The following is a 56632-nucleotide window of genomic DNA, read 5'->3' as shown; positions in this document are numbered from 1 at the left end:
TGGCGCGGGCGAAGCCCTCCGCGACCTCGCCCGACGAATGGGCGATGCGCATGCCCTTGCCGCCGCCGCCGGCCGAGGCCTTGATCATCACCGGATAGCCGATCCCGTCGGCGATCTCGACGGCATGCTCCGGGCTCTCGATCACGCCGAGGAAACCCGGGACGGTGGAGACGTTGGCCGCCGCGGCCGCCTTCTTGGATTCGATCTTATCGCCCATGGCGGCGATGGCGCCGGGATTGGGGCCGATGAACACGATGCCGGCGGCTTCCAGCGCCTTCGGGAAGGCCTCGCGCTCGGACAGGAAGCCGTAGCCGGGATGGACCGCCTGGGCGCCGGTCTGGCGGCAAGCCTCGACGATCTTCTCGATGACCAGATAGGAAGACGCCGCGGCGGCGGGGCCGATATGGACCGCCTCGTCGGCCATGGCGACGTGGACCGCGTCACGGTCGGCATCCGAATAGACTGCGACCGTCCTGATGCCCATCTTCCGGGCGGTCTTGATGACCCGGCAGGCGATCTCGCCCCGGTTGGCGATCAGGATCTTATCGAACATCGCTGGCGCATCGCTCTCGAGATCGCCGGATTGCACACCGGCTTGACTGTCCCGATAGATCAGTTGCGCCGCAGACGGAAGCTGCGCCTTGGTCTTAGGCTCATGCCGCCAGGGCGAAGGTGACGCGCGGAGCTTGGCTCGCCTCGCGGGTCCAACGGTTGGCGTCGAGGGCGAAGGCCATCAGGGCCTCGGCGCTGCCCTGCGCCTCGCGAACGATCTCCATGGCGATCCGGGCGCCGACCGGGCTCGGGCCGTCGCGGCCGGTGAGCGAGCCGGCGAGCCAGGCGGCGACCTCGCGGTCGATGTAGCCGGTCGGGCGCAGGCCCCACACGGCGAAGTCGACCACCGAGGCGACCAGGAAGTCGGCGAAATCGTCGGAGCCGATCACCGCGCGCTCCAGGGCGATCAGCATGTCCGCCTCGTCGCGGCTCATGATCCCCTCCGGCAGCACCTCGCGCTTGAGGACCAGCAGGTCCTCGGCGCTGATCGTGCCCGTCGAAACGGCATGGTTGCAGAACTGTTGAACGGAGATCATGGTCATGGCTGCCTGCTCCTCCGACCTTTGCTGTGGTCGGTGCTTGTCCCGGTGTGATTTGAACTTACGGGACGGCACCCCTGCCGGAAGTTAACGGCAAGATCTGAACGGAAGTTCAGGTAAACACGGACCGAGCAAGCAGGCTTATTGGGACGTTGATCAGTTGCGTTACCGGACGATGACCGTGGCCCCCACGGGCACGCGGTTGAACAGGTCCACCACGTCGATGTTGCGCATGCGGATGCAGCCCGAGGAGACCGCCTGCCCGATCTTCTCCGGCTCGTTGGTGCCGTGGATCCGGTAGAGCGTGTCCTTGCCGTGATCCGCCAGGTAGAGGGCACGGGCACCGAGGGGGTTCATCGGGCCGCCCTGCATGGCGTGGACGTGGGGCCAGCGCTTGATCATCTCGGCCGGCGGATTCCAGGCCGGCCATTCCGCCTTGCGGTCGACGGTGGCGGTGCCGGTCCAGCCATAGGCCTCGTCGCCCACCGACACGCCGTAGCGGATCGCCTTGCCGTCCGGCAGAACGAGATAGAGCTGCCGCTCCTTGGTCTCGACGACGATCGTGCCCGGGGGCTTCCCGGTCGGGTCGCTCACCTGGTAGCGGGCGAAGTGCGGGTCGAACTCGGCCTCGGGCACGAGGGCCATGAACTCCGCGTCGCGGGCCGAGATCTTTGGGTCCGGCACGGCTTTGAACGTGCAGCCAGCCAGCAACACGGCGCAGGCGATAAGCGGGATGATGCGCATGCGGCTGTCCTCGGACGGATTCCGGGCCTCGGGCGTGCCACCCGGTCGCGAATCGTCCCGCGAAAGATTTGAGCAACCATAATCAGGACGGGCACACCGCCGTAGTCCGCGCGTTCCGCCCATGGCACATTGCCGGCTCCTGTTGCAGGCGCGCGACAGGACCGCATCCGGGAGCGACCGTCGTGACCACCCTGTACGTCAGCCATCCCGCGAGCTTCGACCACGAGGTGCCCGAGGGGCATCCGGAGCGGCCGGCGCGGATGCGGGCGATCGAGCGCGCCCTGGAAGACGAGCGCTTCGCCGGCCTGGTGCGGGTCGCCGCGCCGCGGGCGGAGATCGAGGTCGCCACCCTGGCGCATCCGCGCGACTACGTGGACGCGCTAATCGCCGCCGTGCCGGAGCACGGCATGGTCGGGATCGACGCCGACACGATCCTGTCCGCCGGCAGCCTGGAGGCGACGCTGCGGGCGATCGGCGGGGCCAACCACGCCCTCGACGCGGTCATGGCCGGCGAGTGCCGCAACGCCTTCGTGGCGATGCGCCCACCCGGCCACCATGCGGAGCGGACCCGGTCCATGGGTTTCTGCCTGTTCAACCATGCCGCCATCGCGGCCCGCTACGCCCGGGAGAAGCACGGCGCCGAGCGCGTCGCTTTGGTCGACTGGGACGTCCACCACGGCAATGGCAGCCAGGACATTTTTTGGGACGACGCCAGCGTGCTCTACGCTTCGACGCACCAGATGCCGCTGTTCCCGGGCAGCGGCGCCGCCTCCGAGCGGGGCGAGAAGGACACGATCGTCAACGTGCCGCTGCGGCCCAACGACGACGGCGAGGTGTTCCGCGAGGCGTTCGAGGCCGGCATCCTGTCGCGCTTGGAGACGTTTCGACCCGATGTGATCGTGATCTCAGCGGGTTTCGATGCTCACCGCCTGGACCCTCTGGCGAACCTCCGGCTCGAAGCGGAAGATTTCGGCTGGGCGACCCGCAAGCTGATGGAGCTGGCCGAGCGCTGCGCCGGCGGCCGGATCGTCTCGGTGCTGGAGGGCGGCTACAGCCTGGAGGGGCTGTCCAAATCCGTCTCCGCGCATGTGGACGCGTTGATGGGGCGGTGATGCACGGCGATCGGATTCGGCTTGCGGGCGGTGCGATCAGCGGCATGATCGGTGGGGTCAGAATCGATCGGACACGTGCCGCCCGTGAAACGCTGCGTCTTCCCCCGTGGATACATCGGCTTGAGAGCGTCGGGCCTTCGGTCAGATTCGGATGCGGTCGATGACGTTGGCCGGCTTTCTGACCTACGCGCTGGCGCTCGGCATCGCCGCGGCGGTCCCGGGACCGGGGATCATCGCTCTGGTCGCGCGAGCGCTCAGTTCGGGTTTCCGGGCCGCCATGGCCTTCTCGGTGGGGCTGATCCTGGGGGATCTGATATTCCTGTCCGCCGCAGTCTTCGGGCTTGCCTTGATCGCGGAGACGTTGGGCGAAGTCTTCGTCGTCGTCCGGCTCTGTGCCGGCCTCTATCTGGCTTACCTGGCGGTGCGTTTGTGGCGCTCGGCGGGACAGACCGATCGGATCGAGGGCGGCCCCGCGGATCGGCCGTTCGCGAGCTTCCTCTCGGGGATCACCGTCACCCTGGCCAACCCGAAGACGATCGTGTTCTACCTCGCCGTGCTGCCCACGATCGTCGACCTCAGGACCGTCACGGCGGCCGACTTCGGCGTTCTCGTCGGACTGACAGCGCTGGTGCTGGCGGCGGTGGTGACGCCCTACGCCGCCCTGGCGGCCCGGGCGCGGGATTCGCTGCAGAAACCGGTCTTCCGCGCCCGGCTGAACCGGAGCGCGGCCGCCATCATGGCGGGCGCGGCGGTCTGGACCGTCGCGCGCCGGGCCTGACGAGTTACCCCTCGAGCGGCTCGTCGCCCAGAAGCTCGATGCCGAAGCCCGAGAGGCCGACATAGGAGCGGGCCGAGGTCGCCAGGTTACGGATCGAGACGACGCCGAGGTCGCGCAGGATCTGGGCGCCGAGGCCGACCTCGCGCCACTGGCGGGCGCGCACGGCCTCCGTCCCCTCCTCCTTGGTGCTCTTCAGCGGGACACCCGCGGTGCCGTCGCGCAGATAGACCAGCACCCCGCGGCCGGCGGATGCGAAGCGCTTGAGCACCGCGTCGATCTGCTTGCCGCCGCCGATCACGTCGGCGGCGACATTGGAGCGGTGCAGCCGCACCAGCACGTCCCGGCCATCGCCGATCTCGCCCATCACGAAGGCGAATTGCTGGATCGCCTCGAACGGGGTCGAGAACGCGTAGGCGGTCACCTCGCCGTGGTTGGACTGGACGGTGAAATGCCCGACCCGCTCGACCAGCCGGTCGCGGGCCTGCCGGTAGGCGATCAGGTCGGCCACCGAGACGCGCTTCAGCCCATGCGTCTCGGAGAAGGCCTCGATCTGCGGCCCCTTCATCACGTTGCCGTCGTCGTTGGCGAGCTCGCAGATCACGCCGACGGGGGGCAGCTCGGCGAGCTTGCACAGGTCTACGGCGGCTTCGGTATGGCCCGAGCGCATCAGCACGCCGCCGTCGCGGGCGATCAGCGGGAAGACGTGGCCGGGGCGGACGAAATCGCCGGCGCCCATATTGCCGTTGGCGAGCGCCCGCACCGTGTTGCAGCGCTGCTCTGCGGAGATGCCGGTGGTCAGACCGTGCTTCACGTCGACCGTGACCGTGAAGGCGGTGCCGAGCGGCGCATCGTTCGACGCCACCATCGGGTCGAGGTGCAGCCGCCGCGCCTCGTCCTGGGTGATCGGCGCGCAGACGATGCCGCAGGTGTTGCGGATGATGAACGCCATCTTCTCCGGCGTGCAGAGGGAGGCCGCGACGACGAGGTCGCCCTCGTTCTCGCGATCGTCATCGTCGGTAACGACCACGATCTCGCCGCGGGCGAAGGCCGCGATGGCCTCGGTGACGGTGCAATGGGGCACGGATCGCTCTCTCGTCTCGCATCTCCCCTCCCGCGAAGGGAGGAAAGGTCTGGCTCCCGCGGTGCCGACAGGGATCCCGGTCCGGCGCGCGCGAGCCTGTGAAAGTTTCGGACTCGGAGCTTAGCCGATCGCGGCGCGATCGGGCACGGCCCCGGCGGATCAGGCCGCTCCCACCTGCCCGCGATGGCGTAGATAGTGATCGGCCAGCACGCAGGCCATCATGGCCTCCGCCACCGGCACCGCGCGGATGCCGACGCAGGGATCGTGACGGCCCTTGGTGATGAGATCGACCTCGGTGCCGTCGCGGGTCACCGAGCGGCGCGGGGTCAGGATCGAGGAGGTCGGCTTCACGGCGAAGCGCACGACCACCGGCTCGCCGTTGGAGATGCCGCCGAGGATGCCGCCCGCGTGGTTGGCGAGAAAGCGCGGGCGTCCGCCATTGCCGGCCCGCATCTCGTCGGCATTGTCCTCGCCCCGCAAGGCCGCGGCGGCGAACCCGTCGCCGATCTCGACGCCCTTCACGGCATTGATCGACATCATGGCGGCGGCGAGATCCGCGTCGAGCTTGCCGTAGACCGGAGCGCCGAGGCCTGGCGGGACGCCCTCGGCCACCACCTCGATCACCGCGCCGACGGAGGAGCCATCCTTGCGGATCGCGTCGAGATAGGTCTCGTACTGGGCAGCCGCCTCAGCGTCCGGGCAGAAAAACGGGTTGTTGCCGACCTCGGCCCAATCCCAGCGCGACCGCTCGATGGCGTGCGGCCCCATTTGCACCAGGGCCGCCCGGATGGTGATGCCCGGAATCACCTTGCGCGCCACGGCGCCGGCGGCGACCCGCGCCGCGGTCTCCCGGGCGGAGGACCGGCCGCCGCCGCGATAATCGCGGATGCCGTATTTGGCATCGTAGGTGTAGTCCGCATGACCCGGCCGGTAGCTGTCGCGGATCTCGGAATAGTCCTTCGAGCGCTGGTCGGTGTTCTCGATCATCAGGGCGATCGGCGTGCCGGTGGTGAACTGGCGCCCGCCGGTGCGGTCGTCGGAAAACACCCCCGACAGGATCTTCACCTGATCCGGCTCGCGGCGCTGGGTGGTGAAGCGCGACTGGCCGGGCTTGCGGCGGTCGAGCTCGGCCTGGATCTCCTCGGCCTCCAGTGCCAGCCCGGGCGGACAGCCATCGACCACGCAGCCGAGCGCGACCCCGTGGCTCTCGCCGAAGGTCGTAACGCGGAACAGGTGGCCGAACGAGTTGTGAGACATGACGCGGCCCGTCTAGCGCGGGAGCGCCGGGGGCACAAACCGTCTTCCCGCGCGAGGCCCTACGCCGGCTCCGAACCGGCGATCGGCTGCACGCTGAGTCTCAGCCCGATCGCCTTGAGGACGCCCACCAGCGTGTCGAGTTGCAGGTTCTCTTTCTCGGATAAGGCTCGATAGAGGCTTTCGCGCGATCGGCCGGTCTCGGCCGCGATCTGCGCCATGCCCCGCGCCCGCGCTACGTCGCCGATGGTCGAAGCGATGAGCGCAGCATCGCCATCCTTGAGCACGGCCTCGATATAGAGGGGGGTGCGCTCGGGCGTATCAAGATGTTCTGTGACATCCCAAAAGTAATTTTTGGCTATCATTGAAGATTTCAGAATACCATTTCACTTCAGATTGACTAATATGCTTCCATTAAAATAGAAGACTCAGTCCAAAACGGTCTCCCGAGCCAAACTGTCTGGTCCGAGAAGCCGGACAATTTTAGCTGATCGGCCGGAACTGTACCTGGACACGGCTCATCTCGCGCTCAAGCTTGACCACGCACGGTCCCGTCGCTGACGGACATGCGTGCAGAGCCGGGAGCATGCAGGATGCTGGTAGCGGACATATGCATCGCGCTCGTGGTGGTCGCGATATTCGGCTTGAATTTCGTGGCGATCAAGATTGCCCTCGTGGCCTTTCCGCCCTTGTTCTTGACGGGCCTGCGCTTCCTGCTCGCGGCTTTCCCAGGCGTCCTGATCTTGAAGCCGCCGCGGACATCCGTGCGCATCGTCGTCGCGTTCGGTCTCTGTCTCGGCGTCGTGAAGTTCGGCCTTCTGTTTCTGGGCATGGCACTCGGCATGCCGGCGGGCCTGTCCTCGCTGGTGCTCCAGACGCAGGTCTTCTTCACGATCGGGCTCGCCTTCCTGGTGTTCGGTGAGCGTCCGAGCAGGCTCCAACTGCTCAGTGCGTTGATCGCCGGCTGCGGCGTCGGCGTCATCGCGGTGTGGCAAGGGCAGCACGCGCTCTTGGGGCCGTTTCTGCTCGTCATTGGGGCGGCCCTGTTCTGGGGCGTCGCCAATGTGGTCGTGAAGGCGGCGGGCCGGATTGATATGCTCGCCCTGATGGTCTGGGGCAGCTTGGTGGCGGCACCGCCGCTCCTCGCCCTGTCGCTGGTGGTCGAAGGACCCGACGCGATCACGTCCGCAGTCCAAAAAGCGGATGCTTGGTCCTGGAGCGCGGTTCTGTTCATCGCCTATCCGACCACGATGCTCGCCTTCGCGCTCTGGAACCGGCTGCTGAGCCGCTATCCCGCCGTCACGGTCACGCCGTTCGCCCTGCTGATCCCGATCATCGGCCTGTCCAGCTCGCGCTGGCTTCTCGACGAGCCGTTCGAGATCGCCGACGCCGCGGGCGCCGCGCTCATCTTCTTCGGGATCGCGCTCAACGTGCTCGTGGCCTGGCTGCGGCAACGGCGAGCCGGAGACACTCGTCCCGCATCCATCATCACGACAGCCCTAAGAGACCACCCCGCGCCTTGAGCGCCCGATAAGCCGCCACCCCGACTGCGAGATCCGCCCGCAGGCGGCGCTCGTCGCCGAGATCGGCGAGCTCGTAGGTGAGGCCGAGGATGTGCGCCGCCTCGTAGCCGTCCGGCAATTCGCCCGCGCTGCCGAGGGTGATGGACCGATTCGGCAGCCTGTCGGCGAAGTCGGAGAGGCGGGTCCGCAGCGCATCGCCGCTTGTGCGGAGGTAGGCTTCCGCCCGCGGCCCGTGCTCGCGGAGGGCCGCCACCGTCCCCTGCGCCAGCGACAGGTGGACAACCTCACGGTGGGCGGGGAACAGGTAGACGAGGTAATAGCCGCGCGTGGCGCTCGTCGTGACCGTTGGGTCGAACACGGCGAGCCAGGGGACCGCCGCCCAATTGCTGCCGCGCCCGGGGCTGCCCTTCACCAGGAACGGGCCGTCGATCGCTTCGAGGGCGCCGCGCAACTCGTCCGGTGCACTGCGCCGGATCATCGCCGCCAGGGGATGCCCGGCCGGCGGGTCGAGCCGGGCGAGCGGGTATTCCTCGACGATCCGGCGCAGTGCGTGGCCGAGGCTCACCCTTAAGCCGGAACCTGCGCGATCGCGGTCGGCTCGGTCTCGGGCGTCCGGTTGCGGCCGTGGCGGAAACTGGAGAGCGCCTGATAGGTCTTGAGCCGCGCCCGCATCAGCGAGCCAAGGGGACGGTGCGCCGCCAAGCTGTGGGCTGGCCGGAAGGACAGGACGTCGTTGGCGTAGCGGGTCCGAGCCTCGGATTGCGAATCCTGGGTGGGCAGGATGAGGCGCGCCACGGTGCGATAGGGGCTCGCCGCCTCGTCCCAGCGCTTCGAGGCGTCCTCCACCGGCATGTCGTTGAGATTCGTGCAGAGCTGCGCGCGGATCTCGAACACGGCGGCGTCACCCGCGAAGAAGGCGGTCACCGCGTGCCGGAATGCGTCCGGATCTTCGCCCGGGTGCAGCGTCTCGCCGGCAAGCGCCTGCTGCTTCGTGCTGGCCGGGAAGGCTGCAATCTTCGCAATGTGGTCGCCATAGCGAAGCGCGGCCTGCGAATAATACGGCTCGGCGAGCGGATGCAGGGGCTCGTGGCCGAAGAAGTCGAGGAGCGGCGAGCTCTCGCCCGTCACCGCCTTCACCACCGTATCGAGGGCCCGGGCGGTGCCCGAGACGGCGGCCTTCACGGCCTCTGGCGCCTTTGTCCCGGCTTCGAGCTGCTTCATGCTGCCGAGAAAGCCCTTGGCATCCGGATTCGGAAAGACCGGCCCGGTGGCGAGCACGAAATCTTGGGTTTCTGCGCCGTGGCCGGGCAGCTTCTCTCCCGCAACGCCCAGAACCTTGATCGCCATGCCCCGGTGGGTCGAGACGCTGTCCTTCAACAGCTCGCCCGGCCCTTGAGCGAAGCGCACGATCACCGGATAGGTGCCGCCCTTGGCGAACAGGCCCTGCTTCAGCTCGGGCGGCAGGTCGTCCGGCACCTGAAGCTCGCCCGTCACCACGCCGCTGACCTTGGCGTGCGAGGCGCGCACGGCGTGGCCGTAGCGGGCCGCCGTGGTCTCGCTCTCGCGGGTCATCGACGCGATGATCGCGTCGATGGTCTCGTTCTCGTCCGGGGCCAGCGTCTCGATGCCGTCGTGGTAGCGCAAGTAGGTCTCGGCCAAGGTATCAATTCCGATCTTGATCTGATCGGGAGCCAACCACCGGGCGGTCCACGAGTTTCCCGAGCCGGGATCAGGCATTCGGTCGCGCCAGCACCCCGCCGGTCATCGGCTCGCGCACGCCGGTGGTGGACGGGAACGTGATCGGCAGGCCCCGGAGCGAACGCACCGCCAGATACGCGAAGGCCTGTGCCTCCAGGTAGGCCGAGGACCAGCCGATCGCGTCCGCCGTCGTGATCTCGGCGCGCAGATGGTAGTTCAGCAGCCGAACCAGCTCGCCGTTGCGAGCGCCGCCGCCGGCCACGATCCAGCGGGTCGGGATCTCAGGCGCGTGGTCCAGGGCCCGGGCGACCGCGCGGGCGGTGAAGGCCGTGAGCGTCGCGGCACCGTCCTCCGTCGAGAGCTGGCCGGCGAGCTTGTGCGAAAACCAGTTCCGGTCGAGGGATTTCGGCGGGCGGCGGAAGAAGAACGGGTGCATCAGCAGCCAGGCGAGCAGCGGCTCGTCGGCGCGGCCACGGGCGGCGGTGCGGCCGCCATCATCGAGGTTCTTGCCCTCACGCTCCTGCATCCACTCGTCGATCAAGGCATTGCCGGGGCCGGTATCGAACGCGATCACGCCGCCCTTGGAATCGATCAGCGTCGCGTTGGCGACGCCGCCGATATTGAGGATGCCGAACGGGCCGTCGAAGCCCGACGCTTCGGCCAGCGCCTTGTGGAACACCGGCACCAGCGGCGCCCCCTGGCCGCCGGCCTCGATATCGGCCCGGCGCAGGTCCGAGACCACCGGGATGCCGAGCCGGGTGGCCAGCGCCTGCCCGTCGCCGATCTGGATCGAGATGCGCTGGTCCGGCCGATGGATCACGGTCTGGCCGTGAAAGCCGATGACATCGACCTCATCCGCGCGAAGGCCGTTCTCGGCCAGAAAGCGCTCGACCGCCTCGGCATGGGCCTGGGTGACGAACGCCTCCGTCTCCGGCAGGCGCCCTGGGCGGTCTCCCGGATGCAGGACCGACTCGGCATCCTTGGTGGCGGCCCGCAGCAGCGCCTTCTCCTCGTCGGAATAGCCCCGATAGCCCGTCGGCCCGAGGGGCTCGAGGAAGTTGTTGTGGCCTCGGACGACGTGGACCCGCTCGCCGTCGGTCTCGATCAGCGCGATGTCGACGCCGTCCAGCGAGGTGCCGCTCATCAGTCCGATCGCGCGCATCATCGCCATTGTGCTCGACCCCGTGCCTTTCGGCGAACGCCCTGCTAAGAGCGCGCCGTATCCTGAACCCCAGCGCGAGCTAGCACGCAGAGCCTCGGCCTGTCGCGCCGGCTCGCGATCCGAGACCGCAGCCATGAATGCCGAGAGCCTTGCGCCGAAATCCGACTTTCTGCGGATCCTGACCGAGCGCGGCTACATCCACCAGACCTCCGATCTTGCCGGCATCGACGCCGCCGCGCGCGAAGGGCGGCTGACCACCTATGTCGGCTACGATTGCACGGCGCCCTCGCTCCATGTCGGGCACCTGCTGTCGATCATGATGCTGCACTGGCTGCAGGCCACCGGGGGCAAGCCGATCACCTTGATGGGCGGCGGCACCACCCGCGTCGGCGACCCGTCCGGTCGCGACGAGACCCGCAAGATCCTCACCGTCGAACAGATCGACGCCAACAAAGCGGAGATCCGCAAGACCTTCGACCGGTTCCTGCGCTTCGGCGAGGGCGCGGGCGATGCCGTGATGGTCGACAACGCGGAGTGGCTGACCAAGCTCAACTACATCGAGATGCTGCGCGACATAGGCCGTCACTTCTCAGTGAACCGCATGCTATCGATGGACAGCGTGCGCCTGCGCCTGGAGCGCGACCAGGAACTCTCGTTCCTGGAATTCAACTACATGATCCTGCAATCCTACGACTTCGTGGAGCTGAACCGCCGCTACGGCTGCGTCCTGCAGATGGGCGGCTCGGACCAGTGGGGCAACATCGTTAACGGCATCGATCTCGGCCGGCGCATGGGCACGCCCCAGCTCTACGCCCTGACCTGCCCGCTGCTGACCACGTCATCGGGCGCGAAGATGGGCAAGACCGCCGCCGGCGCCGTCTGGCTCAACCCGGACATGCTCAAGCCGTACGATTACTGGCAGTTCTGGCGGAACACCGAGGATGCGGACGTGGCCCGCTTTCTCAAGCTGTTCACGCTGCTGCCGATGGACGAGGTCGCGCGGCTCGCGGCGCTCGCCGGCTCCGAGATCAACGCGGCCAAGACGGTGCTCGCCACCGAGGCCACGGCGCTGATGCACGGCCGTGAGGTCGCCGAGGCAGCGGCCGAGACTGCGCGGAAGACGTTCGTCGAAGGGACGCTCGCCGCCGACCTGCCGAGCGTCACCGTGGCGGCCGCGACCCTGGAAGCCGGCTTGGGCGTGCTGACCGCGTTCGGGCCGGAGATCGCCAAGCTCGTGCCCTCGACCAGCGAGGCGCGGCGCCAGATCAAGGGCGGCGGTCTTCGGGTCAACGACGCCGCCGTGACGGACGAGAAGGCTTTGCTAACGCCGGCGGACCTGACCCAGGACGGGGTGATCAAGCTGTCCTTCGGCAAGAAACGGCACGTGCTGCTGCGAGCTGAGTAGGGTTCGCAGCCACGCGAAGGACCGGGTTTCCAAAGGGCCCGCGGCCCTTTGGCGGGGTTCGGGGCGCGTAGCCCCGCTTCACCAGGGCTCTGCCCTGGACCCGCAAAAGGTCCGCGACCTTTTGAAACCCGGACTTGTCGATCCGGTTGTTAAGGATCCAGCCCTTCCGCCGCCCGCCGCGCCGCGCGGATCTTCTCGACGCGCGCCACGGAGAACACCGAGGCCTCGTAGAGAATCAGCATCGGCAGGGCGAGCGAGAGCTGCGAGATGACGTCCGGCGGCGTCAGCACGGCCGCGACGACGAAAACCAGCACGATCGCGTAACGGCGTTTCTCGCGCAGGAAGGCGGCGTCGATGATGCCGATCTGGCCGAGCAGGGTCAGGATCACCGGCAGCTGGAACGCGATGCCGAAGGCGAAGATCAGCGTCATGATCAGCGAGAGATACTCATCAACCTTGGGCAGCAGCTTGATCGTCGGCTCGCCGGCCACGCCGACCTGCTGAAGCGAGACCGAGAACTTGATCAGCAGCGGCATCGCCAGGAAGAAAACCACCAGCGCGCCCAGCACGAAGAAGATCGGCGTGGCCACGAGGTAGGGCAGGAACGCCTTGCGCTCGTTGCGGTAGAGCCCCGGCGCCACGAAGGCGTAGATCTGCGTGGCGATCACCGGGAAGGCCAGGAAGGCGGCGCCGAACACGCTGAGCTTGATGTTGGTAAACACCTGCTCGAGAAAATGCGTCGCGATCAGCTCGGCATTCTGGGCGCCCACGATCGAGACGTAGGGGTAGACCAGGATGTTGTAGATATCGCGCGAGAAGAAGAAGCAGCAGAAGAACATCAGCACGAAGGCGATCAACGACTTGATCAGCCGCGAACGCAATTCGATCAGATGTTCGAGCAGCGGCGCCCGGGATGCTTCGATCTCGGCCTCGTCGGCGTCGCTGATCATCGGGCGGTGGCGCCGTTCTTCGGGTCCATGGGGGTGTCGTGCGTCGCAGGCGGGTCGGGGGGCGGCCCGTAGGGATCGTCGACCGAGCCCGGGATCGGAAGCGGCGCTTCGGGCGGGGGGGCGTGCTGGAGCGGATCGGCGTGTGCGGCCGACTCGATGGGCGCGGTTTCGGTGCCCGTTGGCGCGGTGGCGTCCTGCTCGGCCTTGAGCTGCGCGGTGGCGTCGGCGAGCGAGCGCGTATCCGCCGCCGGCTTTTCGGGGCCGAGCGTCTCGGATCCCTGCCTTGCGGCAACCCGGCCCTCGACTGCGCCCTTCAGCTCGTCCCGGATCGTCTGGACCGGATTGAAGCCGGTGCTCGTCGAGCGGACGGTGTTGCGGATACCGTCGACTTCCTTCCGGACTTCGTCGAGTTCGGCCTCGCGGATGGCCTCGTTGAACTGCATCTGAAACTCGCCGGCCATGCGGCGCAGCTTCGTCGTGATCTGCCCGACGGTGCGCAGCGCCTTCGGGAGATCCTTCGGCCCGATGACGATGAGGGCGACGCCGCCGATCAGCATCACCTCGCCCCAACTCATGTCCAGCATGTCGTCGACGGTCCTGCTGCCCTGGGAGCCGGACCCGAGTCCGAACCCCCGTCAGGCTCTACACCACAGCGCGCGCCCTGCCAGTCTCTCAGACCGGCTTGCGCTCGCCGCCCGGCAGATGGCTCGCCGGGACCGCGGTCCCGGGGCTGGTCCCGGGGCTGGTCTCGGCGGTGTGGGGGATGGTGCGGACCGGCTCGCTCGGCGGCGCCACCGGTTGGCTCGCCGGAGGCGTCTCGTCCTCGGCCATGCCCTTCTTGAACGCCTTGATGCCCTTCGCCACGTCGCCCATCAGGTCGGAGACCTTGCCGCGTCCGAACAGCAGCATGACGATGACGGCAACGATGACCCAGTGCCAGATACTCATGCTGCCCATGGCAACCTCCTGCGTGCGTCCACCTGCCTGCGCCCACCTGTGGGAGCGTGACGCCACGACCGGTTGAAGATTTCCGGGCGAACCTAGGGATCGGACCGCCCGAACACAAGCAGAGGCGGGTGTAGGGGCGGTGGAAGGCCGCGGGTCAGGCCGCCGTGGCGAGAGCCGCCGCGAACCGGGCACGGGCCTCGGGCAGGTCGATGCCATCGTCGGCCCGATCGAGGCGCGCCAAGGCGGACGCGGCCCTGCGGGCGGCTTCGCCCGCGAGGATTGGTGCGGCTTCGGCGACGGCGCGCATCTCGTCCATCGCGCCGTTGCAATGCAGCCCGATATCGATGCCGGCCGCGAAGGCCGCCTCGGTCCGGTCGCGGAACGTGCCGGTGAGCGCGTGCATGGACAGATCGTCGGTCATCAGGAGACCATCGAAACCGATGGCATCGCGGATCACGTCGCGGATGACTTTGGCCGACTGGGTGGCGGGGCGGTCCGGGTCGATCGCGGTGAAGACCACGTGAGCGCTCATCGCCATCGGCAGATCGGCGAGCGCCTGGAACGGCCGGAAATCCTGAGCGGCCAAAGCCTCCAGGCTCGCCTCGACGATTGGCAGGCCATGATGGCTGTCGCAGGCGGCGCGACCGTGGCCGGGCACGTGCTTCATGACGGGCAAGACGCCGCCGGCCATCAGGCCCTCGGCCACGGCGCGGCCGATCTCGGCCACCGAATCCGGGTTCGAGCCATAGGCGCGGTCGCCGATGATGTCGTGCGAGCCCGGGGCCGGCACATCGAGGACGGGGGCGCAATCGACGTTGATCCCGACCTCGGCCAGATCGTGCGCCATCAGCCGGGCGCCGAGCCGCGCGATGGCGGTGGCGCTGCCGTTCAGGCAGCCGTAGCGCCCGCCCGCCGGGTAGGCCGGCCAGTGCGGCGGACCCATCCGCTGGACCCGCCCCCCCTCCTGATCGATCAGGATCGGCGCGGCCTCGGAGCCCAGGCAATCGCGCAGCGACGCGGTCAGGGCGCGCACCTCGTCCGGCGCACCGATGTTGCGCTTGAACAGAATGAAGCCCCAGGGCCGCACGTCACGGAAGAAGGCGGCCTCCTCGGCGGAGAGCGTCTTGCCGGCGCAGCCGAGGATCAGGGCACGGGCGGTCATTGAGTTTCTCGGTGGCCGCGCGGATGCAGCGGGGAAACGGCGAATCGATGCCGGCAGAGTCGGGCGGGAACAGGGAGCCGGCAAGGCGAAACCGCGTGCCTCGTCCGCGAATGGGTGTGACGGGCGCCCGGTGTTGCGGGACGGACTCGCGTCCCGGGCGGCGGCCCGGTCTCCGCCCCGCGAGCGAGGGAGGTCCGGATCGCCGCTATCGTGGGCTCAGTTCTTCGCCACGAAGCACTGGCCGCCTGCGCCCTGGAGGGCGGAGCAGAGGCTCGACGCCTCGTTCTTGGCCAGCGGCCCGACGCGGACGCGGAAGATGGTCTTGCCGTTGACCTCGGCCTGCCGGATCAGCTCGGGCTTGCCGGCGAGTTGGCTGTACTTGGCCTGCATCTGCGCCAGCGCGGCCTTCGCCTCGGAGGCGCTGCCGCGCACGCCGAGCTGGACCGAGAACCCGCCGACCGAGCCGGTCTTGACGGTGTCGTCGACGGCGTCCGGCGCCTCCTGGGCAGCGGTCGCTACGGTGGCGACCCGCTGGACCGCCTTCGGCGGCGGCTTGACCGCGACGGGCTTCGGCGGGGCCGCCTCGGCCACGGCGGGCGGAGGCGCCTGGACCGGCTCCGGGGCGGGCGGCGGCAGGGATGCGGCGGCCTGACGGGTCGGCTTGGGCTTGGTCTGCTGCGGCGGCTCGTCGGTGGGCAGGACCATGGTGGGGATCGGGGCGGGGCCGGCATCGGCCTGCGCCTCGCGCTGGGGCGCCGCGGGCGGAGCCTCCGGCTTCACCGCCACGGTACGGACCCGGCGTGGCTCGCCGAACGCCTCGAACGGGCCGTTGCCCGGCGTGGTGCCGCTCTGCACGCCGCCGGCGGGGCCGGTGCCCTGCGCCGCGCGCGCCGCCTCGGCCACGTCGATCGGTTGTTCCTCGCGGTTGACGATCTTGATCTGGCCGTCCTTGGGCTTGCCCTTGTTGTTGTCGTAGATCTGCCGGTTCTGGTCCGGGATCTCGACGCCATCGGCGACCTTCGGGGCTACCTTGAGGGGGGTCGAATCAGCCTGGACGACGGGCACGCCGCCGCCGCTGCCCGAACCCTGCAGGCCCTTGTAGGTGAGCGCGCCCGTGACCGCGACGGCCACGATCGCGATGCCGGCCCCCACGGAGGCGAGCCGGCGGCGCGGGTTCACCCGCCGGAGCGAGCGGCCGTCCTCGTAGTCCGAGGCGGCGGGATCCTGCTGTGTCTCGGCGCCGTAGGCGACCGGCTCCTCATGCGTGTCGCGCTCCACCGAGGCCAGGTATTGGTCAAAGGCGTCGGCGGGATTCGGCTTGGCCGGCTCCGGGGCGAAGCTCGGCTCGACCCGGGCATTCCAGCCGGCCTCGGGATGCGCGGCAGCGACGCTGCGCATCTCGTCCCGCGCCGCGAGCAGCGCGCGGAACGGATCGTCCTGGCCGACGATTCGCGCGAGCTCGGCCAGCGGGTCGGGCTTGGCCCCACCCGCGTTGCCGCGAGCCTGATCCTGACGCAGATCGCGCGCGAGGGCGTCCAGATCGACCTGAGCGCGCGAAGCGTTCGTCATGGCAGCATCCTCACATCAGCACCGATCGTCGGCCCGATGGACATCGAGCCTATCGCATCTCGTCCGGCGCGGTCACACCGAGAACCGCGAGGCCGGCCGCGAGGGTACTCCGGAGAGCCTCGACGAGCGCCAGCCGCGCCCAGGTCGACTTTCGATCGGTTGCATTAACAAACCGTAATTGCGGCAAGTCTTTGCCCTTGTTCCATAAAGTATGAAGCGCGGCGGCCATTTCATAGAGGTGGAACGCGATCCGGTGCGGCTCGTGCGCCACGGCCGCGGATTCCAGCACGCGGGGATACTGGGCGATCAGCCGCATCACCTCGATTTCACCCGGATCGCTCAGAACGCCGAAGTCGGCCTCGCGCAGCAGGGCGGCGGCGGACAGGTCCGCACCTGGGAACGCCTCGCGTGCCTGCCGCTGCACCGAGCGGACCCGGGCATGGGCGTACTGCACGTAGAAGACCGGGTTGTCCTTCGATTGCTCGACCACCTTGGCGAGGTCGAAATCGAGGGTCGCGTCGTTCTTCCTGTAGAGCATCATGAACCGGATCGCGTCGCGGCCGACCTCGTCGATCACATCGCGCAGGGTGACGAACTCACCGGCCCGCTTCGACATCTTCACGGGCTCGCCCGCGCGCAACAGCCGCACCAGCTGGCAGAGCTTCACGTCCAGCATCGCCTTGCCGTCGCTGACCGCCTTAACGGCGGCCTGCATGCGCTTGACGTAGCCGCCATGGTCGGCCCCGAGCACGTCAATCAGCTCGGTGGCACCCGCCAGATACTTCGCCCGGTGATAGGCGATGTCCGAGGCGAAGTAGGTGTAGGAGCCGTCCGACTTGAGCAGCGGCCGGTCAGTGTCGTCCCCGAACTCTTTGGTGCGGAACAGCGTCTGCTCGCGATCCTCCCAATCCTCGGGCAGCTGGCCCTTGGGCGGCGGGAGGCGGCCCTCGTAGACGAGGCCCTTCTCGCGCAGCTCCTGAAGCAACGCCTTCACGGCGCCGCTCTGCAGAAGCGTCCGCTCGGAGAAGAACACGTCGTGCCGGATGCCGATCGCCTCCAGATCGGACCGGATCATGTCCATCATCATGCCGAGCGCGATCTCGCGGACCACCGGCAGCCACGCGGTCTCCGGCTGGTCGAGGAGCGCCCGGCCATGGGTCTGGGCGAGCTTGGCGCCGACGGGCTTGAGGTAGTCGCCCGGATAGAGCCCCTCGGCGATGGCGAAGGGCTCGCCCAGAGCCTCCCGGTAACGTTGGTAGGCGGATCGGGCCAGCACATCGACCTGGGCGCCCGCGTCGTTGATGTAATATTCCCGCGTCACCTGCCGCCCGGCCGCGACCAGGAGGTTGCACAGGGCATCGCCGAATACCGCGCCGCGGCCATGGCCGACATGCATCGGGCCGGTGGGGTTGGCTGACACGTACTCGACGTTGATCGGCCCGCCTTGCAGCTGCGCGCGGCCGAAATTCTCCGGATCCGCGAGCGCGCCGCGGATCACGTCGTGGAAGATTCCGGGCGCCAGGCGCAGGTTGATGAAGCCCGGACCGGCGACGCTCGCCTCCAGGATCCGCGGATCCGTGCGCAGCTCCGCGGCCAGCGCCTCGGCGAGTGCCTTCGGGTTGGTCTTCGCTTCCTTCGCCAGGACCAGGGCGGCGTTGGTGGCGAGATCCCCATGAGTCGAGTCGCGCGGCGGCTCGACGACGACGCGGCCGAGGTCGAGGCCCTCGGGCAGCTGGCCGACGCGGGTCAGGGCCTCCACGGCCTCGCGCACACGCGCCTCGAACAGGGCGAAGATGTTCATCGGTCTCGGTCTCGCTCGCGCGGGTGTACTGCCGCCCGGCCGTCTCGGCCTGCCTGCTCGGAGCCGTCTAGCAAGGGGGCGGGAGGGTGTCACGGCGCGGCGGTGATGGCGGGGCGCCGAGCGCCGCAAGCCGGCATTAACCGCGCCGAAAATCGAATCCACATTCAGTTCGATGACGGCAGTTTATCCCCACGCGATGACTACCGACGCCCGGCAGAGCATCTTGTCTTGGCCGGCGAGAGTCTATGTGATCGCCCCGATCGCAAAATTCTCGATCGGGGAGATCTTCATGAAGACCTTGATGATGGCGGGCGCCGCGTTCTGCGCGGTGGTCCTGGCGGCGCCGAATGCCGAGGCGCGCGGCTTCCGGGGCGGCGGCTTCCATGGCGGTTACGGCGGCTATCACGGCGGCTTTGCCGGGCGTGGCGTGTACGGCCGCGGCTACGGATACGGTCGTGGCTACGGATACCGCGGCGGCTACGGCCGCGGCCTCGGTTACGGGCTGGCTGGCGCCGGCATCGGACTGGGCCTCGGCCTCGCGGCCGGCAGCCTCTACGGCGGCTACGGCGGCGGTTATGGGTATGGCTACCCCGCCGCCTATGGCGGCTACGATTACGCCTACCCAGCCGCCTATGGCGGTGGATACGGCGGTTACGGCTCGGGCTGCTACGGCAGCTTCACCTGCGGATGCGGTTGCTGATCGCGAAAAATCCCTGGCCGGACCTCAAGGTTCGGTCAGGGGCAGGCCGCGGCTCGGCAGCTCCCAGTAGAGATCGGGCGTGGTAGGGTAGAGCTTGCGATGAGCCAGCACCGCGTAGGTGTCGGTCATGCCGGCAATGTAGTCGGCGACCCGCCGGGCGACACGGCCCTCCGAGGCGTCTGTCAGCCCGGCGCTCCATTCCTCCGGCATCCGCGACGGCGCGGCCGTGAAGGCCGAGAACAGGTCGTTGACGATGGCGTCGGCCTTCTTGCGCACGGCCACCACCCCCGGGTGCCGGTACATCCGCGCCCAGAGGAAGCGCATGATCTCGGCATCGGCCTCCGCGATCGCTTGCGAGAAGACGATCACCGGCTCGGCCGCGTCGCGGATAGCCTCGACATTCTTCGGATCGAGCGCGGCGATGCGGCGGCCGCCCTCGCGGATCACGTCCTCCACGAAGCGGGTGATCACCCGCCGGGCGAGTTCGTGGATCACCCGGGACGGTTCGAGGCCCGGATGGAGACGGTCGATCTCGTCGAGCAGGTCGGCCAGGAACGGGACCGCACGCAACTCAGGGATATCGAACAGGCCAGCCCGCAGGCCGTCGTCGAGATCGTGGGCCGCGTAGGCGATGTCGTCGGCGAGAGAGGCGGCCTGCGCCTCCGGACCGGCCTGGCTCCACAGGTCGAGCGGGTTCAGGGCATCGTATTCGAGGATTGCGGCCGGGATGCCGCGCTCGACGTAGCGTCTGGTCGGCTGCCCGTCCCGGTCGAGCAGCGGGCCATTATGCTTGACCAGCCCCTCCAGGGTCTCCCAGGCGAGGTTGAGGCCGTCGAAGCCGGCGTAGCGCCGCTCCAGCCGGGTGACGATCCGCAGGGCCTGAGCGTTGTGGTCGAACCCGCCATGGGCCGCCATGCAGGCGTCGAGAGCGTCCTCACCGGTATGCCCGAAGCAGGTGTGGCCGAGGTCGTGGCTCAGTGCCAGGGCCTCGGCCAGATCCTCGTCGAGCCCCAGCGCGCGGGCGAGCGCCCGGGCGATCTGGCTGACCTCCAGGGTGTGGGTCAGGCGCGTGCGGTAATGGTCGCCCTCGTGATGCACGAAGACCTGCGTCTTATGCTTCAGGCGGCGGAACGCCGTCGAATGGATGATCCGGTCCCGGTCCCGCTGGAAATCGCTGCGGGTCGGCGACGATGCCTCGGCAATCAGCCGTCCCCGCGTCCGGGCTGGATCGGTGGCGTAGGCCGCCCGCCAGCGCTCACCGTTGGGACGCACGGCGTCCGCTCTCGATCTCGCGCAGCCTGATCATGACCCCTCCCCGCCCGGCGCGTTGCGGCGCGGGCCTCGAACCCATATCTTGTGGGCCGAGGCGGGCTCGGCAACGGCCGGGCGGCGCCATCCACCGGACACTTGCGTGGCCAGAGCTTAAGATGTCTGAGATCACCCTGACCCCCCGCGCCGCCAAGCGCATCAACGAGATCATGGGCGCGGAGCCCCCGGGCTCGTCGCTGCGCATCAGCGTCAACGGCGGCGGCTGCTCTGGATTCTCCTACGCGTTCGACATCGCTCGGTCCCGGGAAGCCCAGGACGTGGCGATCGAGCGCGACGGCGCCACCGTGATCGTCGACCCGGTCTCGCTGGAATACATGTCCGGCTCGACCATCGACTTCGTCAACGACCTGATCGGACAGTCCTTCAAGATCGAGAACCCGCTGGCGACCGCCTCCTGCGGCTGCGGCACTTCGTTCTCGCTCTGATCGACCAAGGCGGCTCCGCTTCACGGAGCCGTTGCCCGTCTACGACACTGGAGCCGGCTCAGGGCCAATGCGCAGCATGCGCAATTGCCTCGACGGGTAAAACGCGGCACCCATGCGGCTATCCCGCCTGAGCCGTGATCCGGACCCTCCCATGATCCATCCGAAGGCCCGATCCCGCCTCCGGTCGGCTTTGGCCGCGACCTGCGCCCTCGCCTGCCTCGCCGGGATGGGGCTGCCCGCCCCGCTGGCGGCCCAGGAAGGCGCCGCTGCGGTCCAGGACGTCACGGTCACGGACGTCATGCTGCCGCTGGGCGGCACCCTGCTCCGGGCGCCGAAGCTGACGGCGAGCGGCACGCGCCTCTCCAAGGACGAACTCGCGGCGATCCTGAAGTCGGATTCTTCTGAGCCCTGGGAGGCCCGGCTGGCGCGCCTCGACGCCGGCAGCCTGACCATTCCGGTCCTGACTTCCGAACATGCCGGCCCCGGCGACGACCGCCAGACCGTGACCTATCGCGACGTGGTCGCCCGGGACGTGAAATCCGGCCGCGTCCGGGAGCTCACCGCCGCGGGCGCGACGGTGAGCGCCGCGGCCGGCCCGAACCGCGGCAACGGCACCTATGGCCAGGTCCGGGCGACCGATCTCGACCTCGCGGCGCTGAACCGGCTCTACACGGTCCCGGGCGACGGCAAGGGACCGGTGCAAAAAGTCTACGGCACGATCCAGGTCGCGGACGTGACCTATTCGGACGCCCGCGGCACCACCGTGAAGATCGCGCGGCTGGACGGCCGCGATCTCGGCGGCCGGCAGGTGCCGGACAGCTGGAACGGCGCCTTCGAGATCGTGGCCGCGGGCTTCCAGCCGCCCAACGATCGGCGGACCTTCGCGGCGGCGGCCGCCGACCTGATCGAGGCGACCGCCCTCGGCAGCCTCGACATGCAGGGTCTGAGCGTCAGCAACGCCGATCCGCAGGGGCCGATCCTGTTCGAGATCGGACGGGCGACCTACGCCACCGGCCCGGATTCCAGCACCGTCCTGGAGAACCTGACCGTCGCGCGCGGCAGCCTGCGCGCGCATCTCGGGCGCCTCGCGCTCACCAACGTATCCCTGGCGCCGACGATCGCGGCCCTGCGCAGTTTCGCCGCCGAACCCGACACCCGTCCCGGGTTCAGCGATGCCGAGATGCGCCGCCTGACGCCGGCCCTGGGCGGCCTGACCCTGGCCGACCTGAGCATCGACCTGCCGCCCGACGCCGAGCTTCCGAAGCCGCCGCAGGATCCGCGCCCCGCGCCCCGCGCGGCTGCGCCGAGCAAAGCGGTCCCGGCCAAGCCCATAGATGCCAAGGCTGCGGATCCGAAGCCCGGCGACCCGCTGGCGGTCACGATCACGCCAGCCCCCACGCGCCGGGTCGCCCTGCGCGAGGCCGCCCTGTCGTTCGGGCCGCCGCAGGACGGCGTGCCGAGCGCCAGCCGCCTCACCCTCTCGGGCCTGAGTCTGCCGGCGGATCTCGTGGCCGGCGCCCCGATCGTCGGCGCGCTGCCGGCCTACGGCTACCGCGACCTCGATCTCGACCTCGTGGCCGATGCGGCTTTGGACGGGAAGGCGCGCGACCTGTCCCTGCGCGATGTCACGGTCTCGGGCCGCGACATCGGCACGATCCGGCTCGCCGGCACGCTGGGCGGCTTCGGACCGGAACTGTTCAGCGGGACCCTGCCGGCGACCACCATGGTGATGTTCACCGGTAGTGCGAAGAGTCTCGATCTCACGATCGAAAATGCCGGCCTATTCGAACGCTTCCTCGCAGCCCAGTCGAAGGATCTGAGCCTCAAACCCGAAGAGTTGCGCAAGGAATACGTCACCGCCAGCCTGCTCGGCGTCCCCGTGATCCTCGGCAACACCGCGGCGGCCAAGGGTATTGGCGCCGCGATGGGCCAGTTCGTGATGAAGCCCGGCAAGCTCGTGCTGCACGCCAAGTCCAAGGAGCCCGCCGGCATCGGCTTCATCGATATCGGCGCAGCGCGCTCCCCGGCCGCCCTGCTCGAGCGGATCGACGTGGACGCCAAGGCGAATTGAGGCCTAGAAGAGCCGCCTGCCGCCCGTCAGGATCGGCCGGCTATTCCGCAATGATTCCCGGATGTTGCGCGGCCAACGCGGCCCGGGTCGCTTCCGCCCAGGCGCGGTCGCGCTGTCCGCGCGGGCGGTCGAGGGGCACGTCCGCCATGAGGGTGGCGGGGCGCTTCGAGACCAACAGCAGCCGGTCGGCGATTCCGATCGCCTCGGCGACGTTGTGGGTCACCATCAGGACGCTCATGCCGGCGGAGTCGACCGTGTCGACCACCAGCCCGCGGAGCTCGGCGGCGGCGGCATCGTCCAGGGAGACGAACGGCTCGTCGAGCACCAGCACGCGCGGGTCGTCGGCCAGCGCGCGGGCGAGCGCCACCCGGCGCTGCATGCCGAGAGAGAGCGCCTTCGGGTAGCTGCTGCGCCAGGGCGTGAGGCCGAGCCGCGTGAACAGGGTGTCGAGGTCGCGTCCGCGCCGGGCCCGGGGCAGCCCCAGCCGGACATTGTGCTCGACGCTGCGCCAGGGCAGCAGCCGCGGCTCCTGGAACACCATGCCGGCCTGATCGGCTCCGGAGACGCGGCCCTCGAAATCGGGATCGAGGCCGAGCAGGATGCGTAGGGTCGTGGTTTTTCCGGCGCCCGACGGGCCGATCAGGCAGACGATCTCGCCCGCCTCGACGCCGAAGGCGAGGTTGCGCACCGCCTCCACCGGCTCGGCGCCCTTGGACCGATAGACCTTCGCGTCGATCGCGACCTGGAGGACGGGTTCAGCGCCAGCGGCGGACATGGGCTTCGAGCCGCTGCAGGAGGAGGACATCGATGCCGATCATCACGGTCATGAAGACCAGGCTGTAGCCGATGATCGCCGCCACGTCGGTGCTCTGGACGAAGTAGTAGTTGATCGCGAAGCCGACCCCGTCGGGGCGTCCGAGCAGCTCGACCACCAGCACGATCTTCCAGGCGAGCGACAGGCCGGAGCGCGCCGCCGTGACCACGTAGGGCTGGAGCTGCGGCACCAGCACGTCCAGAGCCCAGGTGCGCCGGTCGAACCGGTAGGTCCTGGCCATCTCGTCGAGGCCGGGATCGAGGTTGCGTGCGCCCTCGCGCACGATCACGGCGACGTTCGGCAGCTTGTTGAGCACCACGGCCAGGATCGCGGCGGTCTCGGTCAGCCCGACCCAGACATAGGCCAGCACGGTGATCACTAGGGCCGGGGTGTTGAGCAGGACGAGGAGCGGTGTGTCGAGGGTCAGGTCGGCGGCCTTCGAGCGCCCGAGGGCGACGCCCAGCAGGATCCCCAGCACCATCGCCACCGCGAAGGAGATCGCCACCCGCAGCAGCGTGATCCCAACATTGTGTATCAGGTCGCCGCGCTCGGCCTCCTGAATGATGAAGCGCAAAACCGCCATCGGAGCCGGGAGCAGGCGCGATCCGGCCTCCAGCGCGGCGAATTGCCAGGCGGCGACGAGCACGGCGAGGGACGCGATGCGGGTTAGCGCGCCCATGCGGTCCCGGCGATCCGAAGTCTCGACATTGGCGGCAGCCTGACCGGCCGCTCAACCATTGCGGCCGCTGTCGTAGTAGAGGTCCGGCGGCAGCCCGGCGCCCTTGCCGACGAGGCGGGGGCCGCCGAGGCGCGACATCACGGCGTAGAGCTTCTCGGCATCGGTCCGCTCTGCCGCCACCGGGCGGCGCGGGATGCCGGAGAGGAAGTCGCGCTTTAGGGCCTCGAAGGTCGCGTCGTTCTCCGCCGCCATCAGCGGGCGCACGACCTCCCAGGTGCTGGGATCGGCGGCCAGCATCTCCTTGGCGGCGCGGGACGCTCGCGCGAACCCGGCCACCGCCTCGGGCTTCTCCTTCACGGTGGTGTCCTGGAACAGGTAGCCGATCAGGGATACGTCACCGGCCACGCCCAGCGCGTGCATGATGTCCTCGGCGCCCACCAGCCGGCGGAAGCCCTTGGCCTCGAGCCGTGCGCAATAGGTCCAGTAGGTCAGCGCCGCGTCCAGCGCGCCCTGCTCCAGCTTCAGGGTGATCAAGGGTGGCGCGCCGTAGGCGATCTCGGCGGCATGCTCTAGGTCGATCCCGGCGGCGTCCTTGGCCTGCGCCCGCAGGAGCAGCCAGTTCTTGTCGAGCGGACCGCCGGCGACGCCGAAGCGCTTGCCGTCGAGATCCTTCAGGCTCTTGATCGGGCTGTCGGCCGGCACCATCACTGCGCCCTCCGAGGTCGAGTACGGGATGAAGCGCACCGCCTGGCCGTCATTGCCTAGGCGCGCCGCCCAGAGCAGGTCGCCGACGATCGTGTCGACCTGTCCGCCGATGAAGCTGATCCGCGCCGCATCGTTGCCGGCGAGCTTGACCGCGTCGAGCTGGAAGCCGTTGGCGGTATCGAGGCCGCGGGCCTTGATCACCGCCGCCTCCCAGGTCGAGGTCCCGAAAGGCAGGCTTCCGAGGCGGATCACCGGCACGTCCGCCCGCGCTGCCCGCAGGCCGAGACCGCCGAGCAGGCCGCCGGCGAGCATTGCGCGCCGTGACAGCATCACGCCTTCTCCCATCGTATTGTGCGGTCTTCAGACATCGCAGACTTGGGCGGGGACTTGTCCTGACGCCATTGGAAAAAGGTCATAGGGCTCGCGCGACACGCCGTCCACCGTGCCGGATGCCGCTGCGCGCTTGCGCGCCGCCGGCCACACGGGCACCCTCGCCCCGCGACACTGGGACAAATGGGACGAGGCGAATGAGCGAGCGGCGCGAGGGCGTTCTGGACGAGGCGGCGGTGGAGGCCCGGCTGAAGGCCGAGCTGCCGCAATGGCGGCTGGAGGAGGGCTGGATCCGCCGCACCTACAAGACGGCGGGCTGGAAGGGCACGCTCATGGTCATCAACACGGTGGGCCACCTCGCCGAGGCGGCCTGGCACCACCCCGACATCACCGCTTCCTATGCCTGGGTGGAGGTCCGGCTGATGAACCATGCGGCCAAGGGCATCACCGAGAAGGATTTCGCTCTGGCCAAGAAGATCGAGGAGGTCGTGTCCTGGCAGCCGGCATTGGAGGGACAGGGCCTCGACGGCACGCCGTCCGATCCGCGCTTCGCTTACATCAAGTACGACAAGTAGCGGCGCCCGGCTCCGCGCCGTCACTGCGGCTCCTTCACCCGGCGGCACTCGGTCTTGAGGTAGGCGGACTTGCCGATCTCGTCGCGCCGCTCGGTGCGGGCGATGATCTCCTGCCAGCCGGTGGCGCAGCCGAGCTCGTTGGCGACGCGGACCTTGCGCACCTCCAGCGCCTCGGCATCGGTGCAGGCCTCCTGGGCGAGACCGTTGGCGCAGACCAGGACGACGGCGATGAAGGCGTTCATGCGGGCGGAGTTCCTCGGCTCTGGTCCCGCTTACGCGCGGGGACAGCCGGGAGTTTCAGCCTGCGGCACGACATGACCCTGGGATGAATCACGGTCGGCCCGCCCCGAGGGGGCGGAGGGGCGGGCCGACCGCTCACCGCAGCGTGGGCCCACGCTGCGATCGGTGTGGCCGGTCGCTCAGGCGGGCTGCGCCGGAGGCCGGTCGTGGCTTTCCGGTCGAATCCGGTAGCAGCCGACATAGAGGGCGGGCATGAACAGCAGCGTGAGGAACGTCGCCGCCAGGATGCCGCCGATCATCGCGAAGGCCATGGGCCCCCAGAACACCTCCCGGGCGATCGGGATCAGGCCTAGGCTCGCCGCCGCCGCGGTCAGCAGGATCGGCCGCATTCGGTGATGCGTCGCCTCGTAAACGGCATCCCAAGGCGCCATGCCCTCGGCCCGGAACTCTTCGATCTGGCTCACCAGGATCACGGCGTTGCGGATGATGATGCCGATTAGGGCCAGGATGCCGAGGATCGCCACGAAGCCCATTGGCTTGTCGAACAGCAGCAGCGCCGGCACGACGCCGATCAGCCCGAGCGGCGCCACCGTGAAGACGTGCAGCATCCGGCCGACGCTGTGGAGCTGGACCATCAGCAGCAGCGCCATGGTGAGCAGCATCACCGGGACCACGGCGGCGATCGGGCCCTGGCCCTTGGCCGATTCCTCGACGGAACCGCCGGTCTCCAGGGTGTAGCCCTCGGGCAGCGCCTTCGCGAAGGCATCGATCCCGGGCTGAAGCGCGGTCACGATGGTGGCCGGCTGGGTCGTGTCGCGGATCGTGGCGCGCACCGTCACGGTCGCAAGCCGGTTGCGCCGCCAGACGATTGGCTGCTCAAGGTCGTAGCCGATCCGCGCGAAGGAGAGCAGCGGCACGACCGAGCCGTTGGCGAGTCCGACCTGGAGGGATTGCAGCGTGTCGAGTGACGAGCGCTCGGCGGCCCGCGCCCGCCCGACGACGTTCACGAGGTAGATCGAGTCGCGCACCTGCGTGATCGCCTGGCCGCCCTCGATGCCGTTGAGGATGCCGGCGATGTCCTGGCTGGTCACGCCGAGTTGGCGCGCCTTGTCCTGAAGGATCTCGACCCGCAGGACCTTGCCGGGCTCGTTCCAGTCGAAGGTGGGCACATCGAGGCGCCGATCCGTGGCGACCACGTTGGCGAGGTCCAGGGCGAGGCGGCGGACCGTCTCCATGTTCGCGCCGCTCAGCCGATACTGGACCGGCCGGCCCACCGGCGGCCCGAGGCTCAGCGGCTGGACCAGCACGTCCGTACCGACGAAATCGCGCTTTCCGATCGTCTGGAGGCGGGCCATGACTTGGTCGCGAATTTCGAGGGACTTCGTGACGACGACGATCTGACCGTAGAACGCGTTGGAGAGCTGCTGGTCGAGGGGGAGGTAGAAGCGCACCGCGCCCTGGCCGACATAGGACGACCAGCTCGTCACGTCCGGATCGTCCTTCAGCTTCGCCTCGAACCGGTCCATCTGCGCCTTGGTCTCGGCGATGGTGGCGTTCTGCGGCAGCGTCAGGTCGACCAGCACCTCGGAGCGATCGGAGGACGGGAAGAACTGCTGCTGGACGTGGCCCATGCCGACGATCGCCGCCGCCATCAGGGCGAGGCAAAGAGCGACTGTGGTCCAGCGCCAGGCCATCGCGACCTTGAGCATTCCGAGGAACATGCGGGTCAGGAAGCCGCGCTTCTCGGCGTGGTGCTTCACGGTCTTCGGCAGGAGCGTGACGCCGATCAGCGGCGCGAACAGGACGGCCACCACCCAGGAGACCAGCAGCGACGCGGCTAGGACGACGAACAGCGAATAGGTGTATTCGCCCGCCCCCGAGCCGTTGAAGCCGATCGGCAGGAAGCCCGCCACCGTCACCAGGGTGCCGGTCAGCATCGGGAAGGCCGTCGAGGTGTAGGCGAAGGTCGCGGCCTTGCGGAGCGTGTCGCCGCGTTCGAGCCGCGCGACCATCATCTCGACGGTGATCATGGCATCATCGACCAAGAGGCCGAGCGCGATGATCAGGGCGCCGAGCGAGATGCGCTGCAGCGTCACGTCCATCAACTGCATGATGACGAAGACGATCGCCAGCACGAGGGGAATCGAGACCGAAACCACCAGTCCGGCCCGGACGCCGAGGCTCACGAAGCTGACGGCGAGCACGATCACGACGGCCTCGACCAGCGCCTCGGTGAAGCCGCCGACCGCGTGCTCGACCTGCTTGGGCTGGTCCGAGATCAGATGGACGCCCACGCCCACCGGCAGCGTTCCCTCGATCCGCCGCATCTGCTCCTTCAGAGCTTCGCCGAAATGCAGCAGGTTGGCGCCCGGCCGCATGGCTATGGCGAGGCCGATGGCCGGCTCGCCGTTGACCCGGAACATCGGGGCGGGCGGATCCTCGTAGCCGCGACTGATATCGGCGATGTCGGCCAGCCGGAAGAAGCGGTCGTTGACCCGCAGGTTCACGTCCTGAAGCGAGGCTTCCGAGGTGAAGGAGCCGCTGACCCGCAGCGACACGCGCTCCGGCCCGGCCTGTACCACCCCGGAGGCCGAGACCGCGTTCTGGGCCTGAAGCGCCTTGATCAGCGCTTGGAAGTCGATCCCGTAACCGGCAAGCTTGCGGGTCGAGAAGTCGAGGAAGATCGTCTCGGCCTGGGTGCCGATCAGCTGGGTCTTGCCGATATCGGGCACCCGCAGGATCTCGGTGCGCACGCCCTCGACGTAGTCGCGCAGCTGCCGGTAGGTCAGGCCGTCGGCCGTGAAGGCGTAGATGTTGCCGTAGACGTCGCCGAACTCGTCGTTGAAGAACGGGCCCTGCACGCCCTCCGGGAACTGGCCCTTGATGTCGCCGAGGCGCTTGCGGACCTGATAAAAGGCCGGCTGCACGTCGGACTTCTTCAGCGTATCGCGGAACTGCACGAACACTGTCGAGGAGCCCGGCGTCGTATAGCTGCGGACGTAGTCCAGACCGTTGAGCTGCTGCAGCTCCTTCTCGACGCGGTCGGTGACCTGATCGATCGTGTCCTTGATCGTCGCGCCTGGCCAAGTTGTCTGCACGACCACGGTCTTGATCGTGAACGGCGGGTCCTCCTCGCGGCCGAGGCGGCTATAGGCCATCACGCCCGCGACAAGGGCGACCGCCATCAGGAACCAGACGAACGAGCGATGCCCGAGTGCCCAGTCGGAGAGATTGAAATCCTTCACGGGGAACCCTCGTCCGACCGGCTCAACGGGCGTCGTCGGTCAGGCGCACGGCCTGGCCTTCGCGCAGGGTGTGGACGCCCGCCACGACGATCCGCTCGCCCGGCGTGAGACCGTCGCGGATGGCGACGCGCCCGCCCTCGTCTCCCTCCGGGGGGGAGGCCGGCGTCACGTCGCGGCGCGTCACCGACTTGCCGTCCGCGGCGACGATCCAGACCGAGCGGCGCTCGCCGTCTTGAAGCAGCGCGGAATCCGGCAGGAGGAAGCGGCGCGGAACCGTGCGCATGAGCGACACGTCGATGGTCGCACCGAGCCGGAAGGCGGGGCCGGGATCCTCCAGGGTGATGCGGATGCGCCGGGAACGCGTCCCGGCCTCGGCGAGCGGCGCGATCTCGCGGACGCGGCCCTTGGCCGTCAGCTCCGGCGCACTTTGGAGCGAGACCGAGAACACGCCATCCGCCGGCAGGGCGCCGACATACTGCTCCGGAATATCGACCACCGCCTCGCGGATCTCCGGCCGGGCGACGGTGACGACGCCCTGGCCGGCGCTGAGCACCTGCCCGACCTCGGCGAGGCGCTGGGTGACGACGCCGTCGAACTCGGCTTTGAGCTCGGTGTAGCCCATCTGGTCCCGGGCCTTCTGGAGGCTCGCCACGGCCTGATCGACCCGCGCCCGGGCGGTGTCACGCTTGGCCACCGCCTGGTCGAGGGTCGCTTGCGAGACGTTGTTGCCCGCAATCAGGCGCCGGGCGCGAATTTCAGCGGCCTCCGCGTTCTCGGCCTGCGCCCGCGCGTCGGCGAGATCGGCCTCGGCCCGGGTCAGGTCGAAGCGCGTGACCACGGTGTCGAGGGCGGCCAGACGCTGCCCCTTCTTGACGATGTCGCCGACGGTCACGTCGCGCGCCACCATCCGGCCAGGAATCTGGAAGCCGAGCTGCGACTGGTAGCGGGGCTCGATCGTGCCGGCGAAGGGGCCGAACGCGATGCTGTCGCTCGGCACGGCGACCTGCGTCAGCACCGGACGTACCGGCGCGGCCGCCTCCTTGGGCGTGTCGCCATGGCTATCGCAACCACCGAGAATGAGGGCGAGTGCGGGGACCGCCAGAACCGCGCGCACACTCATGGGTTGCCTCCGACGAGGGCAGCGGCAACCTCCTGCCCCGGCCGCAGAAATTGGATTCCCGCGATGACGACGCGCTCGCCCGGCTCGACGCCGCTCTTCAAGGCGATGACATCCGGCCCGTACCGGTCGATCTCGACCGCGCGGACCGAGACGGTCCGGCGGCCGGCATCGTAGATCCAGACCGCCGGATGGCCGTCGTAGCGATAGAGTGCCGACCAGGGCAGGATCACCGCATCATGCGGCGCGAAGCGCCCGTGGCCGATGACGACGGCGCCCAATCCCATGGCCGGCGGCGTCTGTTCCAGGCCGATCTTGACCCGGACCGTGCCGCTCGACGCATCCACCGTCGGCGAGACCTCGCGCACGGTGCCGCGTGCCGAGATCGCCGGGTTCGTCTGCAGCGTCACCGTGATGGTCTTGTCGCCCGGCGGTCGCGCGGTCAGCGATTCGTAGACATTGAACACCGCGTCCCGCGGCCCGTCCTGGGCGAGGACCAAGACGGTCTGGCCGGACTGGACCACTTGGCCGACCTCGACGCTGCGGCTCGTGACGATTCCCGACACGCCGGCGCGCAACTCCGTGTAGGAGAACTGCTCCTGCGCGGTCCCGAGCGCAGCGTTGGCCGAATCGACCGCGGCCTGCGCGGTCCGCAGCTCCTGCTCGGCATTGTCGTAGCTCGGCCGCGTGGTGTAGCCGCCTGCCAGGAGCTGCTTCTGTCGCTCATAGGCCATCTTGGCCTGGGTCAGCCGCGCCTCCGCCGAGGCCAGGGCGGCCTTGGCGTTGTCGAGATTGGCCCGCTGGGTCAGCGGCTCCAGCACGGCGAGGACCTGATCGGCCTCGACGTGATCGCCGACCTCGACCCGGCGCTCGGCGACCTTACCGTTCGTCCGGAACGAAACATTGACCTGCGCCTGGGCCTGGATATCGCCGGTCAGGACGACCTCGGAAGCGACCGGGGTGCGCTGCGCCTCGACCACACGGACGCGGGCCAGGGCCAAGTCCGGCGCTGTCGTCGGTTCGGCGCCCTCAGCCGCCGTCGCGAGGGCGATCGTCGCCAGCACTACGGCTGTGTATCGATGAGCGGTCATGCGGATCTTGCGGTCGACCATCGCGGCGGAATGGGAGCCCACGGCGTGACGCGTTCCTACTTGATCGCTTACATACCGTCCAGTCGGTTTCTAAAATGGTGACCCATGCGCGTGAAACGGCAGCGGCTGGCGGAACGGCCGGAGATCATCCTGGAGGCGGCCGACGCGGTTTTGCGCAAGGGCGGCGCACGTGCGTTGACCATTGACGCCGTTGCGGCCGAGGCGGGCCTGAGCAAGGGCGGCGTGCTCCATCACTACGCGTCGAAGGACGCGCTGATCCTGGCCCTTGTCGCCCGCAAGCTCGCCGAGCTGCGTGACGGCATCGCCGATTGCGAAAGCGAACTCGCGCCCGGCCCGGCGCAGCTGCCACGGGCCATGGTCGCCCATGCCCGTTCGCATTATTGCGACGATGACGAGTCGTCGCGCGCCCTGCTGCTCGCTTCGATCGAGTATCCCGAGGCGCTGAACGATTACCGGTCCTTCGTGGCGGACCAGCTCGACCGGCTCGCCGGGATGAACGGCGCCTGCCCGGGCGAGGGTTCGGTGCTGTTCTTCGCGATCCTGGGCGTAATCATGGGCCGGACCCTCGGATTCCACCGTCTCGACGCGGACGAATTGGAGCCGATGTTCGGGGCGCTGGAGCGGATCGCCCGGAAATCTGAGGGGTGAACCTGCCGCGGACGCCGCCGCCCCACTGCGCCGGCTGTATCCACCGTGGGGTTCCGCAAAAATTTATCCGCAGTGACAAGCTTGAACCGCAGTCTTCCGCGATGGTGGATCCCCCGTGAAAGACGTAGGCGGGCGGTGGCACCGGGCATCCCCGTAAAAATCGCGGCGGTCTCTTTACCGGATCGCCGGAACGACCGTGCGACGAAAGAGTCTCAATCGTGTCGCGTCGTCGGGTGGTCGGGTGATTGCATGCGGACGATGATTTTACCGGGCGACAACACCGGATCGTCATGCGCTGATGAGTCCTCCGGCTGCACAAGCGCGTTGACAGCCGTCCCGTTACTCGCCGCCAGCGTAGCGTCATGAACGATCACGCCGCGACTCCGTCCTCAGACGACCTGCGCCACGCCCTGGCGCGCGCGCTCTACGATCACGATGGAAACGGGAACGCCAACCATCCGGCCTGGGATGGCGACACGCTGGATACCCACCATCCGGGGCTGCGCGAGCGCTATCTTCGGCGCGCCGACGCCCTGACCGCCGGCCCCCTCGCCGCTCTGCTCTCGGATCTGAACGACCGGACCGCGCGCGACGAGGAACTGCGCGTGCTGCGGCGGCAGCGCATGGCCCCGGAGCGCGAACGCGAGCTTTTGGAGGCCAATAACCGCGTCCTCGCGCGCGCCCACGCGGCGGAGGCCGCGCAGCAAGACGCCGAGGCGGCGGTGTCGGTGGCGCAGCGGGAGCGCGACGTCGCCCGGGAAGCGGAAGCGTTCTGGCAGCGTTTCGCCTTCGATGCCGACGAGTTGGCGACGCGCCGGCTGATCGAGCAGACGGATGCCCGGGCCGAGGCCGAACGCACCGCGATCCGTGAGCGCTGCCGGCGGGAGCGGGCGGAGAGCGCGCTCCGGTTGTTCGCCGACCGGGCCGAGGTGATGCCGAAAGAAGGCTGGGCATCGGAATTGACCAAGGCCAATCGCGACATCCCGCTCTGGTGGTTCCACGCCGCCCGGGTCGCGCTGGAATCGCACGAGCCCCAGGTCGGTCCCGAGCCGGAAACGCCTTGATCCGGCTGCGGGCGCGCGTTCAGGCCGGATAGACCGTCAGGCCGCAGCCGGCCGCGCCAGATCCGACGGCGGCTCGCGGAACAGGGCGGTGCAGCCGGAGCCGCGATGCATGCTGAGGATCGACGCCCGGTCGATCTCCGGATGCGCCTTCAGCACCTTCTGCACGCAGCACAGGACGCGATCGTACTGCGCGGCGTCGTAATTCGGTTCCAGCGGGCTCACAGCGATGTAGGTCTCGACGACGAGCACGCGCTCCGCACGATCGCGGTCGACATCGACCGCGATCCAGGACGACTTGATCAAGCTAGTGCTGGCGAGCATGGGCGTTCCTCGTTCAGCGTTGTTACGCAATTGACCGCTTCGCGGCCGATCGATTTTGGCGGAATGATGGACCGCCTTGAGACGTATGCCAAGGGGGCTAGGCCCGGTTCTCCCTCTGCACTTGCGCGTCCGCTTTGAGTCTTAAAACTCTTAGGTCTAAGCTCAGGTGTTGAGCACAACCTTCGCGCGTGTTTCTTTCTACTCGCCTCGTGCGGATGGCATGTGGTATACAAACAGGAAGGCCCGCCAGACCGGGCCAGCGTGACGGAACCGCGATTCGACGGGGCCGCGCATCGGGAGGGAGTGTCGGCATGGTCCGTCCGAGAACACTGGGCGCGTGTTTCCAGAGTCGCTGCGCAGCCTCCGCGATACCGCTTCACGCGTGAGACCGACTTCAAAAGACCGTCCGCCGCATCCCGAAACTAGACCCGAGATCCGAGACCGAACATGAGCAAGGCCCTCGAAGGCGTCCGCATCCTGGACTTCACCCACGTTCAATCCGGCCCGACCTGTACCCAGCTTCTGGCCTGGTTCGGAGCCGACGTGATCAAGGTCGAGCGGCCGGGGGTCGGCGATGCCACTCGTCAGCAGCTGCAGGATCTGCCGGATGTGGACAGCCTGTATTTCACGATGCTGAACCACAACAAGCGCTCGCTCACGCTCGATTCGAAGAACCCGAAGGGCAAAGAAGTGCTCTGGCGCCTGATCGAGGAATGCGATGTCCTCGTCGAGAACTTCGCCCCCGGCGCGCTGGCCCGGATGGGCCTGACCTGGGAGAAGATCCACGCGAAGAACCCGCGCATGATCCTCGCCTCAGTGAAGGGTTTTGGGCCGGGCCGCTACGAGGAGTGCAAGGTCTACGAGAACGTCGCGCAATGCGCCGGCGGCTCGGCCTCGACCACCGGGTTCCGCGACGGCATCCCGATGGTGACCGGCGCCCAGATCGGTGATTCCGGCACCGGCCTGCACCTCGCGCTCGGCATCGTCACGGCGCTCTACCACCGCACCCAGAGCGGGCTCGGCCAGAAGGTCGACTGCGCCATGCAGGACGGCGTGCTCAACCTGTGCCGGGTGAAGCTGCGCGACCAGCAGCGCCTGGAGCACGGCCCGCTGAAGGAATACAGCCAGTTCGGCGAGGGCATCCCGTTCGGCGACGCCACCCCGCGGGCCGGCAACGATTCCGGCGGCGGCCAGCCGGGCCGGATCCTGCGCTGCAAGGGCTGGGAGCAGGATCCGAACGCCTACATCTACGTGATCACGCAGGCCGCGGTCTGGGACCCGATCTGTGACATCATCGGCGAGCCGGGCTGGAAGACCGACCCGAACTACGCCTCCCCGAAGGCGCGCCTGCCGCATCTCAACGAGATCTTCACGCGCATCGAAGCCTGGACGATGAAGATGTCCAAGTTCGAGGCCATGGACATCCTCAACGGGCACGACATCCCGTGCGGCCCGATCCTGTCCATGAAGGAGATCGCCGCGGACGAGGCCCTGCGAGCAACCGGCACCATCGTAGAGGTCGATCACCCGACCCGCGGCCGCTACCTCTCGGTCGGCAACCCGATCAAGCTGTCGGCGAGCCCCACCGAGGTGGTGCGCTCGCCCCTGCTCGGCGAGCACAACGACGAGATCCTGCGCGACGTGCTGAAATACTCGGCCGAAGAGGTCGAGGCGATCGCCGGGTCCGGCGCCATCGGCGGCGTGCAGAAGATCGCCGCCGAGTGAGTTCGGCCGGCGATCCCGGGCCATCCGTCCGGGATCGCCGCCAAGCGGCACGCCACCACCGTCTTATCCGAACAGAAACCGGCCCTGTTTCGGGGCCGGACGACGCCAGGGATATCCCATGCGCATCGCCGTCATCGGTCAGCAGGATTTCGGCAAGGCCGTCCTGGACGCGTTCCTGAAGCGCGGGGATACTGTCGCCGGCGTGTTCTGCGCGCCGGAGAAGGCCGGGGCCAAGCCTGACGTCCTGAAGACCGCGGCGCTGGAGAAGGGCCTGCCGGTCTTCCAGTTTCCGAGCCTGAAGAGCCCGGAGGCCGAGGCGGCGATACGCGGCCTCGACGCCGATATCGGCATCATGGCCTACGTGCTGCAATTCGCGCCGCAGAGCTTCGTCACCATCCCGAAGCACGGCACGATTCAGTATCATCCGAGCCTGCTGCCGCGGTATCGCGGCCCGTCCTCGATCAACTGGCCGATCGCCAAGGGCGACCTGCAGACTGGGCTCACGATCTTCCGCCCTACCGACGGCCTCGATGAGGGGCCGGTGATCCTGCAGAAGACCTGCGAGATCGGTGGCGACGCGACGCTGGGCGACATCTACTTCAACAACCTCTTCCCGATGGGCGTCGACGCGATGCTGGAAGCGGCCGACCTTGTGGTCGCCGGCGAGCATATCGAGGTCGATCAGGACGAGGACGCGGCGAGCTACGAGGGCTGGTTCCGCGCCGCCGAGGCCGAGATCCGCTGGTCCGGCCATGCCGACCAGATCTACAACCTGATTCGCGCCGCCAACCCGGCTCCCGGGGCCTGGACGACCCTCGACGGCAAAAAGCTCCAGATCTTCGATGCGCGCCTGCACCCGGTCCGCCGCCTCGGCGAGGTGAAGGGCAAGCCCGGTGAGGTGATCGCCGTGGACGAGGATGGATTCAGCGTCTGTGCGCAGGGCGGGCGGATCGAGATCCGCAAGGTGAAGCCGGAGGACGGCAAGAAGATTTCTGCCGCCGAGTTCGCGGCCTCCGGCGGCATCGCGCTCGGGCAGGTTTTGGGCCGCTGAGCCGAGGCCCCTCGCGTCAGCCTTTGTCGACCGCGTTCAGCCCGTAGCCGCGGAAGCGCTCGACGGTGCTGTTGATCTCGTGGTCGGACAGGATGTTCGGGGCGCCGACCTGAAGCGCCACGGCGTATTGCCAGCATAGCGTCTCCAGCTCGACCGCCAGCCACAGGGCCTTCTCGATCGTCGCGCCGGCGGCGATCATGCCGTGGTTGGCGAGCAGGCAGACGTTCCGGTCCTTGAGCGCCGCCAGGGCCAGCTCCGAGAGCTCCGCCGTGCCGTAGGGCGCGTAGGGCGCGCAGCGTACGTTCGGTCCGCCGAAAGCCGCGATCATGTAATGCACCGCCGGGATTTCCCGCCCGCAGAGGGCGAAGGCGGTGCAGTGGATCGGGTGGGCGTGGACGACGGCGCCGATCTCCGGCCGCGCCGCCAGGATGTCCCGATGGAAACGCCACTCCGATGACGGCTTGAGCCCCGCCGGGTGCGTCCCGTCGAAGGCCAGCGGCACGATGTCGTCCGGGCCCATGCGCGCGGTGGGCAGCCCCGAGGGCGTGATCAGGATGCGATCGCGGAACCGCACCGAGACGTTGCCAGAGGTGCCGCGGTTCAACCCTTGCGCGTCGAGGTCCCGCGCCGCCGTCACCACGCTCTCGCGTGCGATCCGCTCGTCCCTATCCATGCCCGATCCTCGGATGACCCCGGTACCGGGTACGCGCGAAGGCCCGGCGCCGTAAAGCCGGCGCCGGGCCTCCTGTCGTTTGGTCGGCTGCCTTACTGGGCCAGCACCGGTGCGAGGTTCGCCTGCGGCGCCTTGGTGTAGGCCGCCCGCATCGGCTTGAGCACGAACAGGGCCAGGAACGCCGCCAGGATGTTGAGCCCGGCCGCCACCAGGAACACCGTGTGCCAGCTGCCGGTCATGGTCGTGAGCACGCTGGTATAGGGCACGATCAGCGCCGCCGTGCCCTTGGCCGTGTAGAGCAGGCCAGCATTGGTCGCGGCGTATTTGGAGCCGAACGTGTCGCCACAGGTCGCCGGGAACAGCGAGTAGATCTCACCCCAGGCGAAGAACACGAGACCGGTGAGCAGCACGAAGGCGATCGGGTTCTCGCCGAACTGGCTCAGCGCGTAGATGCCCAGGCCTTCGATCGCGAAGGAGATGAACATCGTGTTCTCGCGGCCGATATGGTCCGAGACCCAGCCGAAGAACGGCCGCGTCACGCCGTTGAGCACCCGGTCCAGGGTCGCCGCGAAGGTGAGTGCTGGCAGCGTGATCCCGAGCAGCGAGACCGGCACGTCGGCGATCTTGAAGTCCTTGGCAATCGGGCCGAGCTGCGCAGTCGCCATCAGGCCGCCGGCGGCCATCATGACGAACATCGCGTACATCACCCAGAAGATCGGGGTGCGCACCATCTCGCCCGGCTTGAAGTCGCGCTTGGACTGGCTGACCCGGGCGACATCCGGGACTTGGCCCTTGGCCGGCGCCCGCAGGAACAGGGCGATCAGCATCACGATCAGGCCCTGGCCGATGCCGAAGTAGAAGAACGCGGCTTCGTAGCCCTGCGACTTGATCATCGCCTGGATCGGCACGACGGTCAGCGCCGAGCCGGCACCGAAGCCCATCGCGGTGATGCCGGCGGCGAGACCGCGGCGGTCCGGGAACCACTTGAGGGAGTTGCCCACACAGGTGCCGTAGACCGCGCCCGCACCGGTGCCCCCAATCGCGGCCGCCACGTACAGCATCGTGAGGGTTTCCGCATAGGAGTTCATGACCCAGGCGATGCCGCAGAGCAGGCCGCCGAACAGGGTGACGATCCGCGGGCCGTACTTATCGACGAAATAGCCCTCGATCGGCACCAGCCAGGTTTCGGTGACGACGAACAGCGTGAAGGCGATCTGGATCGCCGCGCGATCCCAGCCGTGACGCTCCTGCATGGGGTTCACGAAGAACGTCCAGCCGTACTGCATGTTGGCGATCATGCACATACAGACGACGCCGAATGCCAGCTGGAGCCATCGGCCCCGCCCGACCGGTTTGCGGATCTCGGACATACGCTTCCCTCCAGATTGGATTTATTATTTTCTCTCGTTCGCCGGCTGTGTTTATGGCCCGGCTGAGCCGCCCGTGGCAGTACAAACCGTGGGGCGTGCTTTGAAAAATTCTTGTCTGCCGGACAAATGAAGTCTCGGCGGCGCCGCCTTCCACCGCCGAAAGCTCTCACCCGCGCCGTTCTGGTCTACGGTATGCCAGAAGAATGGTGCTGAGATCGGGCGGATCTGTCAATCGATCCTGCATAAAAATACATGAATTGGTCGCGGGATTACCGAAGCGTCTCAGACGTGGATGCCCAATTCGGCATTACCGTTCCAGTTTGTGCCGCCGTCCGACGTTCCGCTGGGTCGCCCTGTCCACGACCGGTCTGTGGAGTCGGCTCGCAATCGGCTAGGATCTGCCAAAGGTTTGGGCTAGTTCGTTTAAAGAGCGCACGTCGCAGAACACGTGCGAGAAATTATGGGCATGGGCCGACTGGACGAGGCATGTCGAACTCTGAACCGTTGAGCGTTAAACCGATCGTCGCCAGTTCCAGTCTACGGACCCTGGCTTATGAAGCGCTCAAGACTGCTATCACCAACATGGACATCTACGGGCGGCCCGATGAGGTGCGGCTCGACGAGCGAAAACTGTCGCAGGATCTCGGCGTCAGCCGTACGCCGGTGCGCGAGGCGCTGACCGTCCTGGAGCAGGAAGGGTTCGTTCGGTCCGAAGCGCGGCGCGGCGTCTTCGTCATCAAGAAGAACAAGCGCGAGATCGTCGGCATGATCCACGCCTGGACTGCCCTGGAGAGCATGGCGGCCCGGCTCGCCTGCACCCGCGCTACCGACGCACAGCTTCGGTCCCTGCGCGAATCATTTCCGGAATTCTATGAGGGCCAGCCGGCCGAGCATATCGACGAGTATTCGGACGCCAATATCCGCTTCCACCAGCGGATCATCGCGCTTGGCCATTGCGAGCCGATCGCCGAGCTGACCAGCAACCTGCTGATGCATGTGCGCGGCATCCGCAGCACGGCGCTCCGCCAGGGCGATCGGGCCGAGCGCTCGATCCGCGAGCACGTCGCGATCATCGCAGCCCTGGAAGCCCGGGACGCCGAGACGGCAGAGCGGCTGGTGCGGGAACACGGCCTCGGCCTAGCCCAGCACGTGGACACTTACGGCGATTATCTCGACTGAGCGCCCGTTTGACGGGTCTTTTCCCTTCTCAACCTCACGCTGACAGGCTGTAAGTCTTTCGATCGAGATGCGGGCTTGCATAGCCGTGATGAAGCGTGGGTCCCCTCTCCCGCACGGGCTAGCTGTTTCACAGATCGCGTTCGGCCCTTTTCCACCGTGGCCTGCGCTCGCCTCAGGCGTTGGTGCGGGGATCCCCTCGCCCCGCTTGCGGGGAGAGGGCTCCGGCGACCTTGTCGTCGCCGGAGTGAGGCGGCAGCCGAGGGTGTGGGGGCGGCTCAGGACGCGCGCCCCGTTCTGAGCCCCCCATCACCGCCGCTTCGGCTGCGCCTCCGCTTCCCCCAAGCGGGGCGAGGGGAACCCGCGCTTCGTCCGCAGATCTGTGAACATCGTAGCCCGTGCGGGAGAATGGGCCTGTCGCGCTCCATCCTCGAAGGATTGAAACCTTACAGACTCTCAGGGTCGTCGACCGAACGATGAAGCGTGCTTGATCGGCTTGAGCTGATCGCGGGTAGCCTACCGCATGCCATGGGCTGCACCTCCCGTCTTGGCAGCCTTCCGCAGAACCACTTGCCGACAGCGACCGCGTGCATGCCGGCTCAAGGCGAAAAACGGGAGGCGATCCGATTGCAGTGCAATATAGGGCTGCAACTCGAGCGGGGCTCTGATCTCATCGCCATCGCTTCAGTTGACGCCCCGTCCGCATCTCAGGTTGGTTCTTACCAATTCAACACATCGGCATGCATGCCAAGCATGAATGGCATTCGGCATCTGGCATACCAGTTTGCGGCGCGGCATGGCACTTCTTGCGTCGCAACATAAAGCGCCCAGCCGAGCGGCACCGGAGAGACCCATGATCGCCAGCTTCCTCGTCGTGTTCGTCGCCCTCGCGGCCTGCCAGGCCCTGCTGGCCGTCAAGCTCGCCGATTTTCTGAGCCCGGCTTCCGATGCCGGCAAGACCGCCGCCCAGCCGGTCCGCCAGGACGGCGCCGTCAGCCTCGCCTGAACACTGCTTTTCCCGCATCTATACGCGGGCAGACTGCGTAGGGTTAACACTTTGCTCAATGGTTTCCGCTAGCGTCAACGGATCGTTGACCATGCGGGCGAGGGAGCAACCGCGTTGGCCCTCGGCATATCTTCGCGGACCGCTGACGGCCCGTTCGTCCTGCTGATCTCGGATCGCCCGTCCGAACGCGCCGCCCTGGAACGCGCCATCGCCTTGGTGATGGACTGCCGAGCGGTCTCTGCCGGGAGGCCGGTCCCGCCGGGGCGTCCGCATCTGATCATCTTGGATCTGCCGCCGGCACAGGCCGCGGCGCTGGAGCCGGCCCTGACCCATCGCGGGCGGCCGGTGCCGCGCCTCGTCCTGGTCCGCGGGGAACCCGCCAAGCCCTCCCCTCATATACGCCAGCTGCCCGCGGCGGCGCCGCGCCAGTTGGTGCTGGCGAACGTTTTCGCGATGATCGAGGCGGTGACGCGCTCGGTGGAGACGCGCCGGCAGAAACTTGTCGGGCGCGTAACGGACGCCACCGCGATCGTCTCGGAGCTGTTCGACAGCGCGGCGCTGGGCGCGGGGCTGCAGCGCGCCGATGTCGAGCGGGGGACCGAGCTGGTGCTCGCCGCCATCTCGGAAGCCGGCATCACGGACTGGCTGGCCGAGGTCTGGCGCCACGATATCGGCGTCTACCAGCACACGCTGGGCGTGGCCGGCCATGCCGCGAGCTTCGGCGCGCAGATCGGGCTGAGCCGGATCGACCTCGCACGGCTGGTGCGCTCCGCCCTCCTCCACGATATCGGCAAATCGCGCATCCCGAGCGAGATCCTGAACAAGCCCGGCCGTCTCGATCCGGAAGAGCTGCGCCTGATGCAGCGCCATCCGGTGATCGGCGCCGAGCTGCTGCGGGCACAGGGCAGCTTCGAGGACGAGGTCATCGACGTCGTCCTGCACCACCACGAGCGCCTCGACGGCACCGGCTATCCGGACCGGCTCCGGGGGCGAGCGATCTCCGATCTGGTCCGGATCGTGGCGATCTGCGACGTGTTCTCGGCCCTGACCGAGCGCCGCGCCTACCGGAAGCCCGCGAGCCCCGCCGAAGCCCTGGCGATCATGGTCGACGGGTCCGGCCATCTCGACCCCGATCTGCTGCGCGTATTCGCGCCGGTCATGCTCGGAGGCGACGCGCTCGCCGCGTGATCGCCGTGGCCTCGGCGCCACAATTCGCCGGTTGCGGTTTGAGGCTCACGGCCAGCGCCGCGCTTTCGCCGCAACCGAACCCGAGGGAGGCGCATCCGTTCGTGAATCGCTGGCCCTCGTGTCGAAATTTTCCCTCGCCGTCGCTGCCGCCCTGTCGCTGTCGCTTGCCGGTTGCGGCGGCCTGTCCTTCACCCCCGAACCGAGCGTCGAGAACGCGACCCATACCGCGATCCTCGACGAGGTCGCCGCCGCGGCCGCGATCTCGGCCTACCGGGTCCAGCATGGGCTCAGCCCGGTCATCGTCGACACCGGTCTGGTGAAGGCCGCCGCGTTCCAGGCCGGTAACAACGCCCGGCACGGCCAGCTGAGCCACGATGTCGGCGGCAGCTTCACCTCGCGCATGGCCTCGGCCGGGCTGGCGCGGTCCTACGCCGCCGAGAATCTCAGCGCCGGGTCCGAGACTTTCGAGCAAGTGCTCGCCCGCTGGAAGGCCAGCCCCGAGCACAACAAGAACATGCTGCTCCCGCAGATCCGGCGGATCGGCATCGCCCGGGTCGATGCGCCGGACACCCGCTACAAGCGGTTCTGGGCGCTGGTGATGGCCGGCGGCTGAGCGTCTTTAGGTTTCAGCTAAAGCCAGATCGATAATCCGGAGCTGCGCCCGCTCGGCCCCGCGCCACCGATCGCAGGAGAGCGTGCCGGCGACATGCATCTCCTGGCCGATGCCCTTCAGCAGGGCCTGCCCGAGGGGACGCTCGGCGGCGCGAAAACAGATCGCACCGACCGCCTGCCCGTCGCGGCTGCGCAGCCGCGCGCGGACATGGCCTGAGCCGACGATAGCGGCATCGACCAGTCTATGGCGGCCGAGGGCGAAGACCGGCTCCGGGGCACCCTGCCCGAACGGCCCGGCTCGCTGAAGCAGCCGCACGGTTTCGGCGGTGGCGCCGCCGGCACTGAGGCCACCGTCGATCAGCAGGGCGTCGGCCGCCCGCGAGACCGCGACGCTGGCCCCGAGCAAGGCCGAGAGATGCATTTCAAAGCGCGGAATGTCGTCGGCCCGCAGGGTGACACCGGCCGCCATGGCGTGGCCGCCGCCCTTTCTGGCGAGCCCGGCCTCGACGCAGGCGCGGACCGCGAGGCCGAGATCGGCGCCGGGAATCGAGCGCCCGGAACCGGTGGCGCTGCCGTCGGGCCGAATCGCGAAGGCGAAGGCAGGCCGGTTGAACCGCTCCTTCAGGCGCGCCGCGATCAGCCCGACGATGCCGGGATGCCACGCGGCGTTGCCACTCACCAGCACGGCGCGCGCCGGGTCGAGGGTCAGGGCCCGGTCCATCTCGGCTTCGGCCTCGGACACCGCATGCGCCTCGATTGCCTGCCGCTCGCGGTTGAGCCGGTCGAGATCGGCGGCGATGCGGGCGGCCTCGGCCGGGTCGGCCGTGGTCAGCAGGCGCGCGCCGAGGGCCGAATCGCCGATCCTTCCGCCGGCATTGATCCGCGGCCCGAGCACGAAGCCGAGATGCCACGATTCGGGGGGCTCACTGAGCGAGGCGGCGTCGAGCAGCGCCGCGAGACCGGTCCGGCCCCGGTGACGCATCACCGTCAGCCCCTGCGTGACGAAAGCGCGGTTCAGGCCGACCAGCGGCACCACATCGGCCACCGTCGCCAGGGCGACGAGGTCGAGGGCGTCGGTCAGGGCCGGCTCCGGGCGATTAGGTCCGAAGAAACCGTCCCGGCGCAGGGCACGGTTGAGGGCGGCGAGCGTCAGAAACACGACCCCAGCGGCGCAGAGGTGGCCAAGGCCGGAGAGATCATCGAGGCGATTCGGGTTCACCACCGCCCGGGCCGGGGGCAGCAGCTCCGCGGCGGCGTGGTGATCGAGCACGATCACGTCGAGGCCCAGCTTCTCGGCCTCCTCCAGTGGCCCGTGCCCGCTGGTGCCGCAATCGACGCAGACCAGCAGGGTCGCGCCCTCGGCGGCCAACGCGGTGATCGCCGCGACGTTGGGGCCGTAGCCCTCGGTGATGCGATCCGGAATGTGGATCGGCGCCCGCAGGCCGAGCTGGCGCAGGTAGCCGGCGAGCATGGCGGCGCTCGCTGCGCCATCCACGTCGTAGTCGCCGAACACGGCCACGACCTCGCCGCGGCGGATGGCCCGCACGAGCCGGCGCACGGCCAGATCCATGTCGAGCAGGATGTCCGGGTCCGGCATCAGGTCGCGCAGACGCGGCGTCAGGTGACGAGCGGCCTCGTCCGGCGCCACTTGGCGGCCCGCGAGGACACGCGCCAGCAATTCGGGCAGGCCGTGGGCTTGGACCATCTTGGCGATGTGGTTCTGCACCGCCAGGCCGGCGCAACGCTCCTGCCAGCGCCGCCCGGTCACGGAGGCGGCGACGCCCAGGAACGGCGGCGGATCGGCGATCAGCGAGGCGATGGCGGCGGACACGGGCGGCACTCTACACCGGGTCGGGCCGGGAATCGCGGGCGCCACGGCAACAGCGGTCTCGCTCGAAGTCGATCCGGCAAAACGAAAGGGCGGGCATCACTGCCCGCCCCTCGAAGGAACCAACTTGAAGGCGGTCTCAGAACGCCTTGAGGATGTTGTCGACCACCTTCTTGGCGTCACCGAACAGCATCATGGTGTTGTCGCGGAAGAACACCTCGTTCTCGACGCCGGCATAGCCCGAGCCCATGCCGCGCTTGATGAACAGCACGGTCTTGGCCCGCTCCACGTCCAGGATCGGCATGCCGTAGATCGGCGAGGCCTTGTCGGTCTTGGCGGCCGGATTGGTGACGTCGTTGGCGCCGATCACGAAGGCGACATCCGCCTGCGGGAACTCGCCGTTGATGTCCTCCAGCTCGAAGACCTCGTCGTAGGGCACGTTCGCCTCGGCGAGCAGGACGTTCATGTGGCCCGGCATGCGGCCCGCCACCGGATGGATGGCGTATTTCACGTCAACGCCTTCCTTCTTCAGCATGTCGGCCATCTCACGCAGGCTGTGCTGCGCCTGCGCGACCGCCATGCCGTAGCCCGGGACGATGATAACCCGCTCGGCGTTCTTCATGATGTAGGCCGCGTCGTCGGCCGAGCCCTGCTTGACCGGGCGCGTCTCGACCTGCCCGGAGCCAGCCGCGGCGGCGGCGTCGCCGCCGAAGCCGCCGAGGATCACCGAGATGAACGACCGGTTCATCGCGTGGCACATGATGTAGGACAGGATCGCGCCCGAGGAGCCCACCAGCGAGCCGGTGATGATCAGCGCGAGGTTGCCCAGGGTGAAGCCGATGCCGGCCGCCGCCCAGCCCGAGTAGGAGTTGAGCATCGACACGACGACGGGCATGTCGGCGCCGCCGATCGGGATGATCAGCAGGCCGCCCAGCGCGAAGGACAGCAGCACGATCAGCCAGAAGATCGCCTTGCTCTCGTTGCCGATGAACAGCGCGATGAGCACCACCAGCGCGACCGCGAGGCCGATATTGATGAGGTGCCGGCTCGGCAGCATGATCGGCTTGCCGGACATCCGCCCGTCGAGCTTCGCGAACGCGATGACCGAGCCCGTGAAGGTGATCGCGCCGATCGCCGCGCCGAGCGCCATCTCGAACAGCGACTGCTTGTGGATGTGGCCGTTCTCGAGGATGCCCACCGCCTGCGGGGCGTAGAGCGTTGCCGCCGCACCAGCCACGGCCGCGAGGCCGACCAGCGAGTGGAAGGCGGCCACGAGCTGCGGCATCGCCGTCATCGGCACGCGCTTGGCGATGACCGCGCCGGCACCGCCGCCGATGCCGATACCGAGGATCACCAGGATCCAGGCGCCGAACCCGGCCGGCGGATGGCCGACCAGGGTGGTGAGCACGGCCAGCGCCATGCCGATCATGCCGTAGAGGTTGCCCTGCCGCGACGTGGTCGGGTGCGAGAGCCCCCGCAACGCCATGATGAACAGGACGCCGGCGACGATGTAGAGAAGCGCGGAGACGTTCTGGGACATCGTCTCAGGCCTTCTTCTTGTACATGCCGAGCATGCGCTGCGTGACGAGGAAGCCCCCGAAGATGTTCACGCTGGCGAGCACGATGCCGATGAAGCCGAAGGCCCGGGCCCAGCCCGTGCCCTTCTCCAGGAGTGGCACGCCCGCGGCGAGGATCGCGCCGACGATGATCACCGAGGAGATCGCGTTGGTCACCGACATCAGCGGCGTGTGCAGCGCCGGGGTGACCGACCAGACCACGTAGTAGCCGACGAAGATCGCCAGCACGAAAATGGCGAACTGGAAGATGAACGGATCGACCGCGCCGCCGGTGGCGGCGCTGATCCCGTGGCCCATGCCGGAGGCGATGGCCTGGGCCTGATCGGCCGCGTTGCGGGCGACATCCGCCGCGGCGCGCGCGGCATCAGCCAGCACGCGGGCCTGGTCGGCTGCCTGATCGGGAGGGACGACGACGTTTGCCATTCTGCTTCTCCTCTCGATCGGTCTTAGTTCGCGCCCGACGGAGCCGGGGCGGACTGCGCCTTGCCGGTCTCCGACTTGGCCAGGCCGACGGCGGCGGCCTCCGAGGCGGGGCCATCGGTCTTCGCCTGGAAGGAGGCGTGCACCACCGAGCCGTCGCGGGTCAGGTTCGTGGCCTTCACGAGCTCGTCGTCCCAGTTGATCGCCAGGGCCTTGCTCTCCTTGTCGATCAGGGTCTCGACAAAGGCGTAGAGGTTGCGCGCGTATAGGCTCGACGCCGTGGCGGCCAGCCGTCCCGGCACGTTGGTGTGGCCGACGATCTTCACGCCGCGATCGGTCATCACGACTTCGCCTGGCTTGGCGCCGGCGACGTTGCCGCCGCGCTCGACCGCGAGATCGATCAGGACCGAGCCCGGCTTCATCGAGGCGACCATCTCCTCGGAGACGAGCTTCGGGGCCGGACGGCCGGGAATCAGGGCCGTAGTGATGACGATGTCCTGTTTGGCGATGTGGCCCTTCACCAACTCCGCCTGCTTGGCCTGGTAGCCGGCCGACATCTCCTTGGCGTAGCCGCCCGCGGTCTCTGCCTGCTTGAATTCGTCATCCTCGACCGCGACGAACTTCGCGCCGAGCGACTCGACCTGCTCCTTGGTGGCGGGGCGCACGTCGGTGGCGGTCACGACCGCGCCGAGGCGCCGGGCGGTGGCGATGGCCTGGAGGCCGGCGACGCCGACGCCCATGATGAAGACGCGCGCGGCCGGCACGGTGCCGGCGGCGGTCATCATCATCGGCATGGCCCGGCCGTACTCGGCGGCGCCGTCGACCACGGCCCGGTAGCCGGCCAGGTTCGCCTGCGAGGACAGCACGTCCATCACCTGCGCACGGGTGATGCGCGGCATCAGCTCCATGGCGAAGCCCGCGACACCCGCCTCGGCCAGGGCCTTCAACGCGGCCTCGTTGCCGTAGGGATCCATGATCGCGATGATTGTGGCGCCGCGCTTTAACAGCGACAGCTCCTCGGCCGCCGGCCGGCGGACCTTGAGGACCAAGTCGGCCTCCCGTGCCGCATCGGCGGCGCTGCCGGCGATCTCGGCACCGGCGGCCTCATACTCGGCATCGAGGATCCCGGCTTTCAGCCCGGCTCCCGCCTGCACGACGATGTCGGCGCCCAGCGCCTTGAATTTCTTGACGGTCTCCGGAACCGCGGCAACCCGCGGCTCCGCAGAGTCCGTCTCGGACAGCACAGCAATGCGCATGCGAGGCTTCCCCTGAACAAGCTTGGCCTCTCGAATGCGCGAACCGGCACAGCTTTTCGAGACGCGAAAGAAGTTGGTGCTGTTGGAATAAGAGCGAATGTAACTCGTGGCTTGTCGAACCGACAGCCAGGCTTGGACGCGTCATCCGACCGCTCGGCGACCAAGCGCATCATCGTGTCCCGAAAGCCGTCGACTCGCTTTCGGGATGAGGCTCAAGGGCGAGCGGTCTGTCCCGAAACCTCAGGCGAAGGCCAAATACAGGAAGAGGAGGATGCCAACGACGAGCGGGCCGCGCCAGCCGATGGCGGGCGCCAGGGCGCCGACGGCACCGGCCGCGCCGGAGACGATCACGCTGAGAATCGCGAGCAGCCAGGCTTCGCGGATGCCGCCGACCGCGAGGGCCAGAACCCAGCAGATGACGACGCCGGTGCCGATCTCGACGAAGCGAACGAAGCCGCGATAGGTCTGCTCGTGGGTGTTCGCGTCCATCGCCGGGCTGTAGGTGTGCCCGCCCACCGTCTCACTTTCGGCCATCGTGCGCTCGTTTCCCTTAGATGCGACTTCTTGTGGTCACCCCGGGATGTAGCTCAAGCGTTTTCCTGCCGCAATCGGACGCACGCAAGTTGATTGCCCTCTCGGTGGACTTCCGTGCGCGAATTTACGCCGGCTTGGGCAGCCCAGCCTGAGCGAGGATCTGGTCTTGGCGCACGCCGAGCTGATCCAGCGAAAAATGCTCGATCTCGGCCTCGAACAGTTGGTGGTAGTTTAGCTCCGAGCGGAGATGGAGGAACACCGCTCCGAGCCCCACGGCGGCCCGATCCATGAACACGAATTCCTGCGGCACCGTCACGGGTCCGCGCTCCTTGAGCGCCTGATGAACCTGGAAGGCCTGCCGCCGGCCGTACTCGCCGGGCTTGACCCCATCCGCCACGGTGCGGGTGCGGTCCTCCAGGAGCGGCCCGTAGATGAACCGCGCCCAGATGTTTAGGATCTCGATCTTCTCCTTGTCGAGGTTCTTGAAGCCCCAGACCTCGTAGGCATGGACGATGCGCGCCGCATCCTCCTCCAGCAGGCCGCGATAAAGGTCGACCACGCCGCCGACGAAGCGCGGATGGAAGATCCGCACGCAGCCGTAATCCAGCAGATTGATGCCCGCCGCCTCGCCGCCTTCGGAGAAGACCGTGTAATTGCCGAGATGCGGGTCGCCATGGATCACGGCGGCACGGCTGAACGGGTGCCACCAAGCCTTGAACATCGCCTGCGCGATGCAGTTGCGGATCTCGACCGGCTCTTCCGCGAAGCCCAGGATCTTGTCGCCTTCGAGCCAGCTCAAGGTCAGCAGGCGCTTGGTGGACAGGTCGGAAAAGACCCGCGGTACGCGCACGGCATCGATATCCTTGAGTACCTCGCCGTAGAGGCTGGCGTGCTTGGCCTCGCGCTCATAATCGAGTTCCTCGCGCACGCGCGCGCCGATCTCCTTGGCGATCTCACGGGTATCGAGCCAGCTGTTCATCCGCCGGTGGAGCGCGAAGGCGATCTCCAGCTGCTGGAGGTCGGCCTCCACGGCGGATTGCATGTCGGGGTACTGAAGCTTGCAGGCCAGCCGCTCGCCGTCCTTCGCGGTCGCGCGATGGACCTGGCCGAGCGAGGCCGCGGCGGCAGGCTTCAGGTCGAAGCTGCCGAATCTGTCCTGCCAGCCGGCGCCCAGCTCGGACTGCATCCGCCGCTTGACGAAGGCCGCGCCCATGGGCGGCGCATCGGCCTGAAGCTTCTGGAGTTCGGCGGCGTATTCGGGCGGCAGCAGGTCGGGGATCGTGGCGAGCAGCTGCGCCACCTTCATGATCGGCCCCTTCAGGCCGCCGAGCGCCTGCGCGAGCGCGGCGGCGCTGGTCGTGCCCTCCTTGCCGAACAGCCGGGACATCGCCATCCGGGCGGCGACGCCACCGACATTGGCGCCGACGCTGGCGTAGCGGCCCGCGCGGGCGGAGAAGCGATTGGCTTCGCGATCGGTCTCGGCCATGGTCCAGGATCTTCCTCGGTGCAGGGCCGGACATAAGCGTTTCGGCACCCCGCACCAGCCCGCCGGGTCGCTGCGCCGCGGAGTCTCAGCCGGCCGGCCAGTTATCCCGGATCCAGCGGGTGAGGCTGGATTCGTCGATCTTGCCTGCGGCGAGGCCGAGGATGATCGCGGTCGCCTCGGCCTGGTCCGGGGCGAACGGCACATCGTTCAGGATCAGGAAGCCGAGCATCGCCAGGAAGCCGGCACGCTTGTTCCCGTCCATGAACGGGTGATTGCGGACGATGCCGAATGCATAGGCCGCGGCGAGCTCGGGCAGCTCTGCACCTTCGTATCGCCAGCGGTTGATCGGACGCCCCAAAGCGGATTCGAGCGCGCCCCGATCTCGGATTCCCGGAGCCCCACCGAAGACGCGAAGCTGCTTCGCGTGCGCATCGATGACGTCAGCGACGGTCAACCATTCCGGTTCGTCCGCGGACTGGTCGTCGGTCACTTCGCCAACTCGGCGAGTGTGTTTCGATACCGATCCATAATGCCGTCCATGATGGCGGCGACTTTCTCGGCATGTCCGTCGTTCGGTTCGGCGGGCAGTTCCCAGATCGTACCGGATTTGACGAATTTCGCCTTCCGCACGCGGCCTCGACGCTTCTCGCCACGTGCATCGCGCGCAACACGGAAGCCCCGCGCCGTCAGCAGATCGCCGATCAACGCGCCCATCGATTGGATCGCATGATTGCGCGTTGCCGGATCGAACCTCTCAATGATCGGCTCGATATCCCAGACGACGGCTTGCACCGCCGGAATCTCCAACCGGCTGAGAAGCTCGTATTGCGGAATTTTCTCCGGTCCTGTCAGAATCTGCTTGAGCTTGGCAGCTTCAGGACGATCGAAGAAGGCAGCGTGGCTCGCGTTCATGGGACTCACCTCGGATCCCATGTATCGCTTCTCTCAAAATTGTCAACGTTGCGCTGCGCAACGTTGACAATTTTTGGAAGCGCTACTCCATCCCCTCCAGCTCGACGATCATCCCCTCGATCATCCCAAGGCCGATCTGCCAGAAGCCCGGATCCTTCGCGTCGAGCCCGAACGGGGCGAGCAATTCGCCGTAGGGCTTCGAGCCGCCCGCCGCGAGCAGCGCGAAATATCGGTCGACGAAACCGGATTCGGCCTGAGCGTAGACCCCATAGAGCGAGTTCACGAGGCAGTCGCCGAACGCGTAGGCGTAGACGTAGAACGGCGAGTGGATGAAATGCGGGATGTAGGCCCAGAACGGCTCGTAGCCCGCATCCAGGGTGATCGCCGGCCCCAGGGATTCGGCCTGCACAGACATCCAGAGGGCGTTGATCTGGTCGCTGGTCAGCTCGCCCTTGGCGCGGGCGAGGTGGACCTTCCGCTCGAACGAATAGAACGCGATCTGGCGCACTACCGTGTTGATCATGTCCTCGACCTTGGCGGCGAGCATGGCCCGGCGCTGGGTCGTGTCGGTGGTGGCCGCGAGCAGCTTGCGGAAGGTCAGCATCTCGCCGAAGACGCTGGCGGTCTCCGCGAGCGTCAGGGGCGTCGGCGCCATCAGGGCCCCGTTCGGACCGGCGAGCACTTGGTGGACGCCGTGGCCCAGCTCATGGGCCAGGGTCATCACGTCCCGCGGCTTGCCCTGGTAATTGACCAGCACGTAGGGGTGGACCGAGGGCACGGTCGGGTGCGCGAAGGCGCCGGGCGCCTTGCCGGGTCGGGTCGGCGCATCGATCCAGCGCTCGTCGAAGAAGCGCTTCGCGATCCCGGCCATCTTCGGCGAGAACGCGTCGTAGGCCGACAGGACCGTATCGCGGGCCTCGGTCCAGGGGATGGTCCGCTGCTCCACCTTCGGCAGCGGCGCGTTGCGGTCCCAGTAAGGCAGCGCATCCTGCCCGAACCACTTGGCCTTCAGCCTGTAGTAGCGATGCGATAGCCGTGGATAGGCCTCCCGCACGGCATCGACCAGAGCAGCCACAACCTCGGGCTCGACCCGGTTGGCGAGGTGGCGGGCGTCGGCGACGTCCTTGAAGCCGCGCCAGCGGTCGGAGATCTCCTTGTCCTTGGCCAGGGTGTTGGTGATCAGCGTGAACACGCGGAGATTGCCGCGCAGGACCTCGCTGATCGCCCCGGCCGCCTCTTTGCGGACGGTGCCGTCCGGGTCCTGGAGCTTGTTGAGAGTCGGCTCCAGCGGCATCTGCTCGCCCTGGACCGTGAAGCGAAGGCCCGCGATCGTCTCGTTGAACAGCCGATCCCAGGCGGCGTTCGCGGTGACGGATTTCTCGAGGAACAGCTTCTCGGTCCGATCGTCGAGCTGGTGCGGCTTTTCGCGGCGCAGATCCTCGATCCACGGGGCGTAATGGGCGAGCGGTCCCTGGGACATCGCGGCGTCCATCACCGCATCCTCGACCCGGTTCAGTTCGAGGGCGAAAAACAGCAGGTCGGCGGAGGCGTCGGTTAGGCGCTCCCGGGTGTCGCCGTAGAACTTGGCCCGCGCCTCGTCGGTGGTGTCGCCGGAATAGACTAGGCCGGCGAACGACATCAGCTTGCCGAGCAGTTCCTCGATGCCCTCGTAGGCCCGGACCGCCTCAGCCAGGCGCTCGGACGCCTCGGCGGCCGCGGCCAACTCGGCGATGCGCCCGGCATAGGTCTCCGAGAAGCGGCGGCACTCTTCCTCGGCCCGGCTCATGTCGGCCGAAAATTCCGGTGCGTCGATGCCGGCATAGAGATCGGACAGATCCCATTCCGGCAGATGACCGAGGTCGACGGCCTTGGCGGCGGCGCGTGCGGCGCTCACGCCCTCCGGAAGACGGACGTTCACCGGCGTCGCGGTGGTGCTCGGCATCATGTCTCGCAATCCTCAAGGGGGTCGAAGGCCAGTACCTTGATATCGAGCGCGCGGCCACGCGTTCAACGCGGACAGCCGCCTCGTGGCGGTGATGCCTCAGCGCAAACGTCGTTAAGCGCGACTTTACGTCTGTCCGTCACCCTCCGGTTCGAAACGAAACACGCGCCGACTCAGGCGGTGCGGCGCGGGCCGATCCCGGGTCGCATCCGGCCTGGCGCGCTGTGCAGGGAGCCGCCATGTCCACAACCATCCTCATCGTGGACGACGATCCGGTCCAGCGGCGCCTCGCCGAGGCGGCGGTGCGCCGGTTCGGCTTCAATGCCCGGGTCGTGGAGACCGGGGCCGACGCGCTGACCGTGCTGAAGACCGAGGGCGCGGACGTGGTGCTCCTCGATCTGGTGATGCCGGGCCTCGACGGCCTCGGCGTGCTCGCCGAGATGCGCAGCAGCGGCCTCGACACGCCGGTGATCGTCCAGACCTCCAACGGCTCGATCGACGCCGTGGTCAACGCCATGCGGGCGGGTGCCGTCGATTTCGTGGTCAAGCCCGCCGGCGCCGAGCGCCTGCAGGTCTCGATCAAGAACGCCCTGCGGGTCGACGTGCTGGAGGAGGAGGTGCGCCGCATGCGCCGCCGCGCCTCCGGGGTGCTGACCTTCAAGGACCTGACCTCCAAGAGCCCCGACATGGAGCGGGTGATCCGCCTCGCCGAGCGGGCGGCCAAATCCAATATCCCGGTGCTGATCGAAGGCGAGTCCGGCGTCGGCAAGGAAGTGCTGGCCCGGGCGATCCAGGGGTCGGGCGATCGACGCGGCAAGGCGTTCGTGACCGTCAATTGCGGGGCGATCCCGGAGAACCTCGTCGAGTCGACCTTGTTCGGCCACGAGAAGGGGGCGTTCACCGGCGCCACCGAGAAGCATGCCGGCAAGTTCGTGGAAGCCTCGGGCGGCACCCTGTTCCTCGACGAGATCGGCGAGCTGCCCCTCGACGCCCAGGTGAAGCTGCTGCGCGCGCTCCAAGAGGGTGAGGTCGACCCGGTGGGCGGCAAGCGCTCGGTGCGCGTCGATATCCGCCTGGTCTCCGCCACGAACCGCTCGCTCCTCGACCTCGTGAAGCAGGGCAAGTTCCGCGAGGACCTCTATTACCGCCTCAACGTCTTCCCGATGACGCTGCCGCCCCTGCGCGCCCGGCGCGAGGACATCCCGGATCTGGTGCGCTCGTTCTGCGCCCGGTTCTCCGCTGAGGAGGGCAAGCGGGTACGGGCGATCGCCCCGGAAGCGATGGCGCTGCTCACTCGCTATCCCTGGCCGGGCAATGTCCGCCAGTTGGAGAACGCGCTGTTCCGCGCCGTGGTGCTCGCCGATGGCGACGAGTTGACCGTGGCCGAGTTCCCGCAGATCGCCGCCCAGGTCGAGGGTTTCGACGTCCGCATCCCCGCGGCCCCCACTCAGCCGCAGATGCCGGCCTACGCGCCGGAGCCGGTGCGCGAGATCGTCCGGGTCGAGGTGCGCGATCCGCACGCCATGTCGCTGGTCACCGAGGAGACCGGCGAGATGAAGACCATGGAGGTGCTGGAGGCGGAGATCATCCGCTTCGCGCTGCAATTCTATCGGCAGCGCATGTCGGAGGTGTCCCGCCGCCTCGGAATTGGCCGATCCACCCTCTACCGCAAGCTGAAGGATCTCGGCCTGGAAGGCGACGAGAAAGCCGAGGACGCCGCCTGAGGCGGCACTGGGTGTGCTAGCGCACCGAGCGCTTCCGGACGTGACAGCCTCCAGAAAAGCTTTGCCGCGTACCGGAATGTGATGCGACGACCAACAAATCTTGCGTCGCATCAGCTTATTGATTGGACGATGGCCTCGAAGACTGAATTAGTCCAAACGAAGACTGCAGTTGCTCAAAGCCACGCTTGAGCGGATAATCACAATCTGAGCGTGCGGCCCTGCCGCCGCGTCCCGGGAGATCACGATGCGCGTCCCGCGCTCCAGCCTCGTCGCGCTGGCCGCCCTCATGACTGGCACGCTGGCCTCCGCCGGCGCGTTCAGCGCCGAGACGGCCGCGCTCGACCCGGCGACCCTCGGCGCGCCCGTGCGCCCGACCGAGTCTACCCCCCCCGCCCAGGCGGCTCCAGCCGCGTCCGATCCGGTCTCGACCGCGCTTCCGGACTACAAGCCCGAGGCGCCGAAAGTTGAGCCCGCACCGGCGCCGGTCGTCACCGCACCGGTCGCCCCCGCAGACCCGCTGAGCAGCGCGATCTTCGCCCGCTTTGCCGATACCGCGCCCCTGCTGCTGCGTCTCCCCGGCAAGGATCGCGACGGCCTGCGCGCCTTCTACGAGGCTCGCGCCTACAAGCCGCTCTGGATTGCGGACGGCGCCTGGACCGAGGCCGCCAAGTCGGTCTCGGCGCGCCTGGCCGCCGCCAGCGAAGACGGGCTCGACGCCCGGGCCTACACGATCCCGAACCTGGCCGAGAAGCCGGACGAGAAGGCGGTGGCCGACGCCGATCTCCGCTTTTCCGCGGCGGCCCTTCTCTATGCCCGGGACGCACGGGGCGGCCGGATCAACCTCGCCTCGATCTCGCGGCTGATCACGCCGCAGCTCGACCTGCCCGACGCCAACGCGGTGCTGACCAAGCTCTCCGAGGCGGGGGCCAAGGCCGGCGACGCGCTCCAAGCCTACAATCCCTCCACCGCCGGCTATCAAGCTCTCAAGGCCCGGCTCGCGAGCCTGCGCGGACCGGCCCCGGACGCCGTGAAGCCCCTGCGCCTGCCCGCCGGTCCCGTCCTGCGGGTCGGCATGCGCGATCCCCGCGTGCCGCAGCTGCGCACGCATTTCGGCCTCGAGACGCGCCCGGCCGGCACCCTCGACCGGGCGCCGGGCGAGCCGGATGAGTACGATGCCATGGTGGCCGACGCGGTGGCGAAATTCCAGCGCGGCCGCGGCCTGCCCGGCAACGGCGTGCTCAACGTCCAGACCGTGTTGGCCCTGGCGGACGCCGGCCGTCCGGCGCGGGCGAGCGGCAGCGAGGCCGAGCTGATCGTCAACATGGAGCGCTGGCGCTGGCTGCCGGGCGATCTCGGCTCGGACTACATCCTGGTCAACATCCCCGAATACCGCCTGCGCGCCTATCGTGGCGGCAGCCTGCGCGACGAGGCCCGGGTCATCGTCGGCAAGCCGGAATCGCGCACACCCCTCTTCTCGGGGCTGATGGAATACGCGGTGGTCAACCCGTCCTGGTACGTGCCGCCCTCGATCCTCAAGACCATGGCGCCGAAGCTCGCGGGCTACGGCGGCAAGACCTGGGGCGGCTACGAGGTGGTGCGCCGCGGTGGGCACGTCTCGCTGCGTCAGCCGCCGGGCGAGCGCAACGCGCTGGGCTTCATCAAGTTCATGTTCCCGAACCAGCACGCGGTCTATCTGCACGATACACCGAACCGCTCGCTGTTCTCGGCGGCCAAGCGCGACTTCAGCCACGGCTGCGTCCGGGTCGACGACCCGTTCCGCCTCGCTGACGCGGTGCTGCCGGATTGGTCCGAGGCGCGATTGAAGAAGCTGATCGGCAAGGGCGAGCGCACGATCCGGCTGCCGGCCAAGCTGCCGGTGCATCTCGCCTATTTCACCGCCTACATGGACGATGGCGGCACGTTCCGCACCCTGCCGGATCTCTACGGCTATGACGCGCCGATGCGCGCGGCCCTCGGCCTGCCCGGCGGCGGCGGACCGGCGATCGCCAAGCTTCCCGAGGAGAAGGCGCGCCGTTCGCCCGAACCCACGCCGGTGGCCCGGACGCATCCGGCGCCGCGCCGGGAGGCCGCGCGTCCCCGCCGCTACGCCGAACCGGAGCCGAGCGACCGCTACGACGATTACGACTCGCCGCGTCGGCACGTTCGCCGCGCCGCCCGGGCCGACAGCGCGCCGGAATACGGCGAGCCCGGCCTGTGGACACCCGCGCCGGCGCCGGCGTCGCGGGGCTGGTGGTAGTCTCGCCACCGGCTTTGACGTCAACGCGCGCGCATCAGCCCGAAAAGTGATTTCTGGCTTTCGGATTCAGATGATGCGGCGCCAAGAATCCTGAGCGTCGTGCGCGTTCCGATATTCAGGGCGATGATCGGGGTGCGCAGCCGCACAGCCGGGCACGATTTCGCCACGGTCCAGCCTTAGCCGTTTCGGTCGCACGCTCGGCGCGACGACGCGATAATGGCTCCACAGGGTCGGATCGCCTC

At 68.3% G+C, this 56632-nt stretch carries 53 protein-coding genes (1 of these 53 cut by a window edge); 18 read left to right on the top strand and 35 right to left on the bottom strand.

The genetic code is table 11. The annotated features are described in order from the left end of the window. The 3 genes from BM228_RS13885 to BM228_RS13875 form a co-directional block, all read right to left on the bottom strand. On the bottom strand, positions 1 to 553 hold the beginning of the coding sequence (locus BM228_RS13885; protein WP_092041464.1) for an acetyl-CoA carboxylase biotin carboxylase subunit. Its footprint begins 1451 nt before the window's first position; 553 of the gene's 2004 nt are visible here — the first part of the coding sequence; it begins with the start codon at positions 551 to 553; its stop codon lies off the left edge, out of view. Positions 554 to 653: 100 nt separating this feature from the next. Next, positions 654 to 1094, bottom strand: coding sequence for a hypothetical protein (locus BM228_RS13880; protein ID WP_092041321.1), 441 nt, complete (start codon positions 1092 to 1094; stop codon positions 654 to 656). A 162-nt stretch (positions 1095 to 1256) separates the two neighbouring features. Next, positions 1257 to 1835 carry a L,D-transpeptidase gene (locus BM228_RS13875; protein ID WP_092041319.1) on the bottom strand — a complete coding sequence of 193 codons (579 nt, stop codon included), beginning with the start codon at positions 1833 to 1835 and terminating at the stop codon, positions 1257 to 1259. A gap of 182 nt (positions 1836 to 2017) precedes the next feature. Here BM228_RS13875 and BM228_RS13870 point away from each other — a divergent pair, with 182 nt between their 5' ends. Further along, positions 2018 to 2947, top strand: coding sequence for a histone deacetylase family protein (locus BM228_RS13870; protein ID WP_092041316.1), 930 nt, complete (start codon positions 2018 to 2020; stop codon positions 2945 to 2947). 160 nt (positions 2948 to 3107) lie between these two features. Next, positions 3108 to 3725, top strand: coding sequence for a LysE family translocator (locus BM228_RS13865; protein WP_092041313.1), 618 nt, complete (start codon positions 3108 to 3110; stop codon positions 3723 to 3725). 4 nt (positions 3726 to 3729) lie between these two features. Here BM228_RS13865 and ribB read toward each other — a convergent pair whose 3' ends face one another. The 3 genes from ribB to BM228_RS13850 form a co-directional block, all read right to left on the bottom strand. After that, complete coding sequence (gene ribB / locus BM228_RS13860; protein ID WP_092041310.1) at positions 3730 to 4806, bottom strand: 3,4-dihydroxy-2-butanone-4-phosphate synthase; 1077 nt, start codon at positions 4804 to 4806, stop codon at positions 3730 to 3732. A gap of 159 nt (positions 4807 to 4965) precedes the next feature. Then, positions 4966 to 6063: a chorismate synthase gene (gene aroC / locus BM228_RS13855; protein ID WP_092041307.1), complete on the bottom strand. Its 1098-nt coding sequence runs from the start codon at positions 6061 to 6063 to the stop codon at positions 4966 to 4968. A gap of 59 nt (positions 6064 to 6122) precedes the next feature. Beyond that, entirely contained in the window at positions 6123 to 6425 is a 303-nt protein-coding gene (locus tag BM228_RS13850; protein ID WP_092041304.1) for an addiction module antidote protein, read from the bottom strand. 201 nt (positions 6426 to 6626) lie between these two features. Between BM228_RS13850 and BM228_RS13845 the strand changes: the two genes are divergently transcribed. After that, positions 6627 to 7583 carry an EamA family transporter gene (locus BM228_RS13845; RefSeq protein WP_092041301.1) on the top strand — a complete coding sequence of 319 codons (957 nt, stop codon included), beginning with the start codon at positions 6627 to 6629 and terminating at the stop codon, positions 7581 to 7583. Here the strand turns inward: BM228_RS13845 and BM228_RS13840 are convergent. The 3 genes from BM228_RS13840 to BM228_RS13830 all read right to left on the bottom strand — a co-directional run bounded on the left by BM228_RS13840 (position 7549) and on the right by BM228_RS13830 (position 10452). Further along, positions 7549 to 8148, bottom strand: coding sequence for a DUF3578 domain-containing protein (locus BM228_RS13840; RefSeq protein ID WP_092041298.1), 600 nt, complete (start codon positions 8146 to 8148; stop codon positions 7549 to 7551). The genes BM228_RS13845 and BM228_RS13840 overlap by 35 nt on opposite strands. 2 nt (positions 8149 to 8150) lie before the next feature. Next, positions 8151 to 9242, bottom strand: coding sequence for a catalase family protein (locus BM228_RS13835; protein ID WP_092041461.1), 1092 nt, complete (start codon positions 9240 to 9242; stop codon positions 8151 to 8153). 70 nt (positions 9243 to 9312) lie between these two features. Next, positions 9313 to 10452: an anhydro-N-acetylmuramic acid kinase gene (locus BM228_RS13830; RefSeq protein ID WP_092041295.1), complete on the bottom strand. Its 1140-nt coding sequence runs from the start codon at positions 10450 to 10452 to the stop codon at positions 9313 to 9315. Positions 10453 to 10576: 124 nt separating this feature from the next. On the opposite strand from BM228_RS13830, the gene tyrS reads away from it, so the two are divergent. Continuing rightward, positions 10577 to 11848, top strand: a complete 1272-nt coding sequence (gene tyrS / locus BM228_RS13825; RefSeq protein ID WP_092041292.1) for a tyrosine--tRNA ligase — start codon at positions 10577 to 10579, stop codon at positions 11846 to 11848. A 149-nt stretch (positions 11849 to 11997) separates the two neighbouring features. On the opposite strand, the gene tatC is transcribed toward tyrS, so the two are convergent. The 6 genes from tatC to argS all read right to left on the bottom strand — a co-directional run bounded on the left by tatC (position 11998) and on the right by argS (position 18278). Then, complete coding sequence (gene tatC, locus BM228_RS13820) at positions 11998 to 12798, bottom strand: twin-arginine translocase subunit TatC (RefSeq protein ID WP_092041289.1); 801 nt, start codon at positions 12796 to 12798, stop codon at positions 11998 to 12000. Continuing rightward, the gene (gene tatB / locus BM228_RS13815; RefSeq protein ID WP_092041286.1) at positions 12795 to 13382 is read right to left on the bottom strand and encodes a Sec-independent protein translocase protein TatB; all 588 of its coding nucleotides are present in this window, start codon (positions 13380 to 13382) and stop codon (positions 12795 to 12797) included. Before tatB ends, tatC begins: the two co-directional genes overlap by 4 nt. A gap of 88 nt (positions 13383 to 13470) precedes the next feature. Further along, on the bottom strand, positions 13471 to 13755 hold the full coding sequence (locus tag BM228_RS13810; RefSeq protein WP_092041283.1) for a twin-arginine translocase TatA/TatE family subunit: 285 nt from the start codon (positions 13753 to 13755) through the stop codon (positions 13471 to 13473). A 145-nt stretch (positions 13756 to 13900) separates the two neighbouring features. Then, positions 13901 to 14908, bottom strand: coding sequence for a beta-N-acetylhexosaminidase (gene nagZ, locus BM228_RS13805; RefSeq protein WP_092041280.1), 1008 nt, complete (start codon positions 14906 to 14908; stop codon positions 13901 to 13903). A 216-nt stretch (positions 14909 to 15124) separates the two neighbouring features. Further along, positions 15125 to 16477 (bottom strand): SPOR domain-containing protein, encoded by a 1353-nt coding sequence (locus BM228_RS13800; protein ID WP_092041277.1) that lies wholly within the window; start codon positions 16475 to 16477, stop codon positions 15125 to 15127. 49 nt (positions 16478 to 16526) lie between these two features. Next, entirely contained in the window at positions 16527 to 18278 is a 1752-nt protein-coding gene (gene argS, locus BM228_RS13795) for an arginine--tRNA ligase (RefSeq protein WP_092041275.1), read from the bottom strand. A 289-nt stretch (positions 18279 to 18567) separates the two neighbouring features. Between argS and BM228_RS13790 the strand changes: the two genes are divergently transcribed. After that, on the top strand, positions 18568 to 18978 hold the full coding sequence (locus BM228_RS13790; RefSeq protein WP_092041458.1) for a hypothetical protein: 411 nt from the start codon (positions 18568 to 18570) through the stop codon (positions 18976 to 18978). A 24-nt stretch (positions 18979 to 19002) separates the two neighbouring features. Here the strand turns inward: BM228_RS13790 and BM228_RS13785 are convergent, their stop codons facing one another. Then, positions 19003 to 20250, bottom strand: coding sequence for a deoxyguanosinetriphosphate triphosphohydrolase (locus tag BM228_RS13785; protein ID WP_092041273.1), 1248 nt, complete (start codon positions 20248 to 20250; stop codon positions 19003 to 19005). Positions 20251 to 20405: 155 nt separating this feature from the next. Between BM228_RS13785 and BM228_RS13780 the strand changes: the two genes are divergently transcribed. After that, entirely contained in the window at positions 20406 to 20732 is a 327-nt protein-coding gene (locus tag BM228_RS13780) for a HesB/IscA family protein (protein WP_092041270.1), read from the top strand. A 151-nt stretch (positions 20733 to 20883) separates the two neighbouring features. After that, a complete protein-coding gene (locus BM228_RS13775) occupies positions 20884 to 22803 on the top strand; it encodes a hypothetical protein (protein ID WP_092041267.1) in 1920 nt (639 codons plus the stop codon). A gap of 40 nt (positions 22804 to 22843) precedes the next feature. Here BM228_RS13775 and BM228_RS13770 read toward each other — a convergent pair whose 3' ends face one another. The 3 genes from BM228_RS13770 to BM228_RS13760 are packed head-to-tail and all read right to left on the bottom strand — an operon-like array spanning position 22844 to position 25331. Then, complete coding sequence (locus BM228_RS13770; protein ID WP_092041264.1) at positions 22844 to 23578, bottom strand: ABC transporter ATP-binding protein; 735 nt, start codon at positions 23576 to 23578, stop codon at positions 22844 to 22846. Then, complete coding sequence (locus BM228_RS13765; RefSeq protein ID WP_092041261.1) at positions 23559 to 24296, bottom strand: ABC transporter permease; 738 nt, start codon at positions 24294 to 24296, stop codon at positions 23559 to 23561. The genes BM228_RS13770 and BM228_RS13765 overlap by 20 nt, the downstream gene beginning before the upstream one ends. Positions 24297 to 24347: 51 nt before the next feature. After that, positions 24348 to 25331: an ABC transporter substrate-binding protein gene (locus BM228_RS13760; protein WP_092041258.1), complete on the bottom strand. Its 984-nt coding sequence runs from the start codon at positions 25329 to 25331 to the stop codon at positions 24348 to 24350. A gap of 197 nt (positions 25332 to 25528) precedes the next feature. Between BM228_RS13760 and BM228_RS13755 the strand changes: the two genes are divergently transcribed. Continuing rightward, a complete protein-coding gene (locus BM228_RS13755) occupies positions 25529 to 25906 on the top strand; it encodes a 4a-hydroxytetrahydrobiopterin dehydratase (RefSeq protein WP_092041257.1) in 378 nt (125 codons plus the stop codon). Positions 25907 to 25926: 20 nt separating this feature from the next. On the opposite strand, the gene BM228_RS13750 is transcribed toward BM228_RS13755, so the two are convergent. From BM228_RS13750 to BM228_RS13735, 4 genes are all read right to left on the bottom strand, one after another. After that, positions 25927 to 26148, bottom strand: a complete 222-nt coding sequence (locus BM228_RS13750) for a hypothetical protein (protein WP_092041254.1) — start codon at positions 26146 to 26148, stop codon at positions 25927 to 25929. A 177-nt stretch (positions 26149 to 26325) separates the two neighbouring features. Beyond that, the gene (locus tag BM228_RS13745; RefSeq protein WP_092041251.1) at positions 26326 to 29391 is read right to left on the bottom strand and encodes an efflux RND transporter permease subunit; all 3066 of its coding nucleotides are present in this window, start codon (positions 29389 to 29391) and stop codon (positions 26326 to 26328) included. A gap of 22 nt (positions 29392 to 29413) precedes the next feature. After that, positions 29414 to 30511, bottom strand: a complete 1098-nt coding sequence (locus tag BM228_RS13740) for an efflux RND transporter periplasmic adaptor subunit (protein ID WP_092041248.1) — start codon at positions 30509 to 30511, stop codon at positions 29414 to 29416. Then, positions 30508 to 31599 carry an efflux RND transporter periplasmic adaptor subunit gene (locus BM228_RS13735; protein ID WP_139234093.1) on the bottom strand — a complete coding sequence of 364 codons (1092 nt, stop codon included), beginning with the start codon at positions 31597 to 31599 and terminating at the stop codon, positions 30508 to 30510. Before BM228_RS13735 ends, BM228_RS13740 begins: the two co-directional genes overlap by 4 nt. A 105-nt stretch (positions 31600 to 31704) precedes the next feature. On the opposite strand from BM228_RS13735, the gene BM228_RS13730 reads away from it, so the two are divergent. Both BM228_RS13730 and BM228_RS13725 read left to right on the top strand, forming a co-directional pair. Beyond that, on the top strand, positions 31705 to 32268 hold the full coding sequence (locus BM228_RS13730) for a TetR/AcrR family transcriptional regulator (protein ID WP_092041245.1): 564 nt from the start codon (positions 31705 to 31707) through the stop codon (positions 32266 to 32268). Positions 32269 to 32630: 362 nt separating this feature from the next. Next, positions 32631 to 33332 (top strand): hypothetical protein, encoded by a 702-nt coding sequence (locus tag BM228_RS13725; protein WP_092041242.1) that lies wholly within the window; start codon positions 32631 to 32633, stop codon positions 33330 to 33332. 36 nt (positions 33333 to 33368) lie between these two features. Here the strand turns inward: BM228_RS13725 and BM228_RS13720 are convergent, their stop codons facing one another. Beyond that, a complete protein-coding gene (locus BM228_RS13720; RefSeq protein WP_092041239.1) occupies positions 33369 to 33653 on the bottom strand; it encodes a hypothetical protein in 285 nt (94 codons plus the stop codon). A 447-nt stretch (positions 33654 to 34100) separates the two neighbouring features. On the opposite strand from BM228_RS13720, the gene frc reads away from it, so the two are divergent. Together frc and BM228_RS13710 are read left to right on the top strand one after the other, a co-directional pair. After that, entirely contained in the window at positions 34101 to 35378 is a 1278-nt protein-coding gene (gene frc / locus BM228_RS13715) for a formyl-CoA transferase (protein WP_092041237.1), read from the top strand. A 118-nt stretch (positions 35379 to 35496) separates the two neighbouring features. Then, complete coding sequence (locus BM228_RS13710; RefSeq protein ID WP_092041234.1) at positions 35497 to 36429, top strand: methionyl-tRNA formyltransferase; 933 nt, start codon at positions 35497 to 35499, stop codon at positions 36427 to 36429. Between the two features lie 16 nt (positions 36430 to 36445). Here the strand turns inward: BM228_RS13710 and BM228_RS13705 are convergent, their stop codons facing one another. Next, positions 36446 to 37102 (bottom strand): class II aldolase/adducin family protein, encoded by a 657-nt coding sequence (locus tag BM228_RS13705; protein ID WP_092041232.1) that lies wholly within the window; start codon positions 37100 to 37102, stop codon positions 36446 to 36448. A 92-nt stretch (positions 37103 to 37194) separates the two neighbouring features. Then, positions 37195 to 38472 (bottom strand): oxalate/formate MFS antiporter, encoded by a 1278-nt coding sequence (gene oxlT, locus BM228_RS13700; RefSeq protein ID WP_092041229.1) that lies wholly within the window; start codon positions 38470 to 38472, stop codon positions 37195 to 37197. Between the two features lie 486 nt (positions 38473 to 38958). Between oxlT and BM228_RS13695 the strand changes: the two genes are divergently transcribed. From BM228_RS13695 to BM228_RS13685, 4 genes are all read left to right on the top strand, one after another. Next, positions 38959 to 39651 (top strand): GntR family transcriptional regulator, encoded by a 693-nt coding sequence (locus BM228_RS13695; RefSeq protein WP_092041226.1) that lies wholly within the window; start codon positions 38959 to 38961, stop codon positions 39649 to 39651. An 850-nt stretch (positions 39652 to 40501) separates the two neighbouring features. Further along, positions 40502 to 40654 (top strand): hypothetical protein, encoded by a 153-nt coding sequence (locus BM228_RS34675; protein ID WP_167367728.1) that lies wholly within the window; start codon positions 40502 to 40504, stop codon positions 40652 to 40654. Positions 40655 to 40768: 114 nt separating this feature from the next. Continuing rightward, the gene (locus BM228_RS13690; RefSeq protein WP_092041223.1) at positions 40769 to 41842 is read left to right on the top strand and encodes an HD-GYP domain-containing protein; all 1074 of its coding nucleotides are present in this window, start codon (positions 40769 to 40771) and stop codon (positions 41840 to 41842) included. 118 nt (positions 41843 to 41960) lie between these two features. Further along, on the top strand, positions 41961 to 42455 hold the full coding sequence (locus BM228_RS13685; protein WP_092041220.1) for a CAP domain-containing protein: 495 nt from the start codon (positions 41961 to 41963) through the stop codon (positions 42453 to 42455). 6 nt (positions 42456 to 42461) lie between these two features. Here the strand turns inward: BM228_RS13685 and recJ are convergent, their stop codons facing one another. From recJ to BM228_RS13640, 9 genes are all read right to left on the bottom strand, one after another. Then, positions 42462 to 44285 carry a single-stranded-DNA-specific exonuclease RecJ gene (recJ, locus tag BM228_RS13680; protein ID WP_092041217.1) on the bottom strand — a complete coding sequence of 608 codons (1824 nt, stop codon included), beginning with the start codon at positions 44283 to 44285 and terminating at the stop codon, positions 42462 to 42464. 136 nt (positions 44286 to 44421) lie between these two features. Continuing rightward, positions 44422 to 45822, bottom strand: coding sequence for an NAD(P)(+) transhydrogenase (Re/Si-specific) subunit beta (locus tag BM228_RS13675; RefSeq protein WP_092041214.1), 1401 nt, complete (start codon positions 45820 to 45822; stop codon positions 44422 to 44424). 4 nt (positions 45823 to 45826) lie between these two features. After that, positions 45827 to 46282 (bottom strand): proton-translocating transhydrogenase family protein, encoded by a 456-nt coding sequence (locus tag BM228_RS13670; RefSeq protein ID WP_092041212.1) that lies wholly within the window; start codon positions 46280 to 46282, stop codon positions 45827 to 45829. A gap of 23 nt (positions 46283 to 46305) precedes the next feature. After that, entirely contained in the window at positions 46306 to 47535 is a 1230-nt protein-coding gene (locus BM228_RS13665) for a Re/Si-specific NAD(P)(+) transhydrogenase subunit alpha (RefSeq protein WP_092041209.1), read from the bottom strand. A gap of 240 nt (positions 47536 to 47775) precedes the next feature. After that, a complete protein-coding gene (locus BM228_RS13660) occupies positions 47776 to 48069 on the bottom strand; it encodes an aa3-type cytochrome c oxidase subunit IV (RefSeq protein ID WP_092041206.1) in 294 nt (97 codons plus the stop codon). Between the two features lie 124 nt (positions 48070 to 48193). After that, positions 48194 to 49555: an ABC1 kinase family protein gene (locus BM228_RS13655; protein WP_092041202.1), complete on the bottom strand. Its 1362-nt coding sequence runs from the start codon at positions 49553 to 49555 to the stop codon at positions 48194 to 48196. An 85-nt stretch (positions 49556 to 49640) separates the two neighbouring features. Then, a complete protein-coding gene (locus tag BM228_RS13650) occupies positions 49641 to 50045 on the bottom strand; it encodes a type II toxin-antitoxin system death-on-curing family toxin (RefSeq protein WP_092041199.1) in 405 nt (134 codons plus the stop codon). Next, the gene (locus tag BM228_RS13645) at positions 50042 to 50467 is read right to left on the bottom strand and encodes a hypothetical protein (protein WP_092041197.1); all 426 of its coding nucleotides are present in this window, start codon (positions 50465 to 50467) and stop codon (positions 50042 to 50044) included. Before BM228_RS13645 ends, BM228_RS13650 begins: the two co-directional genes overlap by 4 nt. An 82-nt stretch (positions 50468 to 50549) precedes the next feature. Then, a complete protein-coding gene (locus tag BM228_RS13640) occupies positions 50550 to 52412 on the bottom strand; it encodes a M3 family oligoendopeptidase (protein WP_092041193.1) in 1863 nt (620 codons plus the stop codon). Positions 52413 to 52648: 236 nt separating this feature from the next. On the opposite strand from BM228_RS13640, the gene BM228_RS13635 reads away from it, so the two are divergent. Together BM228_RS13635 and BM228_RS13630 are read left to right on the top strand one after the other, a co-directional pair. Beyond that, positions 52649 to 54133: a sigma-54-dependent transcriptional regulator gene (locus tag BM228_RS13635; protein WP_092041190.1), complete on the top strand. Its 1485-nt coding sequence runs from the start codon at positions 52649 to 52651 to the stop codon at positions 54131 to 54133. A 244-nt stretch (positions 54134 to 54377) separates the two neighbouring features. Continuing rightward, a complete protein-coding gene (locus tag BM228_RS13630; RefSeq protein ID WP_092041187.1) occupies positions 54378 to 56390 on the top strand; it encodes a L,D-transpeptidase family protein in 2013 nt (670 codons plus the stop codon). Positions 56391 to 56632: the final 242 nt, after the last annotated feature.

This window comes from Methylobacterium pseudosasicola (assembly GCF_900114535.1).
GTDB lineage: Bacteria > Pseudomonadota > Alphaproteobacteria > Rhizobiales > Beijerinckiaceae > Methylobacterium > Methylobacterium pseudosasicola.
This window is presented reverse-complemented; position numbering and strand designations above follow the sequence as displayed.

Excerpts from the sequence above, each read along its gene's own strand:
- BM228_RS13730 (WP_092041245.1), top strand. The coding sequence starts at position 31,705 with ATGCGCGTGAAACGGCAGCGGCTGGCGGAACGGCCGGAGATCATCCTG.
- BM228_RS13710 (WP_092041234.1), top strand. The coding sequence starts at position 35,497 with ATGCGCATCGCCGTCATCGGTCAGCAGGATTTCGGCAAGGCCGTCCTG.
- BM228_RS13770 (WP_092041264.1), bottom strand. The coding sequence starts at position 23,578 with ATGTCCGCCGCTGGCGCTGAACCCGTCCTCCAGGTCGCGATCGACGCG.
- BM228_RS13750 (WP_092041254.1), bottom strand. The coding sequence starts at position 26,148 with ATGAACGCCTTCATCGCCGTCGTCCTGGTCTGCGCCAACGGTCTCGCC.
- BM228_RS34675 (WP_167367728.1), top strand. The coding sequence starts at position 40,502 with ATGATCGCCAGCTTCCTCGTCGTGTTCGTCGCCCTCGCGGCCTGCCAG.
- BM228_RS13675 (WP_092041214.1), bottom strand. The coding sequence starts at position 45,822 with ATGTCCCAGAACGTCTCCGCGCTTCTCTACATCGTCGCCGGCGTCCTG.
- tatB (WP_092041286.1), bottom strand. The coding sequence starts at position 13,382 with ATGCTGGACATGAGTTGGGGCGAGGTGATGCTGATCGGCGGCGTCGCC.
- BM228_RS13800 (WP_092041277.1), bottom strand. The coding sequence starts at position 16,477 with ATGACGAACGCTTCGCGCGCTCAGGTCGATCTGGACGCCCTCGCGCGC.
- BM228_RS13845 (WP_092041301.1), top strand. The coding sequence starts at position 6,627 with ATGCGTGCAGAGCCGGGAGCATGCAGGATGCTGGTAGCGGACATATGC.
- BM228_RS13635 (WP_092041190.1), top strand. The coding sequence starts at position 52,649 with ATGTCCACAACCATCCTCATCGTGGACGACGATCCGGTCCAGCGGCGC.
- BM228_RS13695 (WP_092041226.1), top strand. The coding sequence starts at position 38,959 with ATGTCGAACTCTGAACCGTTGAGCGTTAAACCGATCGTCGCCAGTTCC.
- BM228_RS13660 (WP_092041206.1), bottom strand. The coding sequence starts at position 48,069 with ATGGCCGAAAGTGAGACGGTGGGCGGGCACACCTACAGCCCGGCGATG.
- BM228_RS13775 (WP_092041267.1), top strand. The coding sequence starts at position 20,884 with ATGATCCATCCGAAGGCCCGATCCCGCCTCCGGTCGGCTTTGGCCGCG.
- BM228_RS13790 (WP_092041458.1), top strand. The coding sequence starts at position 18,568 with ATGAAGACCTTGATGATGGCGGGCGCCGCGTTCTGCGCGGTGGTCCTG.
- BM228_RS13630 (WP_092041187.1), top strand. The coding sequence starts at position 54,378 with ATGCGCGTCCCGCGCTCCAGCCTCGTCGCGCTGGCCGCCCTCATGACT.
- BM228_RS13780 (WP_092041270.1), top strand. The coding sequence starts at position 20,406 with ATGTCTGAGATCACCCTGACCCCCCGCGCCGCCAAGCGCATCAACGAG.
- aroC (WP_092041307.1), bottom strand. The coding sequence starts at position 6,063 with ATGTCTCACAACTCGTTCGGCCACCTGTTCCGCGTTACGACCTTCGGC.
- BM228_RS13755 (WP_092041257.1), top strand. The coding sequence starts at position 25,529 with ATGAGCGAGCGGCGCGAGGGCGTTCTGGACGAGGCGGCGGTGGAGGCC.
- BM228_RS13645 (WP_092041197.1), bottom strand. The coding sequence starts at position 50,467 with ATGAACGCGAGCCACGCTGCCTTCTTCGATCGTCCTGAAGCTGCCAAG.
- BM228_RS13725 (WP_092041242.1), top strand. The coding sequence starts at position 32,631 with ATGAACGATCACGCCGCGACTCCGTCCTCAGACGACCTGCGCCACGCC.
- argS (WP_092041275.1), bottom strand. The coding sequence starts at position 18,278 with ATGAACATCTTCGCCCTGTTCGAGGCGCGTGTGCGCGAGGCCGTGGAG.
- BM228_RS13735 (WP_139234093.1), bottom strand. The coding sequence starts at position 31,599 with ATGACCGCTCATCGATACACAGCCGTAGTGCTGGCGACGATCGCCCTC.
- BM228_RS13875 (WP_092041319.1), bottom strand. The coding sequence starts at position 1,835 with ATGCGCATCATCCCGCTTATCGCCTGCGCCGTGTTGCTGGCTGGCTGC.
- oxlT (WP_092041229.1), bottom strand. The coding sequence starts at position 38,472 with ATGTCCGAGATCCGCAAACCGGTCGGGCGGGGCCGATGGCTCCAGCTG.
- BM228_RS13850 (WP_092041304.1), bottom strand. The coding sequence starts at position 6,425 with ATGATAGCCAAAAATTACTTTTGGGATGTCACAGAACATCTTGATACG.
- BM228_RS13740 (WP_092041248.1), bottom strand. The coding sequence starts at position 30,511 with ATGAGTGTGCGCGCGGTTCTGGCGGTCCCCGCACTCGCCCTCATTCTC.
- BM228_RS13705 (WP_092041232.1), bottom strand. The coding sequence starts at position 37,102 with ATGGATAGGGACGAGCGGATCGCACGCGAGAGCGTGGTGACGGCGGCG.
- BM228_RS13640 (WP_092041193.1), bottom strand. The coding sequence starts at position 52,412 with ATGATGCCGAGCACCACCGCGACGCCGGTGAACGTCCGTCTTCCGGAG.
- BM228_RS13670 (WP_092041212.1), bottom strand. The coding sequence starts at position 46,282 with ATGGCAAACGTCGTCGTCCCTCCCGATCAGGCAGCCGACCAGGCCCGC.
- BM228_RS13720 (WP_092041239.1), bottom strand. The coding sequence starts at position 33,653 with ATGCTCGCCAGCACTAGCTTGATCAAGTCGTCCTGGATCGCGGTCGAT.
- BM228_RS13760 (WP_092041258.1), bottom strand. The coding sequence starts at position 25,331 with ATGCTGTCACGGCGCGCAATGCTCGCCGGCGGCCTGCTCGGCGGTCTC.
- BM228_RS13665 (WP_092041209.1), bottom strand. The coding sequence starts at position 47,535 with ATGCGCATTGCTGTGCTGTCCGAGACGGACTCTGCGGAGCCGCGGGTT.
- BM228_RS13655 (WP_092041202.1), bottom strand. The coding sequence starts at position 49,555 with ATGGCCGAGACCGATCGCGAAGCCAATCGCTTCTCCGCCCGCGCGGGC.
- BM228_RS13880 (WP_092041321.1), bottom strand. The coding sequence starts at position 1,094 with ATGACCATGATCTCCGTTCAACAGTTCTGCAACCATGCCGTTTCGACG.
- tyrS (WP_092041292.1), top strand. The coding sequence starts at position 10,577 with ATGAATGCCGAGAGCCTTGCGCCGAAATCCGACTTTCTGCGGATCCTG.
- BM228_RS13810 (WP_092041283.1), bottom strand. The coding sequence starts at position 13,755 with ATGGGCAGCATGAGTATCTGGCACTGGGTCATCGTTGCCGTCATCGTC.
- nagZ (WP_092041280.1), bottom strand. The coding sequence starts at position 14,908 with ATGACCGCCCGTGCCCTGATCCTCGGCTGCGCCGGCAAGACGCTCTCC.
- BM228_RS13865 (WP_092041313.1), top strand. The coding sequence starts at position 3,108 with ATGACGTTGGCCGGCTTTCTGACCTACGCGCTGGCGCTCGGCATCGCC.
- tatC (WP_092041289.1), bottom strand. The coding sequence starts at position 12,798 with ATGATCAGCGACGCCGACGAGGCCGAGATCGAAGCATCCCGGGCGCCG.
- frc (WP_092041237.1), top strand. The coding sequence starts at position 34,101 with ATGAGCAAGGCCCTCGAAGGCGTCCGCATCCTGGACTTCACCCACGTT.
- BM228_RS13830 (WP_092041295.1), bottom strand. The coding sequence starts at position 10,452 with ATGGCGATGATGCGCGCGATCGGACTGATGAGCGGCACCTCGCTGGAC.
- BM228_RS13765 (WP_092041261.1), bottom strand. The coding sequence starts at position 24,296 with ATGGGCGCGCTAACCCGCATCGCGTCCCTCGCCGTGCTCGTCGCCGCC.